Source organism: Bacillus arachidis (assembly GCF_030285945.1).
GTDB lineage: Bacteria > Bacillota > Bacilli > Bacillales > Bacillaceae_G > Bacillus_A > Bacillus_A arachidis.
Map to the genome: position 1 here is coordinate 578,358 of NZ_CP127376.1, position 57,671 is coordinate 636,028.

The 57,671-nt window shown below is 34.8% G+C and carries 51 protein-coding genes and 1 pseudogene (2 of these 52 cut by a window edge); 37 read left to right on the forward strand and 15 right to left on the reverse strand.

The window, feature by feature from the left end; all coding sequences use genetic code 11:
- The 7 genes from QRY57_RS04640 to QRY57_RS04670 form a co-directional block, all read left to right on the forward strand.
- Window positions 1–630, forward strand: the final stretch of a protein-coding gene (locus QRY57_RS04640; protein WP_286016763.1) for a sensor histidine kinase. 642 nt of this gene lie to the left of the window's left edge; 630 of the gene's 1,272 nt are visible here — the last part of the coding sequence; its start codon lies beyond the left edge, outside the window; the stop codon is at window positions 628–630.
- A gap of 296 nt (window positions 631–926) precedes the next feature.
- Window positions 927–1,709, forward strand: a complete 783-nt coding sequence (locus tag QRY57_RS04645; protein ID WP_286017802.1) for a transporter — start codon at window positions 927–929, stop codon at window positions 1,707–1,709.
- A 21-nt stretch (window positions 1,710–1,730) separates the two neighbouring features.
- On the forward strand, window positions 1,731–2,504 hold the full coding sequence (locus QRY57_RS04650) for a C39 family peptidase (protein WP_286016764.1): 774 nt from the start codon (window positions 1,731–1,733) through the stop codon (window positions 2,502–2,504).
- Between the two features lie 316 nt (window positions 2,505–2,820).
- Window positions 2,821–4,428, forward strand: coding sequence for a sensor histidine kinase (locus QRY57_RS04655; protein ID WP_286016765.1), 1,608 nt, complete (start codon window positions 2,821–2,823; stop codon window positions 4,426–4,428).
- Window positions 4,425–5,132 carry a response regulator gene (locus tag QRY57_RS04660; protein WP_286016766.1) on the forward strand — a complete coding sequence of 236 codons (708 nt, stop codon included), beginning with the start codon at window positions 4,425–4,427 and terminating at the stop codon, window positions 5,130–5,132. The genes QRY57_RS04655 and QRY57_RS04660 overlap by 4 nt, the downstream gene beginning before the upstream one ends.
- A gap of 122 nt (window positions 5,133–5,254) precedes the next feature.
- A complete protein-coding gene (locus tag QRY57_RS04665; RefSeq protein ID WP_286016767.1) occupies window positions 5,255–6,601 on the forward strand; it encodes a 2-hydroxycarboxylate transporter family protein in 1,347 nt (448 codons plus the stop codon).
- Between the two features lie 68 nt (window positions 6,602–6,669).
- Window positions 6,670–7,872 (forward strand): NAD(P)-dependent malic enzyme, encoded by a 1,203-nt coding sequence (locus QRY57_RS04670; RefSeq protein WP_026593954.1) that lies wholly within the window; start codon window positions 6,670–6,672, stop codon window positions 7,870–7,872.
- A gap of 318 nt (window positions 7,873–8,190) precedes the next feature.
- Here the strand turns inward: QRY57_RS04670 and QRY57_RS04675 are convergent, their stop codons facing one another.
- Both QRY57_RS04675 and QRY57_RS04680 read right to left on the reverse strand, forming a co-directional pair.
- Window positions 8,191–8,730 (reverse strand): DUF4871 domain-containing protein, encoded by a 540-nt coding sequence (locus tag QRY57_RS04675; protein WP_286016768.1) that lies wholly within the window; start codon window positions 8,728–8,730, stop codon window positions 8,191–8,193.
- 119 nt (window positions 8,731–8,849) lie between these two features.
- Entirely contained in the window at window positions 8,850–9,776 is a 927-nt protein-coding gene (locus QRY57_RS04680; RefSeq protein ID WP_286017803.1) for a DMT family transporter, read from the reverse strand.
- Window positions 9,777–9,891: 115 nt separating this feature from the next.
- Here QRY57_RS04680 and pdxR point away from each other — a divergent pair, with 115 nt between their 5' ends.
- A complete protein-coding gene (pdxR, locus tag QRY57_RS04685; protein ID WP_286016769.1) occupies window positions 9,892–11,289 on the forward strand; it encodes a MocR-like pyridoxine biosynthesis transcription factor PdxR in 1,398 nt (465 codons plus the stop codon).
- A gap of 42 nt (window positions 11,290–11,331) precedes the next feature.
- On the opposite strand, the gene QRY57_RS04690 is transcribed toward pdxR, so the two are convergent.
- The 3 genes from QRY57_RS04690 to QRY57_RS04700 form a co-directional block, all read right to left on the reverse strand.
- The gene (locus QRY57_RS04690) at window positions 11,332–11,844 is read right to left on the reverse strand and encodes a GNAT family N-acetyltransferase (protein ID WP_286016770.1); all 513 of its coding nucleotides are present in this window, start codon (window positions 11,842–11,844) and stop codon (window positions 11,332–11,334) included.
- Between the two features lie 191 nt (window positions 11,845–12,035).
- The gene (locus QRY57_RS04695) at window positions 12,036–13,412 is read right to left on the reverse strand and encodes a sensor histidine kinase (protein WP_026593949.1); all 1,377 of its coding nucleotides are present in this window, start codon (window positions 13,410–13,412) and stop codon (window positions 12,036–12,038) included.
- Between the two features lie 141 nt (window positions 13,413–13,553).
- Entirely contained in the window at window positions 13,554–14,225 is a 672-nt protein-coding gene (locus tag QRY57_RS04700; protein WP_208018460.1) for a response regulator transcription factor, read from the reverse strand.
- Window positions 14,226–14,563: 338 nt separating this feature from the next.
- Here QRY57_RS04700 and QRY57_RS04705 point away from each other — a divergent pair, with 338 nt between their 5' ends.
- Window positions 14,564–14,686 carry a hypothetical protein gene (locus tag QRY57_RS04705; RefSeq protein ID WP_090692978.1) on the forward strand — a complete coding sequence of 41 codons (123 nt, stop codon included), beginning with the start codon at window positions 14,564–14,566 and terminating at the stop codon, window positions 14,684–14,686.
- A 586-nt stretch (window positions 14,687–15,272) separates the two neighbouring features.
- On the opposite strand, the gene QRY57_RS04710 is transcribed toward QRY57_RS04705, so the two are convergent.
- Window positions 15,273–15,794, reverse strand: coding sequence for a GNAT family N-acetyltransferase (locus QRY57_RS04710; RefSeq protein ID WP_286016771.1), 522 nt, complete (start codon window positions 15,792–15,794; stop codon window positions 15,273–15,275).
- Window positions 15,795–16,134: 340 nt separating this feature from the next.
- Window positions 16,135–16,950: a formate dehydrogenase accessory sulfurtransferase FdhD gene (fdhD, locus tag QRY57_RS04715; RefSeq protein ID WP_026593946.1), complete on the reverse strand. Its 816-nt coding sequence runs from the start codon at window positions 16,948–16,950 to the stop codon at window positions 16,135–16,137.
- 340 nt (window positions 16,951–17,290) lie between these two features.
- Here fdhD and fdhF point away from each other — a divergent pair, with 340 nt between their 5' ends.
- From fdhF to QRY57_RS04790, 15 genes are all read left to right on the forward strand, one after another.
- A complete protein-coding gene (gene fdhF, locus QRY57_RS04720; protein WP_098302104.1) occupies window positions 17,291–20,233 on the forward strand; it encodes a formate dehydrogenase subunit alpha in 2,943 nt (980 codons plus the stop codon).
- 12 nt (window positions 20,234–20,245) lie between these two features.
- The gene (locus tag QRY57_RS04725) at window positions 20,246–20,728 is read left to right on the forward strand and encodes a helical membrane plugin domain-containing protein (RefSeq protein WP_026593944.1); all 483 of its coding nucleotides are present in this window, start codon (window positions 20,246–20,248) and stop codon (window positions 20,726–20,728) included.
- A 154-nt stretch (window positions 20,729–20,882) separates the two neighbouring features.
- Window positions 20,883–22,760 (forward strand): glycerophosphoryl diester phosphodiesterase membrane domain-containing protein, encoded by a 1,878-nt coding sequence (locus tag QRY57_RS04730; RefSeq protein WP_286016772.1) that lies wholly within the window; start codon window positions 20,883–20,885, stop codon window positions 22,758–22,760.
- A 418-nt stretch (window positions 22,761–23,178) separates the two neighbouring features.
- Entirely contained in the window at window positions 23,179–23,967 is a 789-nt protein-coding gene (locus QRY57_RS04735) for a DeoR/GlpR family DNA-binding transcription regulator (RefSeq protein ID WP_090692965.1), read from the forward strand.
- A 164-nt stretch (window positions 23,968–24,131) separates the two neighbouring features.
- Window positions 24,132–24,998 carry a carbohydrate ABC transporter permease gene (locus QRY57_RS04740; RefSeq protein WP_090692961.1) on the forward strand — a complete coding sequence of 289 codons (867 nt, stop codon included), beginning with the start codon at window positions 24,132–24,134 and terminating at the stop codon, window positions 24,996–24,998.
- Window positions 24,999–25,008: 10 nt separating this feature from the next.
- Window positions 25,009–25,827: a carbohydrate ABC transporter permease gene (locus tag QRY57_RS04745; RefSeq protein ID WP_286016773.1), complete on the forward strand. Its 819-nt coding sequence runs from the start codon at window positions 25,009–25,011 to the stop codon at window positions 25,825–25,827.
- A 24-nt stretch (window positions 25,828–25,851) separates the two neighbouring features.
- Complete coding sequence (locus QRY57_RS04750) at window positions 25,852–27,213, forward strand: extracellular solute-binding protein (RefSeq protein ID WP_286016774.1); 1,362 nt, start codon at window positions 25,852–25,854, stop codon at window positions 27,211–27,213.
- Between the two features lie 85 nt (window positions 27,214–27,298).
- Window positions 27,299–28,726 carry a CehA/McbA family metallohydrolase gene (locus QRY57_RS04755; RefSeq protein WP_286016775.1) on the forward strand — a complete coding sequence of 476 codons (1,428 nt, stop codon included), beginning with the start codon at window positions 27,299–27,301 and terminating at the stop codon, window positions 28,724–28,726.
- On the forward strand, window positions 28,719–29,426 hold the full coding sequence (locus QRY57_RS04760; RefSeq protein WP_286016776.1) for an HAD family hydrolase: 708 nt from the start codon (window positions 28,719–28,721) through the stop codon (window positions 29,424–29,426). The genes QRY57_RS04755 and QRY57_RS04760 overlap by 8 nt, the downstream gene beginning before the upstream one ends.
- 68 nt (window positions 29,427–29,494) lie before the next feature.
- Window positions 29,495–30,595 carry an ABC transporter ATP-binding protein gene (locus tag QRY57_RS04765; RefSeq protein WP_286016777.1) on the forward strand — a complete coding sequence of 367 codons (1,101 nt, stop codon included), beginning with the start codon at window positions 29,495–29,497 and terminating at the stop codon, window positions 30,593–30,595.
- A gap of 722 nt (window positions 30,596–31,317) precedes the next feature.
- Window positions 31,318–32,451 (forward strand): alanine dehydrogenase, encoded by a 1,134-nt coding sequence (gene ald / locus QRY57_RS04770; protein ID WP_026593942.1) that lies wholly within the window; start codon window positions 31,318–31,320, stop codon window positions 32,449–32,451.
- Window positions 32,452–32,554: 103 nt separating this feature from the next.
- A complete protein-coding gene (locus QRY57_RS04775) occupies window positions 32,555–33,970 on the forward strand; it encodes an amino acid permease (RefSeq protein ID WP_026593941.1) in 1,416 nt (471 codons plus the stop codon).
- Between the two features lie 124 nt (window positions 33,971–34,094).
- Window positions 34,095–34,655 carry a class I SAM-dependent methyltransferase gene (locus QRY57_RS04780; protein ID WP_286017804.1) on the forward strand — a complete coding sequence of 187 codons (561 nt, stop codon included), beginning with the start codon at window positions 34,095–34,097 and terminating at the stop codon, window positions 34,653–34,655.
- Window positions 34,656–34,887: 232 nt separating this feature from the next.
- Window positions 34,888–35,265 carry an ArsR/SmtB family transcription factor gene (locus tag QRY57_RS04785; protein WP_026593939.1) on the forward strand — a complete coding sequence of 126 codons (378 nt, stop codon included), beginning with the start codon at window positions 34,888–34,890 and terminating at the stop codon, window positions 35,263–35,265.
- 27 nt (window positions 35,266–35,292) lie between these two features.
- A complete protein-coding gene (locus tag QRY57_RS04790; protein ID WP_286016778.1) occupies window positions 35,293–37,653 on the forward strand; it encodes a heavy metal translocating P-type ATPase in 2,361 nt (786 codons plus the stop codon).
- Window positions 37,654–37,682: 29 nt separating this feature from the next.
- On the opposite strand, the gene QRY57_RS04795 is transcribed toward QRY57_RS04790, so the two are convergent.
- The 3 genes from QRY57_RS04795 to QRY57_RS04805 form a co-directional block, all read right to left on the reverse strand.
- Window positions 37,683–39,146: a nicotinate phosphoribosyltransferase gene (locus tag QRY57_RS04795; protein ID WP_286016779.1), complete on the reverse strand. Its 1,464-nt coding sequence runs from the start codon at window positions 39,144–39,146 to the stop codon at window positions 37,683–37,685.
- 202 nt (window positions 39,147–39,348) lie between these two features.
- Window positions 39,349–40,443 (reverse strand): DUF1648 domain-containing protein, encoded by a 1,095-nt coding sequence (locus tag QRY57_RS04800; RefSeq protein ID WP_286016780.1) that lies wholly within the window; start codon window positions 40,441–40,443, stop codon window positions 39,349–39,351.
- Window positions 40,427–40,831: a GntR family transcriptional regulator gene (locus QRY57_RS04805; RefSeq protein WP_286016781.1), complete on the reverse strand. Its 405-nt coding sequence runs from the start codon at window positions 40,829–40,831 to the stop codon at window positions 40,427–40,429. The genes QRY57_RS04800 and QRY57_RS04805 overlap by 17 nt, the downstream gene beginning before the upstream one ends.
- Window positions 40,832–40,991: 160 nt before the next feature.
- Here QRY57_RS04805 and QRY57_RS04810 point away from each other — a divergent pair, with 160 nt between their 5' ends.
- The 5 genes from QRY57_RS04810 to QRY57_RS04830 all read left to right on the forward strand — a co-directional run bounded on the left by QRY57_RS04810 (window position 40,992) and on the right by QRY57_RS04830 (window position 45,274).
- Window positions 40,992–42,263 (forward strand): helix-turn-helix transcriptional regulator, encoded by a 1,272-nt coding sequence (locus QRY57_RS04810; RefSeq protein WP_026593935.1) that lies wholly within the window; start codon window positions 40,992–40,994, stop codon window positions 42,261–42,263.
- 1 nt (window position 42,264) lies between these two features.
- Complete coding sequence (locus QRY57_RS04815) at window positions 42,265–42,393, forward strand: NprX family peptide pheromone (RefSeq protein WP_090692926.1); 129 nt, start codon at window positions 42,265–42,267, stop codon at window positions 42,391–42,393.
- A gap of 176 nt (window positions 42,394–42,569) precedes the next feature.
- Window positions 42,570–44,270 (forward strand): M4 family metallopeptidase, encoded by a 1,701-nt coding sequence (locus QRY57_RS04820; RefSeq protein WP_090692923.1) that lies wholly within the window; start codon window positions 42,570–42,572, stop codon window positions 44,268–44,270.
- 160 nt (window positions 44,271–44,430) lie between these two features.
- Window positions 44,431–44,745, forward strand: a complete 315-nt coding sequence (locus QRY57_RS04825; protein WP_016115627.1) for a PadR family transcriptional regulator — start codon at window positions 44,431–44,433, stop codon at window positions 44,743–44,745.
- Window position 44,746: 1 nt separating this feature from the next.
- Complete coding sequence (locus QRY57_RS04830; RefSeq protein ID WP_286016782.1) at window positions 44,747–45,274, forward strand: DUF2812 domain-containing protein; 528 nt, start codon at window positions 44,747–44,749, stop codon at window positions 45,272–45,274.
- 225 nt (window positions 45,275–45,499) lie between these two features.
- On the opposite strand, the gene QRY57_RS04835 is transcribed toward QRY57_RS04830, so the two are convergent.
- Window positions 45,500–46,048 carry a TVP38/TMEM64 family protein gene (locus QRY57_RS04835; protein ID WP_286017805.1) on the reverse strand — a complete coding sequence of 183 codons (549 nt, stop codon included), beginning with the start codon at window positions 46,046–46,048 and terminating at the stop codon, window positions 45,500–45,502.
- Window positions 46,049–46,481: 433 nt separating this feature from the next.
- Here QRY57_RS04835 and QRY57_RS04840 point away from each other — a divergent pair, with 433 nt between their 5' ends.
- Both QRY57_RS04840 and QRY57_RS04845 read left to right on the forward strand, forming a co-directional pair.
- Entirely contained in the window at window positions 46,482–47,000 is a 519-nt protein-coding gene (locus QRY57_RS04840; RefSeq protein ID WP_026593930.1) for an RNase A-like domain-containing lipoprotein, read from the forward strand.
- Between the two features lie 15 nt (window positions 47,001–47,015).
- The gene (locus QRY57_RS04845) at window positions 47,016–47,288 is read left to right on the forward strand and encodes a hypothetical protein (RefSeq protein WP_208018400.1); all 273 of its coding nucleotides are present in this window, start codon (window positions 47,016–47,018) and stop codon (window positions 47,286–47,288) included.
- A gap of 4 nt (window positions 47,289–47,292) precedes the next feature.
- On the opposite strand, the gene QRY57_RS04850 is transcribed toward QRY57_RS04845, so the two are convergent.
- The 3 genes from QRY57_RS04850 to QRY57_RS04860 all read right to left on the reverse strand — a co-directional run bounded on the left by QRY57_RS04850 (window position 47,293) and on the right by QRY57_RS04860 (window position 51,175).
- A complete protein-coding gene (locus QRY57_RS04850) occupies window positions 47,293–48,546 on the reverse strand; it encodes a VanW family protein (RefSeq protein WP_208018401.1) in 1,254 nt (417 codons plus the stop codon).
- 242 nt (window positions 48,547–48,788) lie between these two features.
- A complete protein-coding gene (locus QRY57_RS04855; protein ID WP_286016783.1) occupies window positions 48,789–49,802 on the reverse strand; it encodes an LCP family glycopolymer transferase in 1,014 nt (337 codons plus the stop codon).
- Between the two features lie 194 nt (window positions 49,803–49,996).
- The gene (locus tag QRY57_RS04860; protein WP_286016784.1) at window positions 49,997–51,175 is read right to left on the reverse strand and encodes a NupC/NupG family nucleoside CNT transporter; all 1,179 of its coding nucleotides are present in this window, start codon (window positions 51,173–51,175) and stop codon (window positions 49,997–49,999) included.
- A 91-nt stretch (window positions 51,176–51,266) separates the two neighbouring features.
- Here QRY57_RS04860 and gloA2 point away from each other — a divergent pair.
- From gloA2 to aspA, 3 genes and pseudogenes are all read left to right on the forward strand, one after another.
- Window positions 51,267–51,652, forward strand: a pseudogene (gene gloA2 / locus QRY57_RS04865) (SMU1112c/YaeR family gloxylase I-like metalloprotein).
- A gap of 161 nt (window positions 51,653–51,813) precedes the next feature.
- Window positions 51,814–53,130 carry a hemolysin family protein gene (locus QRY57_RS04870; protein ID WP_286016785.1) on the forward strand — a complete coding sequence of 439 codons (1,317 nt, stop codon included), beginning with the start codon at window positions 51,814–51,816 and terminating at the stop codon, window positions 53,128–53,130.
- Window positions 53,131–53,316: 186 nt separating this feature from the next.
- Window positions 53,317–54,750, forward strand: coding sequence for an aspartate ammonia-lyase (gene aspA / locus QRY57_RS04875; protein WP_286016786.1), 1,434 nt, complete (start codon window positions 53,317–53,319; stop codon window positions 54,748–54,750).
- 113 nt (window positions 54,751–54,863) lie between these two features.
- Here aspA and QRY57_RS04880 read toward each other — a convergent pair whose 3' ends face one another.
- Window positions 54,864–56,492: a lactate permease LctP family transporter gene (locus QRY57_RS04880; RefSeq protein ID WP_090692899.1), complete on the reverse strand. Its 1,629-nt coding sequence runs from the start codon at window positions 56,490–56,492 to the stop codon at window positions 54,864–54,866.
- Window positions 56,493–56,898: 406 nt separating this feature from the next.
- Here QRY57_RS04880 and QRY57_RS04885 point away from each other — a divergent pair, with 406 nt between their 5' ends.
- From QRY57_RS04885 to QRY57_RS04895, 3 genes are all read left to right on the forward strand, one after another.
- The gene (locus tag QRY57_RS04885; protein WP_208018407.1) at window positions 56,899–57,066 is read left to right on the forward strand and encodes a hypothetical protein; all 168 of its coding nucleotides are present in this window, start codon (window positions 56,899–56,901) and stop codon (window positions 57,064–57,066) included.
- 165 nt (window positions 57,067–57,231) lie between these two features.
- On the forward strand, window positions 57,232–57,519 hold the full coding sequence (locus tag QRY57_RS04890) for an ArsR/SmtB family transcription factor (protein WP_026593921.1): 288 nt from the start codon (window positions 57,232–57,234) through the stop codon (window positions 57,517–57,519).
- 116 nt (window positions 57,520–57,635) lie between these two features.
- Window positions 57,636–57,671, forward strand: partial view of an acid-soluble spore protein H gene (locus tag QRY57_RS04895; RefSeq protein WP_026593920.1) — the start only. Its footprint extends 144 nt past the window's final position; the window shows 36 of its 180 coding nt (coding positions 1–36); it begins with the start codon at window positions 57,636–57,638; its stop codon lies off the right edge, out of view.

Sequence of the window (57,671 nt, forward strand, 5' to 3'; positions counted from 1 at the left end):
GCGGTCATTCAATCAAAAACAGATGTACTATTTCAGTCTCCTTCTGCCACGATAGAGGAAAAGGCAATTGATATTTCTACAATTTCAAAGGAGTGTAGAAGGTTATCAAAGCTAGTTGCTAATTTATTATTGTTAGCTCGTTCAGATTCGAATCAAATTGAAATGGATAAAAAGGAATTTGCACTAGATGCATTATTAATGGAAGTAGTAGATCCTTATACAGAGATTGCTGCGTATCAAGAGAAAAAGATGACATTGGAAATCCAATCTAAAGTATATTTTGCTGGTGATAGAGAAAGAATTCATCAAATGGTTGTAATTTTATTAGACAATGCGATGAAATATACTGATGTTGGTGGGACGATTCAAGTAGCATGTATGCAAACAAGTAGTTCAATTATGATTCAGGTAAAAGACAATGGAATTGGAATAAAAGAAGAAGATATTCCAAAGTTATTTGATCGTTTTTATCAAGGAGATAAAGCGAGAACGAAATCAGAAGGAGCTGGCTTAGGGCTTTCAATTGCCAGCTGGATTGTAGAAAAACATTATGGAAAAATAAAAGTAGAGAGCAAAATTAATGAAGGTACTTGTTTTGAAGTGATTTTACCTAAAAATCAACGAATATAAAGAAATTAGAGGCGATCTTGTTTTTACAAGGTCGTCTTTTTTTTAAGGGAAAGTTAAGAAATGTTTTTCATAATAGAGTTTACAGAGAATAAGAAGGAAAAAAGAGAAAAAGTAATGACTTTGCATTCTTTTTGCGGATAGATAGTTATATTCATGGGTGATTTTAATACGAGCCGAACTGAACGTATCTTTTTCGATAATATGGAAAAAATGGAAGGCAGATTGTATGAGAAGCATAAAGGAGGAGAAGCAATTTGAAAAAGAAAAAGGTAGCATCATTATTTGTTATTGGAATAATGAGTTTAAGCGTAATGGGAGGGGCGTCTGCTTCTACAACGTCAAAAGGCGAAACTAACTTTTCGCAGTGTAGTAATGAACAACTGAATAACGGAGAAATACATGTGGCCTATACAGAGGAGAAGGCGCAAAAACTAGGAATTGAAACGGATGGAAAAGAGCAACTTATGTTAGAAAAGGAGATTCATGAAACAGAAGTTGATCGAGAAGCGGCACAATTAGGAATCTTTACTGAGGGAAAAGATGTAGGGGTTCTTTCAGAAGAAATCTATGAAACAAAAATAAAACAGGAAGCAAAAAAATTAGGAATACCGATCGAAAATACATCCATTGTCGATTTAATCAATCAAATTAATACAATCAAATTAAGTGATGAAGCAGATAAATTCGGTATTTCAAAAGAAGGAAAAAAAATAGATGAAGTTGCTGAAGAGGTTTATGGAACAAAGGTAAAAGAAGAAGCAGAAAATCTCGGGATTTCTCAAAAAGGGAAAGGTATAGAGGAGTTAGCGCAAGAAGTATATGAGGGGAAAATTCAAGCCGAAGCAAAAATACTTCATATTGATTTATATGGTAAAGATATTTACCAAGTGCTAAAAGAAATCAATGAGCAGAAAGTAATACAAATTGCAGACGAGCTTGGTATAGATCGTACAAATACAAATATGGAGCAGTTAAAAGAGAAAATAAAAGAAGAACAGCCTGAAAAGGGAAAGGAACTTGTCTTTTTACCTATGGTTCAAACAGATGCGGATGCTTTTTATTCGTATTTAACGAATTAAAAAGGGCGTGAAGATAGAAGGATGATACGAAAGTGGAAGATGTATATATGTGTAATTGTATTAGGAATATTTATCTGTAGTGTATATATGAAAAGAAGTGACATAATTCCTGTTACTAAACATGTAGAGAGTGTAAAGAGAATCGTCTCAAACCAATTTAATCAAAAGAAAAGGGAACTAGTGAATATGGATGAAGAAAAAGTAGTACTACAAAATGTACCCTTTATTCAGCAGTTACCAGAGCTAGACAGAGGTTGCGAAGTAACAAGCTTAGCTATGATGTTACAGTACGCAGGTATTTCTGTAGATAAGCTAACACTAGCAGATGAAATACAGAAAGTTTCCTTTTCAAATGATGGTGTACGCGGTAATCCACATGAGGGGTTTGTAGGGAATATTTATACTTTTTCTGAATCAGGATATGGCGTGTATCATGAACCATTGTTTCAGTTAGCAAACAAATATTTACCGAATCGCGCTGTTGATTTGACAGGTGAGAACATAGATGAAATTTATAAAACTGTAAAAGAAGGCGCACCAGTTGTGATGATTACAAATGCAACGTATGCACCTTTAGATGAAGATGAATTTGATATATGGAAAACGGATTCAGGTAATGTTTCTATTACATATAATGAACATTGCGTTCTTCTTGTTGGCTACGATGAAGAATCGGTGTATATACATGACCCGCTTAGTGACACGAAAAGTGTAAGTGTTCCGCGTGAAAACTTTGAACAGGCATGGGTACAAATGGGGAGTCAGGCAATTAGCTATATGGAACAACATGAATAGATTCAAGAAAAAATAAGAGGAGTTCAGCATACTTATTATACTGAACTCCTCTTTATTATTTATCTCTCATTTCTTTTTGTTTGGTATTTCATTTTATACGTTCAGTATAAGGGAAAGATGGAGATGCAACGATCGAAGGAGAAGACATGAGAATTCCGTTGTTGTAAGAATAAAAAGTGGATAGAAACTATTGTGAGAGAATGAATTAAGGGAGATGTCCGTATTTAATGAAAATGAAATGGTTGTATTTATAAAAAAGAATAAGTAAGATAGATTTCACGTGTAATAAAGAAGGAATAAGGGAGACAATAAAGGGATGAGGAAAAGAAAAAAGTTGTTAAGTTTATGGAAGACGATTACATTACTAGTGTGTACTGTTATTTTACTTTCTTTACTTGTGACAGATATATTAATTAGTCATAATGTCGAGCGTACGACGGAAGAAAGTCAGGCTGAAAAAGCAAAAACAATCGCGCGTATTGTAGCGAATTCGCCACTTGTCATTGATGCTTTAGTAGGAAGAAAAGATATATCTGAAGTTCAAACGTATACAAATCGTTTATTAAAAAATACAGATGTTCAATTTATTGTAGTCATGGATATGAATGGAATAAGAAAATCTCATCCAAATCCTCAGAAAATCGGTCATCATTTTGTTGGAGGAGATGAGGGGATAGCTTTGAAAGGGAAAGAACATGTATCGATGGCAGAAGGAACGTTAGGAATTTCTATGCGAGTTTTTGTACCGATCTTTTCTGAAGCAAAAGAACAACTTGGGGTTGTCGCTGTCGGAATTTCAGCTGATAATGTGCATGAGAGGGTAAAAGAGAGTAGGCACATTATTTATATTGGTATCAGTGTTGGAATCTTAGTTGGAATTATAGGTGCTATTTTATTAGCTAGACATATTAAGAAAATTTTATTTGATCTTGAACCTAGCGAAATCGCAAAAATTTTAGAAGAACGAAATACGATGTTACAATCTGTTAAAGAAGGAATTATTGCTGTCGATAAAGATGCGAGAGTTACTTTAATTAATAACGAAGCGAAACGGTTATTTAAGAAGAGTGGTCTCGAAGAAGATTTTATTGGTAAAGATATTGAGAAGTATATGCCTAACTCATGTATAAAAGAAGTGTTACAAACGGGGAAAGCACAATTGTATGAGGAACAAAATCTTTATGGAATTACCATTGTTACAAACAGAGTTCCTTTATATGTTAAAGGAGAAATTGTTGGTGCCATTGCAACATTTCGTGATAAAACAGAGATTAGGCAATTAGCAGAACAATTAACAGATATTCGACTTTATGCAGAAGCGCTCAGGGCACAATCTCATGAGTTTATGAATAAGATGCACGTTGTATTAGGGCTTACACATATGAAGCATTATGGACAATTAGAGACCTATATTAGTAACATGGTCTCGGAGCATCAATATGAAATTGGTGGTGTGATGCAAAAAATAAAAAATCCTGTATTTGCAGGGTTTATGCTTGGTAAACTTAGTTACGCAAGGGAAAAGAATGTCCAACTTATTGTAAGTGAAAATTCTTACTTACCAGAGCCATATGCCGAAAGCATTATTCATGAACTCATTACAATTGTAGGAAATTTAATCGACAATGCATTAGATGCGGTGATGAATTGTGAATATAAGCGAGTAGATATTTCTATTCAATATCAGGATAAATTGATTATTACAGTGAAAGATACAGGATTTGGAATCCCGAAAGAAGAAATTGAAAAAGTATTTGTCAAAGGGTATTCCACAAAAGGAACAAATCGAGGGTATGGCTTATATCTTGTAAATGATAGTTTAAAGCGGATAGATGGAAGCATACATGTCGATTCATTGTTAGGAAAAGGAACGACAATAACCATTGAAATACCATACAAAAGTAGGGATGAGATAGGAACATGATCAAAGTTTTGATTGTAGAAGATGATCCAATGGTAGCGATGTTAAATAAGCATTATTTAGAGCAAGTAGGAGGATTTGAACTTGTTCATATAGCTAATTCTGTGAAAGAAGCAGTAGAGATATTAAAAAAGTCGGCTATAGATTTCGTATTGCTCGATATTTTTATGCCTGGTGATACAGGGTTTGACTTGTTAATGCATATTAGGAGTCAAGAAAAAGAAATTGATGTAATTATGATTTCAGCTGTGCATGATATGGGAAGTATAAAAAAAGCGCTTCAATATGGAGTTGTTGATTATTTAATTAAACCATTTACATTTGAAAGGTTTAAGGAAGCATTAACCGCATATCGAGAAAAATTTATATTTATGAAAGAACAGCAAAAAATTAGCCAATCTGAATTAGATACGTTGATTTTACAAAAAGAAAAAGTAGAAATTCATGCAGATAAAGAACTGCCAAAAGGGCTAACAAAGCAAACATTACAGTTGATATGGAAGCAAATAGAAGCGCTTCATGGACAAGCATTTACAACAGATGAAATGGCTCAATTAGTTGGGATTTCAAGGGTGTCTATTCGAAAGTATGTAATGTTTTTAACTGAAATTGGAGTTTTAGAAAATGAAATGGTTTATCAACATGTAGGGAGACCGGTAAGTAAATTACGATGCATCGATGAAAACAAAATACGTTTGTATGTATAAGCGACTTATGTAAGTCGCTTATACTTTTTTTAATTACAAAACTAGTTACAAAACTTACAAATACTATTTTTACTGTTGAAAGCGTTTTAATATTATAAACAAGAATATAAGGAGGTGCCTATATGGGGATTCAAAAAAAAGTGGAAGCGATATCATCCGTGGAAACAACAGAAGTGGAACAAAAAACTTTTGTTTCGAAAATTATGAATATTAAAATTGGCGTTATACCTTTACCGTTATATATCGTATTAGCAGCTATTATTTATGGAGCATCTGTATATAACAAATTACCTGCTGATATGATTGGTGGATTTGCAGTCATTATGATTATGGGAATTTTCTTAGGTGATATTGGGATGAGGATCCCGATTTTAAAAAATATTGGTGGACCAGCAATTCTTTCATTATTTATTCCATCTTTACTAGTGTTTTTCAATTGGATGAATCCAGCTTCAATGGAAGCAGCGACGATGCTAATGAAAAAATCGAACTTTTTATATTTATATATTTCTTGTTTAGTAGTCGGAAGTGTTTTAGGAATGAATCGAAAAGTGTTAGTACAAGGGTTTATTCGTATGTTTATTCCGTTAGTTGTAGGAACACTCGCTTCTATTGCAGTGGGATTATTAGTTGGAACATTATTTGGATTTGAAATGAAGCGAACATTCTTCTTTATCATTGTACCAATTGTGAGCGGTGGTATCGGAGAAGGGATTTTACCACTTTCCTTAGCTTACAGCGAGATTTTAAATCAATCATCAGCAACATTTGTATCTCAGCTTATTCCAGCAGCGGTTATCGGAAATATGTTTGCGATTGTAGGCGCTGGATATATGAAGCGATTAGGTGAGAAAAAACCAGAACTTAGCGGTAATGGTGTGTTGGTAAAAACAGGTGATCAAGACGAATTATTAAAAGAACAAAATACAGAAAAACCAGTTGACTTCTCATTAATGGGAGCAGGTTTATTAATCGCATGTACGTTCTTTATTTTCGGTGGATTTGCTTCTAAATTTATTGGTATTCCAGGAGCAATCATTATGATCTTTTCAGCAGCACTTGTGAAATACTTCAAATTAATGCCAGCAAAAATGGAACAAGGTGCATATCACTTATATAAATTTATTTCGAAAACCTTAACTTGGCCATTAATGGTCGGTTTAGGATTGTTATACATTCCGTTAAAAGATGTGGCAGCTGTTCTTTCAGTTGGATATGTTGCGGTGTGTGCATCAGTGGTAATCACAATGATCACGACTGGTTTCCTTATTGGAAAAGTCATGAAAATGTTCCCGGTTGAATCTGCGATTGTAACAGGATGCCATAGCGGATTAGGCGGAACTGGAGACGTTGCGATTTTATCAGCTTCAAATCGTATGGAATTAATGCCATTTGCGCAAATTTCAACGCGTTTAGGTGGCGCTGCTATGGTTGTAACAGCGACAATTTTATTAAAAATGTTTTCATAATTTATCATCATACAAGCTAGCTATGTAAAAACGTAGCTAGCTTGTCAAATTAGGAGGAGTTTATTTATATGTTAGAAAGTCAAATTAATGAACGTTCATTATTACTTCATAAAGAATTGGTAGGAAAAATTGAAATTACAAGTAAAGTAGAAGTAAATTCAGCAGATGATTTAAGTTTGACATATACACCAGGAGTGGCTGAGTCTTGTAAAGCGATCGCTGCAGATGAAGAAACAGCTTATGACTACACAGCGCGCGGTAATATGGTGGCAGTTGTTTCGGATGGAACAGCAGTACTCGGATTAGGTGATATTGGACCGAAGGCAGCTATGCCTGTTATGGAAGGGAAAAGTATTTTATTTAAAAAATTTGCGAATGTAGATGCATTTCCGCTTTGTCTTGGAACGACTGATGTAGATGAAATCGTAACCATTGTTAAAAATTTAGAACCTACATTTGCAGGTATTAATTTAGAAGATATTGCAGCGCCGCGCTGTTTTGAAATTGAAAAGCGCTTAAAAGAAGAAACAAATATTCCAGTATTCCATGATGATCAACACGGAACAGCAATTGTTGTTTTAGCTGCAGTTATTAATGCTTTAAAAGTTGTAAACAAACAGATGGATGAAGTGAAGATTGTGATTAATGGTGCCGGTTCTGCAGGGATTGCAATTGGTAAATTGTTATTAAATGCAGGCGCGCAGCATATGACGTTAGTAAGTTTAGAAGGTATCGTTTGTGAAGGAGAATCATGGATGAACCCTGCACAAATCGAGATTGCGAAAGAAACAAATCGTGAATTTGTACGTGGAACATTAAAAGAAGCGATTGACGGCGCAGATATTTTTATCGGTGTATCTGCTCCTAACGTATTAACAAAAGAACTTGTGAAGACAATGAATGAGAAACCAATTGTGTTTGCAATGGCGAATCCAGTACCAGAAATATTCCCAGAAGATGCACTAGAGGCTGGAGCAGCGGTTGTTGGAACAGGACGTTCTGATTTTCCAAACCAAGTAAACAATGTCTTAGCATTCCCTGGTATATTCCGTGGTGCATTAGATGTACGTGCAACAGATGTCACAGAAGAAATGAAGTTAGCTGCAGCATATGGAATCGCTAACATCATTACTGATGAAGAACGAAATGAGAATTATGTAATTCCAAATCCCTTAGATAAAAGAGTTGTTCCAAGTGTTGCTGCTGCAGTAGCAAAAGCGGCAATCGAGTCAGGAGTCGCACAGATTACAAAAATGCCAAGTTATAAATAATAAAACGCAGTGCCCTTTTAAGGAGGCACTGCGTTTTTAGTGAGATAAGAGATCAGAGCAATAAAGAAATCGTACCTCCGCTTATGGTTTTATATTATTAGTAATAAATATTTCGCTTTGCATTATTTATTCAGCTCCATTGCAACTTGCTTTCCATTTACGAAAACCTCTACCAAAGCCACTACAACTTCCATTACTTTTTTCATCTCTCATCTCTCCTTGTTTGTTGTTTCATTTCTTACTTTTAGTATAAGGGAGAGAAGGGGATGCAACTATCGAAATAGATGACATAACAATTACATTGTTGTAAGAAAGACATTAAGCTTTGTCACTTTTTTCTACTTGAATAACAATTTGCTCATAATATTCCTCATCAATATAGACATTTAAGACCCATAATCCAGGAGAAGGTAGTGACATAAGGAAAGGGAGTTCTTTTATATTTGAATGAATGGGAGTAGGAGCGGTCCAAGTTTGTTCGAAAGTTTCATCCTGAAAGAGTATGGGAGTCGGTTTTGTAGATCCTTGTTTTAAGGCGATAATAGATAGTTTTCCAGATGGCATTTGTGGATCGAGGAAGAACCACATCCGTTTATTTTTGTCACCAGCAATGAATGTACTATCTGCAATTGCAACTTTTCCTTCAATGCCTTTTAATGGTGTCTTTCCAGCTACAAAGGAAGGACTTTCTTCCCAGTTAACATCTTTTAAGACGCTTAAGTGAAAAAATGAAGGTACATTATTTTGAGGTTGAGAGGTTTTTGTTATTTCTTTTATAGGTGCTTTGGAATCTTGCTCGATTGAGGTACATCCAGTGATGAGAAAGGAGAAAAGTAGCACAGTGCCAATTTTTTTCATTTTGCCACACTCCTATTTTTCATTGTTAGTGTAATTGTATTTGCTAGAAGAGCGGACAATTCCTTTTCATTCATAAAAAGAGGTCAGAAGTTTAGTATGACCTCTTTCGATATTTTGCACTATATTTGTTCAGGTATGAATGTAGGTTCTGCTTCTTTTTCTGGCATTGTTAAGAAAATAACGGCGATGACGATACATACACCGCCTAGTAATTGGTATGCGCCGAAAGATTCTTTTAGCCAAGTGATGGAAACGATAGCTGCTACAAGCGGTTCAATACTAGATAAAATACTGGTCTCTGTTGCGGATAAATATTTTAAACTGCCAATGTAGAGAAGAAAAGAAAGCGTTCCACTTATAATAATTAAAATCAGCATAGAGAATGTTGGAAGTGTAAAGGTTTGTGAAAGTTGTTTCCATTCAAAAGAGTGATTATAAATAAATAGTGAAATGCCCCCGATTAACATACCCCAGCCAATAATAAGAGTTGTGCCCCATTGTTTAATAAGAGAAGCAGGGTGAAGTGTATAAAAGGCAAAACCAATAGCTGTTAATAGACCAAATAAAATAGCTTCCTTCGATAAAACAATATTTTCAATTGATCCATTTGTAATAATAAAGTATGTGCCTGTTAGGGCAGCGACAATGGATAACACTTGCATAGTTGAAGGAAGTTTTTTATACCGTATTGCAACATAAACGGTAATGAGAACTGGCCCTAAAAACTGGAATAAAGTAGCGGTAACTGCGTTGCTAATATGCACTGTTTCAATAAAAGCATACTGGGCGCCAAGCATTCCAAGAATAGAGAAAATGATAAGTTGTAAAAGATGGCGTGGGTGTTGCCAAATACGAAATATATTTTGTTTTTTTATAAGTAGAAAACATAAAATAAAGACCCCAGCAAGTAATAGGCGAATTACTAAAAAATCAATAGATGATACTTTCGTATGTTGAAAGAGCCACTGAATCATTGGACCTGATAATCCCCATAGAGTAGCTCCTGTAATAATCATAATGAGGCCGAGCCGTCTGTTATTGTTCATCATGATGCTCCTTTCTAGGATTGATTTTTTAAAATTTACATGATAAAAGAATTATATATAACTTCTGGTACTGTAAGAAGTATCAATAATGCATTTTGTAAAGGGGTCAGATTTTATGTTAGAGTTAACACCAAATTTGAATATGGAGAAAAAAATCCCGCTGTATGTACAGTTATACGAGTATATAAAAACGGAAATAAGAAGTGGAAAAATCCCTCCCTTGACGAAGCTTCCAGCAAAAAGAAAGTTAGCAATGCATTTAGAAGTGAGTAAAAATACAGTGGAATCGGCATATGAACAACTTCTTGCAGAAGGATATATTGAATCGGTTTCACGTAAGGGGTATTTTGTATGTGAAATTGAACAAATGATACATACAATGAAAAAAAGAGAAGTCGTTAAGGAAGTATTGCATGAGGAACAGAAATATAAATATGATTTTACACAAACGGGTGTAGATGCAAATACATTTCCATTCTCTGTATATCGGAAAATTTCAAATGAGGTATGGCAACTGGAAAATAAGGACCTTCTATTTCTTGGGCATCCTCAAGGTGAATCCAGTTTACGTGAAGAGATTGCGAAATATTTATATGAATCAAGGGGTGTGAGATGTTCAGCGAGTCAAATTGTAATAGGAGCCGGAACACAATTTTTAATAAGAATGTTGTTTCAGTTACTAAAGGGAAGTCATTTTGCAGTTGAAAATCCAGGGTATCACCGAAAGTTGGTTGTCTTTGAGAAGGGGGAAGAAAATGTTCAAATGCTCCCGCTTGATGAGGATGGGATTTGTATTTCAGATTTAGAAGTTAGCAATGCGAATGTTGTGTTCGTTACTCCATCCCATCAATTTCCGTGTGGAATGATTATGCCAATTAAAAGAAGGATGCAACTATTACAATGGGCACAAGGGAGGAGTGGGCGTTATATTATTGAAGATGATTATGATAGTGAGTTCCGTTACTCTGGAAAGCCGATCCCAGCGTTGCAAGGGCTTGATACAGAAGGGAATGTAATTTACATGGGAACACTTTCAAAAGCTTTGCTTCCATCATTACGGATGAGCTATATGGTGCTACCAAAACAGCTAATTGAGTTGTATCAAACACAATATTTATTTTATGCACAAAGTGTTTCAAGAATTGATCAAGAAATTATTAGAAGGTTTTTAAATGAAGGACATTGGGAAAAGCATATTTATAAGATGCGAGTCGTTTATCGGAAAAAGAGAGATGCTCTTGTCTCAGCAATAGAAAAGTACTTTTCTAATAAGGCGGAAGTAATTGGGGAAGACTCTGGCTTACATATTTTATTAAAGGTTCACAACGAAATGTTAGAAGAAGAATTAATAAAGAGGGCAGCTGAAAACGGTATAAAAGTATATCCTGTTTCTACGTATTATAAAGAAGGAAGTACTCCTAAAAATACGGTTTTACTTGGGTTCGCTATTTTATCAGAGGCAGGGATTGAAGAGGCAATTCAATTATTATATAATGCGTGGTTTGCACTGTAAAACGCTAATAAAAAAATCCTCATATATTTGAGGATTTTTTTATTACTTTTCTGTATCTAAGAATAAAACCATATGCTCTTCATCCCAATATTGACCGTTATATTTTAAAGAACGCTCTTGTACACCAAAAGTTTTAAATCCTAATGATTCGTAAAGTTTTTTTGCACCGTCATTTCCGACCACAACATCAAGCATAATTTGTTCTACTTCTAATGTTTTTGCAAGTTCAATACACTCTTTAATGAGGGATTTTCCTGCTCCAAGTCCACGTGCTTTTGGCGATACATATACCGAACCAATCTTTGCTTTATGTTCTTGTTTTACGTATGGTTTCGTTTCCAAGGTTGCAACACCGATCAATGTACCGTCTTTAAATGCACCTAATGTATAGTTTTCATCTTGGGCTAATTTTTGTGCTTTATACTCAATCGGGCATTCTTTATTAATAATATCTTCATAAGAAGAGCTGAAAGCCTCAGGGTTTTGTTTTAATCCTTCTACACGAAGTTCTAAATAAATTTCTGCTTCATCCTTTGTTAATACATGGATATCCAATTATATCACCCTCCAAATCTTTGACAAATGTAGTTATATTTTATATTGAAATAAGAATAATTTCAAAAAGATAGCTTTTTCTAGTGATGTTTTACTGTTTTTTTTCTTAAAAGGTTAATAAATAATGGCTATTAACATAATATCACCAGCAGTTTGAAAGAAAAGATACTACTGGTGATTTACCGTACATACTATTCAATTGGTAATTCAATAATAAATTCTGTTCCAATTCCTAACTGACTTTTTACTTGTATGGAGCCGCTATGTAACTCAACAATTTCTTTTGCAACAGCTAAACCAATTCCTTTACCACCCGTAGCTCGAGTTCTTGATTTATCAACCCGATAAAAACGATCAAAAATATGCGGGATATCTTCTTGTGGAATCCCTTCACCTTCATCTTGCACACTTATAGAAAAAGTATTCTCATTTTGATAGGCGTGTACAGTAATAACTGATTGTTCATAAGAATGCTGATAGGCGTTGTGTAATAAATTTAGCATTACTTGTTCCATTCGACGTTCATCCATATAGACATTAGGATCATCTTTACAGTGAAATTTAATTGTTATTTGCTTTTTAGCAAGTGTTGGTTTGGTTTTTTCAATCATGCGTTCTAGAAAAGGCTGTAAAGGAATCTCTTGTTTTTTAATAATAAATTGATGCTGTTCAAGTTGCGCTAAATCAAATAAGTCTTGAACAAGTTCGGTTACACTATCTGTTTCGTCTTCAATAATTTGTAAATATTCTTCACGCTCTTCTTTAGAGAGAGAATCTCGTTTAGCCACTTTTGCATAACCCTTCATATAGGTAAGTGGTGTGAGTAGTTCGTGAGCTACACTTGCAAGAAACTCATTTCGTTCTTTTTTCATGTAGGTCAATTCACTAGATAATTCTTCAATGGTTTTGGCCAAACTACCAAGTTCATCATTGCGTTTAATTCCTAATTTAATTGGTTTATTTAACTTTGACATTTTTTCTGTTGCACGTTTCATTTTAATAAGAGGATCAGTAATGACACGAGAAAAGATAAAGACAGAAATTGTTGTTAAAACAAGAGTTAATATACCGATAATAATAAATTGATGTGCTAAACGAAGAATCATTTTTTCTAAAAATGCTGTATCTAAAAACATATGTACATACCCAGTAATTTGTTTATGAATGATAATCGGCGTTGCTGTTGAAATATATTTCGATGTTTTCCAATTTTTTTCAATCATAGTTCCATCTATTGAAGTACAACGTATTTTGTTAGCAAGTTGCTTTTTCATTTCTGGGGTTATCGGATCAGAAGAAGAAAGTATTTGCCCATTGGTGTCTGTTATGACTAACTTTGTGTCTGAATTAGAATGTGATTCCATTGCTGCAGCATGTTCAAAAGCTCGTGGACCATAACGTCTTGAAATAAAGTTGCTATAGCGCTTTCCTTTTTCTAAAAGAGCGGCTTTTTCTTCTTCAATACGCATGTTCGACAAACTTGTATAAAAAGATACAAAAGCGATGGCTTCAAGACATAGAGCTAATATTAAAAAGCATGTACCAATTTTAAGGGAAAGCTTGTTCATTTTTTCACCATACCTTTATGTCACATTAATGGTCAGTGGGAAGAATCTAACCACTGACCAGAGTTGTATCACGAGTTGCTTAAATAATTCTAAGTGTGGGGCGAGCCATTTCCTACCTAGAAAAGTTTCACTTTATTATTTTTATTCACTTTTCCACTTATATCCCACCTTATAGATGGTCTCTAAGTATTTTTCAACAGGAAAGTCTTTTTTTCGTAATTTATCACGGATATTGCGGATATGTGAGTCGACAGTACGATATTCAATATCCGTTTGATATCCCCATATTTTTTCAATTAAATCATCACGGCTATATGCTCGATTGGTATTTTGTAAAAACAGTCCTAGTAATGAAAACTCGATAGGTGTAAGTGAAATTTTTTCGTCGTAAACAGTAACAGTATGCTTTGTTTTATCCCATTCAATGCCATTGAAGCTGATAAAACCGTCCTTTTTTGTTCGGCGTAGCACAGCTTCAATTCGGGCAACTAGCACTTGTTCGTCAAAAGGTTTTGTAATATAGTCATCCGCTCCCAGTGTGAGTCCCTTTATCATATCGTAGTTTTGATTACGAGCTGTTAACATTATAATTGGAACATTGCAGATTTGACGGATTTGATAACAGGTATCCCATCCATCCATCTTGGGCATCATGACATCTAACAAAATGATATCGAAGTCTTTTTGTTGAACTAATTCAAGAGCTTCAATACCAGATGTGGCTTTCATACAAAAATAACCACGTGGACTTAAGAATAAATCTAATAATCGCAACATACGCTCTTCATCATCTACTAATAAAATTTTTATCATAGTTCTTGTGCACCTCAAAACATTCAGTCTACCTTGTATAGTTTACATGAAAACGATAAAAAACTCTGTTTATGTGATTGAATTGTAGTGCATTTTTTGTACTATGGCAATTGACATAAAAAATGCACTACTTTTGCACAACTCTTTTTTATAATAAAAGGCGTAGCGACACAAAATACCCTATGTTGCGACATAACGTCATGTCATTTTATTTATAAAATGACAATTCCATTCTATTGTGTATGTGAGATAGTGAGAAATTTCGTATTCACCTCGCATCGGATAAGGAAAATCTCCTATCTCACACTTTTTTTATTGCTATAAAGGGGATTATACACATGAGTAAAAAAGAAGAACGTTTTCAAAAAGATAAACAAGAGCGCAATGCAGTTGTGATGTGCATTGCTGTATCTATGCTAATCATTGTGACGTGTGCTAATAAATTTTTTGGAATTCTATAATAGATGTATAAGCTCGTTGCTGCATTTAGAGAAGTAACGAGCTTTTTTATTTGTAGGAAAAAATCCCCTGTATGCTATATACAGGGGATTTTTGTATAGGAAGGAATCAACAAATGATAGAAGTTTTATACAATAAACCAAGGAAGAATTGCTAATCCTGAAGTGACGATTATTGTGCCGCAAATTAAAAAAATAAGATGTTTGTGCTGTTTCATATCTATTCCTCCTCTAATTCTTGATTTAATTCTATCGCTACGAATTTTCTGTTTACCATTACTTCTATCATTTTTCCTCTTTTAGCTCTTTTGGTTGTGGTTCTGTACTTTTAGTATAGCGAAGAGAAGGGAATAGAACCATTGAATAAGATGACATGAATATTACATTGTTGTAAGAAAAAAGTACCTTTATCTGAAAAGGTACTTTTGGAGAAATCTATATAAATACATTTTGATTTTTAGACATATAAGTTTTTGTTATAAACAACAAAAGATAATTTGCTCTCGTTGTTTTAAACTGGAACTGACCACTTCTATGCATGGAAGAATACTCTTTCCGAGCTAGAAAGAAAGGTTTTTTTGTTGTTTTTTCACTTTGCATTTGATTCGTTAGTTAAAAATAAAACCATATGTTCTTCATCCCAATATTGTCCATTGTGTTTTAAGGAACGTTCTTGTACGCCATATGTTTGAAAGTCAAGTGACTTGTATAATTTTTTTGCAGCTGCATTTCCGGCAACAACATCGAGCATGAGTTGTTCTACATGTAATTTATGAGCGTTTTCAATAATGGCTTTTATTAACGCACGGCCAGCGCCAAGACCACGCGCTTTCGGAGAGACGTAAACAGAGCCGATTTTTGCCTTATGTTCTTGTTTTATAAATGGCTTAGTTTCTAAAGTGGCAATTCCGATTAATTCGTTATCTTTAAAGGCACCAATTGTATATTTATCCGGATTGGCTAAACGTTTCGCCATTGCAGCAACAGGATCCTCATGTTTTAGAACGTCTTCATAAGAAGAACTAAAAGCTTCTGGATTTTGCGTTAATCCTTCCATACAAACTTTTAAATAAATTTTTGCATCCTCTTTTGTTAATAGACGAATTTCCATGTATATAACCTCCTAAGTGTAACCAGCTCTACAGGATAAGCACGCTACAAGAGCACGGTTGTTGATGCTTTTTCAATTGATAACAGTTCCGCTTTATATTAAAAAATGTTATATGCTGCACTCATTCCATCTTAATTTGTTAAAGAATAAGGAGATATATGCGGAGAAGAGCAGGGACCTTCATCTGTTTTTCCAATCATTCAATTTATCCCGCTGTCTGTGGGCAATAACACCCCATGGATTTAAGTTGTACTTTATGTAATGAAATTATATATTAACTTTATTAACTATTCAACAATTAAATATATTACATTTTTATAACTAAAAAATGATTCCTTTGCTAGGAATCATTTTTTTCTGTTATATATCCTTCAATTCGTTCTGGGTGAGTATAGATATTACAAGAATCATTGCGAATAAAACCGACCACTGTTATGCCTAAATCATGAGCAAGTTGCAAAGCTAATTTTGTTGGAGCTGATTTAGAAAGAACGATTTCGCAACCGATTTTAGAAACCTTTAGTAAAATTTCAGATGAGATTCGACCACTAAATGCAATAATTTTTCCTTCGATTGGGATATCATTACGTAAACAATGACCATATATTTTATCTAATGCATTATGTCTACCGATATCCATTCTTGATATGAGAATGGTATTTCGATCGCAAAGGGCGGTATTATGAACTCCGCCTGTTTGATGAAACGTAGTGGAAGATTGCTGTAAGGTATTCATTAAATGAAAGCACTCTTCTGGAGTCATTGTTACATGGATATCATGTAAAGTTTTTGCTTTTGCTGCATCATTTACAAATACAAAACCTTGCCTACTTTTTCCGCAACAAGAAGTGACATATCGTTTGTTATATAGTGTTTGATAGAGCGGATTGATCTGTGATGTTTTTACATGGACAACCCCTTTGTCTTTCTGTATCCACAGCTCATCAATGCCTTCGTAAGAAGCAATAATTCCTTCAGAAATTAAAAAACCTATTACCATATCTTCAATATAATTTGGAGTACATACAACTGTTACGTATTCTTCCCCGTTCAATTTAATTGTTACAGGATATTCTGTGACAATCTCATCTTCTTGTTCGAGGAATGTTCCAGTTTGATAACGTACCATTTTACATGTTTCTTGAACAGGTCCCATAGTATTTTCCCCTTCATATGTATTTTTCTTACTATTTATCATAAAACATAAAAAAAATAAAAGCATCTGTTATCTATTTCTATGCATGGGTGGATGCTCTCTCTCAGCTAAAAAGAAAGATTTTATGTTTGTTTTCAGTTTCTCTATATTATTTGGTTATTATTGTATGTGTGAGATATAATAGAATAGTAGAATAGTGGCATTTTTATACCTTATAGCATCAAGAATCGACTTCTAAGATAGAGTTTCAACAGGGCGTTTCAAAAAAATGTATAGCGATATATTTTTGAAAACGGATTCAAAAATATATTGTACAGTTAGTTGTAAGGAGAGGGAAACTATGGCAGAACAAACAGTTCGTGTAACCGTAGATGGAAAAGAATTTCTTTCATCTGGTGAAAAAACGATACTGCAACTATTTAACGAGAGTAATTTAGAGCATCCACAAATTTGTCATGTACCAGAGGTGGATCCAATTCAAACTTGTGATACGTGTATTGTGGAGGTAGATGGGAAATTGCTGCGTGCTTGTTCAACGCAATTGGAAGATGGCATGCAGATTGAAAGAAAATCAGTGCGTGCAAAATCGGCGCAAACGGAAGCGATGGATAGAATATTAGAGAACCATTTATTGTATTGTACAGTATGTGATAATAATAACGGTAACTGTAAAGTTCATAATACGGTACATATGATGGAGATAGAAGAGCAGAAATATCCATATGAACCGAAAGTTAGTGCAAAAGAAGTGGACATGACTCATCCATTTTACCGTTATGATCCAAACCAATGTATTGCTTGTGGACAATGTGTAGAAGTATGTCAAAACTTACAAGTTAACGAAACGTTATCAATTGATTGGAGCTTAGATCGTCCTCGTGTAATTTGGGATAACGGCGTAAGTATTAACGATTCATCTTGCGTTAGTTGCGGACAATGTGTCACAGTTTGTCCTTGTAATGCATTAATGGAAAAATCTATGCTTGGAGAAGCTGGGTTTATGACTGGATTGAAACCGGATGTGTTAGATCCAATGATTGATTTTGTAAAGGATGTAGAACCTGGATACAGTAGTATTTTAGCAGTTTCAGAGGTTGAATCTGCAATGCGTAAAACGAAGGTTAACAAGACAAAAACAGTTTGTACATTCTGCGGTGTGGGTTGCTCGTTTGAAGTATGGACGAAAGACCGTCAAATTTTAAAAGTTCAACCTGTATCAGACGCACCAGTAAACGGGATTTCTACATGTGTAAAAGGAAAATTTGGTTGGGACTTTGTAAATAGTGAAGACCGTATTACGAAACCATTGATTCGTCAAGGAGATATGTTCGTTGAAGCATCGTGGGAAGAAGCTTTAGAGGTTGTTGCATCCAATATGCAACATATTAAATCTGAATATGGTAACGATGCATTTGGCTTTATTTCTTCTTCAAAAGTAACAAATGAAGAAAACTATTTGCTGCAAAAGTTAGCTCGTCAAATATATGGAACAAATAATGTAGATAACTGTTCCCGTTATTGCCAATCTCCAGCAAGCGATGGTTTAACAAAAACTGTTGGTATAGGTGGAGACGCAGGGACAGTGAAAGATATTGCGGAAGCTGGTCTTGTTATCATTGTGGGGGCGAATCCAACGGAAGGGCACCCTGTACTTGCTACTCGTGTGAAACGTGCCCACAAATTACATGAGCAAAAACTGATTGTATCTGACCTACGTAAGCATGAAATGGCAGAGCGTGCGGACCTATTTGTTCATCCGCGCCAAGGAACTGATTATGTATGGCTTGCGGGAATAACAAAATATATTATTGATCAAGGTTGGCACGATAAGAAATTCTTAGATGAAAATGTGAAGAACTTTGATGAATATAGAAAAATGTTAGAGAAATATACACTTGATTATACAGAAAACATTACAAGTATTTCGAAAGATACATTAAAAGAGATGGCTCGTATGGTATATGAAGCAGATGGTACTTGTGTACTTTGGGGGATGGGGGTAACGCAAAATACAGGAGGAAGTACAACATCAGCAGCGATTTCAAACTTACTTCTTGTAACAGGTAACTACCGTCGCCCAGGTGCTGGTGCATATCCACTCCGTGGTCATAATAACGTACAAGGTGCTTGTGATATGGCAACATTACCAAATTGGCTTCCGGGCTACCAAGCAGTGTCAGATGATACACTTCGTGCGAAATTTGAAAAAGCATATGGTACTAAAATTCCAAAAGAGCCAGGGCTGAATAACATTGCAATGCTTGCGGCTGCAGAGGAAGGAAAACTACGTGGTATGTATGTAATGGGAGAAGAAATGGCATTAGTCGATTCCAATGCAAATCATGTGCAACACATTTTAAGTAATCTCGACTTCCTTGTAGTTCAAGACATATTCTTATCAAAAACAGCTCGTTTTGCTGATGTTATTTTACCGGCGGCACCAAGTCTAGAAAAAGAAGGAACATTTACGAATACAGAGCGTCGTATTCAGCGTTTATATGAAGTTATGAAACCGCTCGGTGATTCGAAACCAGATTGGTGGATCCTTCAAAAAGTAGCCCGTGCCCTCGGTGGTGATTGGAATTATGAAAGCCCAAGTGAAATTATGGATGAAATCGCATCACTCGCGCCGTATTATTCACAAGCAACATATGATCGTTTAGAAGGATGGAATAGTTTATGTTGGGGCAGCCATGATGGTAGTGACACACCATTATTATATGTTGATGGCTTTAATTTCCCTGACAAAAAAGCGCGTCTATCACTAGATGAATGGATACCACCAGTTGTGGCACCGGAAGAATACGATTTATTATTAAATAATGGTCGTATGCTAGAACATTTCCATGAAGGAAACATGACAAATAAATCAGTAGGGATTTTATCTAAAATTTCTGAGGTGTTTGTTGAGGTTTCACCAGAGCTTGCTGCAGAGCGGAATGTGAAAGATGGTGGCCTTGTAGAACTAGCATCACCGTTTGGGAAAATCAAAGTACAGGCACTTATCACAGACCGTGTAACCGGAAACGAGTTATATTTACCGATGCATGCGACAGTAAATGAAGAAGCGATTAATATTTTAACAGGAACAGCGACGGACCTATATACTTGTACACCAGCTTATAAACAAACGATGGTGAAAATGCGCGTATTACGTGAAAAAGGTAATCGTCCACTTCCTGATTCAAACCCAAGAGGTAAAAAACGTCATCCGCAAAATGGTGTTGAAATTCAGCAGAAATGGCAACGAAAACAATACGTATCACTTGTGGATCACAACTAGGGGGCGAAGGACGTGGCAAAAGAGATTACATTGATTCAGAAAAAGGTCATTACAGAAGAAGAAAAGAAACAACAGTTATCAGATGAACTGTTAACACAATTAGCGGAGAACCGTGAGGCGGTAGAAGAAACAATGCAGTTGTTATCACAGCTGCAGCAAGCAGGTATATTAGATGCAGCAATCAGTCTGCTGGCCGCGAAAGAAGACGTTTCTAAAATTGCAGTTGAGCAATTAAATCGTGAACCAGTAAAAAATGCATTAAATAATATGATGGGAGCAGGAGAAGCATTATCTTCTGTCGATCCAGAAATAACAAAACAGATTACATCTAGTTTAGTTACAGGGTTACAGTTTGCAACAGAAGAGTTACAAAAAGGTAAGAAAACAAAAGTTATGGACTTCTTTAAAGTGCTAAAAGATCCCGATATTAATAGAGCCATTACTTTTGGGTTTAGTTTTTTAAAAGCGTTTGGACAAGGATTAGAGAAAAAATAAAAGAGAGAAAGAGTGATGGGAAAGTAGCCATCACTCTTTTTTGTGGATGTATAACAGTGTTCATGTTAAGCGGAATATATTATTATAAGAAGATGGATTTTAAATGGAAATATGGAATCCATCTCAAATATAATTTTAGAATGTGGAGGAATTTATGCTACATCGTAAAAGACTATCTATACCAGGGGTCATGAAACATTCCTTTCAAACGGTACAATTTGCTTTTTGGAATGTATTGACGTTTCAACTTGTTTATAAATTATTAGCAGCTATTGTATTTATACCTCTATTCGGTATGATTATTAATAAGTTGTTGTATTGGAGCGGCTATGCAAATGCGACAAATGATGAATTGCTTGCTTTTTTGAAAACTCCATATGGTATCGCAGCTATATTAATTGTATCGTTATTGGCACTTTTTCTCATTTTTACGGAGTTTGCAGTGCTTATTATTATTTCGTATTTTGCACATAAAAGGCAAAAGGTGAAACTGCGTCCAATTTTGTATAAAACGGTAACGTATTTACCATCTCTTTTCACATATTGTTTGCCAGGGTTTATCTTGTATGCCGTTGTATTGTTACCTCTGTTAAATTTGGGATTTAAATCTGCACTAATTCCAGAAATTCAAATTCCAAATTTTATTACAGGTGAATTGTTTAAAACGACAATGGGACAAGTAGGTTACTACACTTTCTTTGCTGTAGTTACATACTTGAATCTTCGGTGGATCTTCGTTTTACCTATCATTGTTTTAGAAGAAAAGCCATTTCGCACAGCCGCACGTAAAAGTGCAAATTTAGTAAAAGAAAGTTTCTTTAAAGTGTTGTTCTTTTTAGCTGTCTTTTTGATTTCAATCGGAATCGTATTTGTTTTATTTACGGGTATATACTTGCTATTTTTATGGAGTGTATATGAATTTACAAACCCAAAAGGAACATTTGCCTTATTAGCAGAATCAACGCTATCGGTATTTTTAACGAGTACATTGTATTTACTTGGCTTTATTGTCACACCGTTTTATATTATGGCATTGACAAGGTTATATTTACAAAAGGTTTCAATTGAAGATGTTTTATTAGAAGAGGGCTTAGATTATTCCAAAACAAAAGCAGATAAATGCTTTTTTAAAAAGCATCGTTTGAAGTTTATCGGTGTATATATTGTTGGGGTTTTCACAGTTGGTATGGTAGTTGCATTCATTGCAACGTTTATTTCGAATTCTTATAAAGATCCAGTGATTATGGCTCATCGTGGATATGGTTCAAAAGGAGTAGAGAATACGAAAGAGGCAGTGCAAGGTGCGATTGATGCAAAGGCAGATTATGCTGAAATTGATGTATTGCAGACAAAAGATGGTGAATTGGCAGTGATACATGATTTGAAATTAAAGCGTCTTGCCAATGCGAATGTACAAGTGTCAGACTTAACGATGGATGAACTACGGAAACTTACTCTTAGTCAAGATGGGTTCACGGGGAAAATTAGTACACTTGATGAGATGATTAAGCTTGCGAAAAACAAAATAAAACTTAATATAGAAGTGAAGCTGCATGGGAATGAGAATGAAAAAGATTTTGTAAAGAAGGTATTAAAAACAATTAAGGATAATGACTTTGAAAAACAATGTGTCATTCAAACATTGCACTATCCGCTCATTAAAGAATTTAAACGTGCAAATCCAGACATAAAAGTAGGATATGTATTATATGCAAGTAGAGCGAATTTAAAATACGTTCAAGCAGACTTTTACGTAGCAGAAGAATATATGCTAAACAAGAGTCTAGTAAAATCAGCCCGCAAATTAAATAAACCGATCTATGTATGGACTGTGAACGATATGGAAAATTTAAGCGAATATTATAAGCTCAATGTAGATGGAATTATTACAGATTACCCTGAAGATGCCCAAGAAACGATTAAGATGATGAAAGAGCAAGAAGAGAATGAAACGGATATGATTGATAAGATTATAGAAACAACAGAAGATTTATTTTCAAAGTTATTTATGAGTTATCCAGCTGCTGGTTAAATACCAGTAGCTTTTTTTGTAAAAGGATACATCTTTAAAATATTACAGGGATTATAAAGTGTAAATGTATGCGGGAGTGTTGATTTAACATTGTTATATTATTATAAATAAACGTGAGAACAGCATTTTTCTTTGAGGTATATAGTGAAAAACAGCAATACGAAAAGCGAAGATTAATAAAACAAAATAGTTAACACATTTTGTAGGAGAGGTTGTTTAATTGAAATTATATAATCTCCCCTTTAGGTGAATTTGTTTGCTAGTTACATTATACTTTAAGTAAATGAGTAAAAATGAACCGAGGAAAGATAATCTTTTAATTTTTCTATAAATGTTGTTATTTTAAAGGTATCACTCTAGTCTTTATAAGGGGCTTGAACTATGTATATTTTGTGGAATACGAAGAGGTGTTAATTAAATGAAATCCTATACACAATTTGAACGAAGAAAGCACATACTGGATGAGCTAGAAAAATACAATCGAGTGACAGTAAATGATTTGGCAAAGGTGTTAAATGTTACGACAGAAACAATACGAAGAGATTTAGATATGATGCATAAGGAAGGTAAGCTTACCAAAATACATGGTGGTGCAATTAAGAAAAAAGATCATACTATAGAATTTTATTTTGATAAACGTCGATCGGAGAATATTGAAGAAAAACGCAAAATTGCAATGGAGGCAAGTAATTTAGTAGAAGATAATGATATTATTGCAATTGAAATTGGCACAACTACGATGCAAATTTTGGATTTTATACATGATAAAAAGAACTTGACGATCCTAACGAACTCGATACCGGCTGTTAATAAAGTTATTGAACTTAAAGAACAGTATGCTTCATTTGATTGTAAGTTAATAGTCTTTGGTGGAATGCTGAATTCTAATTCATTAGCATTGTCTGGAGACATGATGCTAGATTACCTTGATCACTTCACTGTTAATAAATTATTTGCTTCGTGTGATGGAATTTCTTTAGAAAAAGAACTGACATGTTCGTATATTGAAGACGCACAAGTTTTTCAGCAGTTAAAGAAAAATGCAAAGCAAGTTGTGATGATGGTAGATGAGTCAAAGTTTAATTTAACAAAGTTTTATAAAAGCGGAAATTTTGACGATATAGATGCACTATATACAAATGCTAAACTCGATGAAGTATGGCAAAACGTTTTAATAAGTAAAGGGATTGAAGTAATAACAGTATAAAAAGAAAATCTTAAAGTAGACTATTTCTTAGTGACATGAGAAATAGTCTTTTTTGTTAATGTGTTGTTTTGTTTTGTTAATATGTTGTTTTTACAATTTGTTAACATAATAACAACATTGCGTTAATAATGTGCTCGTACAATATGAATTAGGAGGTGACAAGAATGCAAATAAAATTATCAAAAGCTGTGTTCTTTTTATTACCGGTTGGAATACCTCTAATATTGTTTTGGATTATTCCGAATGTAATTAGTCTAGGTATTAGTTTTACAGACTGGGATTTCATGACAAATGATTTTAATTTTGTTGGTTTAGATAACTATTTTAATTTGTTTACACAGGATTCTTTTATACAGGCATTGTTAAATACTCTTTATTTCGGAATTGGGACAGTCGTTCCAACGATTGCATTAGGTTTGGGTTTCGCATTGTTCTTCCGAAAAAAATTCAAAGGTTCTGCAATTTATCAATTATTGATTTTTTCACCTTGGGTAACGCCAACGGTAGCTGTATCCATTGTATGGTCACTTCTATATGAACCTCAATTTGGAGCTATTAATAAGGTGCTAGTCTTTTTCGGGATACCGGGTTTGGATTGGTTGAAGAGTAGTGATACAGCGATGCTGGCGGTCATTATTGTAACAGTATGGAAATTAGTTGGATGGACAATGCTTTTCTATATCGGTGCGCTAGAGAAAGTACCAGATAGCTTGTATGAGGCTGCTAGTATTGATGGAGCAAATTCATGGCAGAAATTTCGTTATGTAACACTACCGATGGTTTCACCGACAACATTCTTCTTAGTTGTTGTCAATATAATTACTTCGGTGCAGGCTTATGATCAAATTAAAATTTTAACACAAGGTGGACCGAGTGGTTCAACGCGAACGTTACTTTATTTATTCTTCCAACAGGCGTTTGAACAGTTCGATATGGGGTCTGCAACGGCAATTGCATTTATTATATTAATCATTACAATTCTACTATCTGTTATGAACAAGATAATAGGTGATAAGTGGGTGAACTATTAAGGTGAATAATATGAAAAAAGCTCCATTAATCATAAAGCATCTCTTTTTAGCTTTATCAAGTATCTTGTTTGTCTTTCCATTCATATGGATGGTACTTGGTTCGTTTAAAACATCCAGTGAAGTCCTGCAAGGAGGTTTTTGGCCTAAGGAGTTCCACTGGGAAAATTATCGTCAAGTATTAGAAATTCTTCCATTTAACACGTATATATTTAATAGTTTTTATACATCCTTCCTTATCACGATATATGTACTTGTTTCGTCTGCACTCTTTGCCTATATGTTGGCATTTTATAAGTTCAAAGGGAAGAACTTGACATTTAGTGTTGTCATGACAACATACATGATTCCCGGAGCTGTATCGTATGTTCCGGTATATGTGATGTTAGGAAAAACGAGCTTACTTAATTCACATTTTGGATACATGATTACTATGGCTGTTAGTGTATTCGGTATTTTCTATTTAAAACAATCATTCCACAAGATTGGTTATGAAACAGTAGAAGCAGCCAAAATTGATGGAGCAAGTGATTGGCGTATTCTTTGGAAGATTATTTTTCCAATGACGCGATCATCATTTGTAACACTAGGTTTAGTTACATTTATTGGAAATTATAATAATTATATTTGGCCATCTCTTATATTGAATGATGGCAACAAAAAATTAATCACTAACGGAATTGCTGATTATTTCATTAATACTTCTTTAGGTCGAGATTGGTCGCACATTATGGTTGCAAGTACAATCGCGACAGTGCCACTCTTAATCGTATTTTTAGTTTTACAAAAATGGTTCCTCTCAGGCGTTACTGATTCAGGAATAAAAGGTTAACTAATTATAAAGGAGACATTTGGGATGAGGAAATTATTCACGCTTCTAGCAATTGTATCATTGTTTGTTACTGCACTTGCGGGTTGTTCAGATGGAAAAGGGAGTACTGTTAAAGCAAGTAAAGAAGGAGAAAAGATTGTTGTCCCATTTATTAATGGAGTAGGCGGTTCCCTTGCAGACAAAGTAGACAAGATTGTGGAGGAATACAATAAAAGCCAAAATAAATATGTAGTGAAAACGACGAAAGCTGGTAACTACGATGAGTCTTATCAAAAGCTTCAAAGTGGATTTGCAGCAAATAATCAAGAAGCAATCGCGTTGTTAGGTTCAGACGTCATTCAAGAATATGTTAAGAAAAAGCTAATTGTACCTTTAGATGAATATACTAAAAACGATACTAGTTTCAAAAAAGAAGATTACGGAAAAGGGTTTATGGATCAGGCAACAATTGACGAGAAATTATATGGAATTCCTTTTTACGGTACAACGCAAGTTTTTTATTACAACAAAAAAGCGTTAGCGGAAAATGGATTTACACCTGAAGATTTAAAAACGTGGGAAGGTGTAGAAAAAGTAGCGGAAAAAGCAGCAAAACGTGACGCAAGTGGTAATGTCACATACGCAGGTTGGATGCCAATGTGGGGTACGTCAAACTTAATTGACGTGGTTCGCAGTGCTGGCGGAAATGTATTGAGTGAAGATGGAACAAAAGTATTAATTAATGATGAAACTTGGGTTACAGTTTGGGGAAAATTCCGTACGTGGATTCATGAAGATAAAATTATGAATATTCATTCAGGTGGAACTGGATGGGAATATTGGGATAAGACAATCATTGATTTAGTTGAGGGTCGAACGTTAGGATTTACAGGCTCATCTGGTGACCAAGGATTTGTTTTTAAATCGTTAGGTAAAGGAATGACTGAGGAAGAACGCCTTAACACATTTGGAGCATTACCACAACCAGCTTGGGGTAATAATAAACCAGCACCAAAATTAGAAACGTATTTACTCACATTAACGAGAAATATTGATCCTGAAGTAGCAAAAGGTGCATATGACTTTATGAAATTTGCGACAAGCACTGAGAAAACGGCTGAATGGTCAATGGCAACTGGCTATATCCCTGTTCGTAACAATGTAACAGATTATGGTCCTTATGCTGAATTTGTTAAAAAGCAACCACAAGCATTAGTTCCGTTAGAGCAAGCGAATAAATATGGAGTTGCACCATTTACGGATCCAACAGGTGGTAAAATCAATGACGCGTTAAATGTAGCAAAGGATAAAGTAGAAATTGAAGGGGTCTCTGCTAAAAAAGCGCTAGATGAAGCAGCTAAAATTGCACAAGAAGAATTAGATAAAGTGTTGAAAAAGAAGAAATAATGTTATTAGAAATATGAGGTGCTTTTGAACGCCAAAAGTACCTCTATGATTCTATCATTAAAATATGAAAAAAGGTGTGGGAATCATGATTGAAATGAAAGGTACCTTGACGCTTTCTCCATTTGTGAAAAATAAACATTCTTTTCTAATGGATTCAATTGATATTTTCAATTTTACATTAACGATCGATCAAGGAGTCAGTCGGAAAATCCCTCTCTTACTAATTTTGAGAGACTCTAAAGGGTGTGTGCGTATACAGTATCAAACGCCAATTGTTGACGAAAAACTAGTTGTTGCAACAAATTCAAAGTTTTGTTCAACTGGTTGCGTTGGCGGAGAAATACCGGCTGGTAATTGGGAAGTAGAAGTCGTATATATTCCGCATTGTGCAAATAAAGCAGTAAAGTTTGCCGGAAGAAACGTTGACTATACAGTAAATATAACAGTGAATGACGAGGTAGACCGAGAATATAACAGAGAATATTTTTGCGAAGATAATGTCTTTATTTCCGAAACCGATTTTGAAAAAGTAGTGAATGAAGAGCATCGCTGGTACAAAGGAGATTTTCATGTTCATACAGACTTAACAGATGGCGAGATAGATGACGAATTGGGAATGAGCGTATGTGAAAAACAAGAGTTGGACTTTTTATATGCGACGGAACACAATATTATCATGCCATCTTATCAAAAAGGAAGCACATTAATTATACCATCTATGGAACTTACAACTCCTTATGGTCATTACAACCTGTTCGGTATGAGGGAATATGTCAATTTTACAGAGTGTCTTGATGAATCGTTTCACGCTTCAAGCATGAATGAACTATTTTCAAGTATGAAAGAAAAAGGCTATTTAGTAAGCGTGAATCATCCATTTATGAAGCCTTGGGCGAACCAAATTGATATTAATCTAGAAAATGTTCATACAATGGAAATTATGTGTGATCCGACTTATAAAAAAAGCAAATCATCTACTTTAGAAGCTTTAAAGTTCTTCGATCAAATGTGGTTAAGTGGTCTTAAAATCTGGGGGATAGGAGGAAGTGATTCTCATTTACACCCATCTAAAACGTTCCCAGGATCTAAAGACCCATCGATTTACGGTGACCCAGGAACGTATGTATTATGTAATGGTTTATCAATTAAAAATTTAAAGGATGCTATCTCAAAAGGCAGAATTTATTTTTCACGATTTAGAAAATTAGAGATAGCTATTCAAAATGAAGGTAAAACCATTTATGTCGGCGGTGAAGCTCAAGGGAATATTCGTTACAACATTCATACAGATAAACCGTGCGAGTGGAGAATGATTGTGAATGGCCAAATCATCGAAAAAGAATTTGGTAATCAAGTGTCCTTTGATTTTTCTTTACATGAAGGAGCATATGCTAGAGTTGAAGGTTGGGAAGATGATGAATTAGTAGCGTTTATAAATCCTATTCATAATAACGTTAAGCTTCAGGGGATTAAAACATGGTATGAAGCCTTAGGAGGATCAGAAGATGAATAAAGGAATTATTTTTGATAAAGATGGAACACTAATACAGCTAGACTCTGTCTGGTACACAATTGTTCATCGTGTGCTAGATGATATATTTCAAATGTATCCAAATGAAAAAAGTAAACGAGATGACTATCTAAAGATTATTGGTATGAGTGATAACGATTTTGAGAGTACAAGTTTACTAGCTTGTCGCACAAATTACTTTATTGCGGCTGCATGGTTTTCGTTATTAGAAAATCAAAATGTGAGTAAAGAGAACTTTATTCATGATGTATGTGCATTATTTAAAAAGCACTCTACAGCAGATGATCTCGTATTTACAGAAGTGGAAGGTGCAAAGGAAACATTAAAATATTTAAAAGATCATGAATATGTAATTGGAGTTGTTACAGCGGATGACTCTGATGCAGCTATTCATTCACTTAAAATGACAGGATTATATGATTATGTGGATTTTTTAGGTGCAGATGATGGTGTCAATAAAACAAAACCTGAAAGTGATTTTTATCATATATTCAAAGAAAAATTTTCACTAGCTGAAGAAGATGTGTTCATGGTAGGTGATACACTAACAGATGTTAGATTTGCAAGGAATAGCAACATTAAAGTAGTGGGCGTCTTGTCAGGTGCGAGCAGGAAGGAAGATTTAGAAGGAGAAGCGGATTATATTTTAGATAGCATGAAGGATATTTCCAAAATTTTATAAAACAACGGTGTGATCAATATTGTCGATAACAGTATCTTTCAAAATAGCTAAAATTATAGGAGGCAATTATGGCTCAGCTATCATTCCAAAATATTTATAAAAAATATGATCATGATATGACAATCGTAAAAGATTTTAATTTAGAAGTGAATGATGGAGAATTTATCGTTTTGGTTGGACCTTCAGGATGTGGAAAGTCCACGACATTGCGTATGATTGCAGGACTTGAGGAGATTTCAGAGGGAGACTTTTATATTGATGGAAAGCGTGTGAATGATATTACACCGAAAGAGCGAGATATAGCAATGGTTTTTCAAAACTATGCCCTTTATCCACATATGAGCGTTTATGATAATATGGCGTTCGGTTTAAAACTGCGAAAATATAGTAAAACGGAGATTGATCAACGTGTGAAACATGCAGCGCAAATTCTTGGACTTGAGAAATATTTAGACCGAAAACCAAAAGCACTTTCAGGTGGACAGCGTCAGCGTGTTGCATTAGGCCGAGCGATTGTTCGGAATGCAAAAGTGTTCTTAATGGACGAGCCATTGTCCAACCTAGATGCAAAGCTACGCGTTCAAATGCGTGCCGAGATTACAAAATTACATCAACAGCTGCAAACAACAACTGTGTATGTTACGCATGACCAAATAGAAGCGATGACGATGGCAACACGCTTAGTTGTGCTAAAGGACGGTATTATCCAACAAGTTGGTACACCGAAAGAAGTCTATGACAAACCGGGGAATGTCTTTGTCGGAGGATTTATTGGTTCTCCTGGAATGAACTTTTTCAAAGGAAAGATAAAAGAAAACGCTGTTGTGATTGATAAATGGAAAATTGAAATTCCAAAAGAAAAGATGAGAATTTTGCAAAATAAAGGGTATACGAATAAAGAGATTATCATAGGGATACGTCCAGAAGACTTTTATTATGGAAAAGCTCTTTTAGACTTACCTCATCATACAAAGATAACAGTAACGATTGATGTGTCAGAATTAATGGGATCAGAAACATATCTGTATGCCAACATCAATGACCAATCTTTTGTTGCACGTATTGACTCCTCAGTTGATGTGCATAGTCAATCGAAGGTGGATCTAGCTTTGAATATGGAAAAAGTTCATTATTTTGATTCTGAAACTGAAAAACGGATTGTTTTATAGATTATTCAATTATTAAGTCTCAACACTTTGACGGAATAAATTTCATTGGGCTTATCCAAAACAAGGATAAGCCTTTGTTGTTGATCAACAACATGTTTGTTTTATATACATACAAGTTGAAAAACTGACATACAAAATTTTTCTTTTTAGATGGACGAGAGAATATCCAGCCATGCATAGTAGCTAGCGACTTATATGTTGAACAGTCAAAATGAATTTATCCCGCTATTCGCGAGCAGTAATACTTCCACCTCAAGAGTCAGCGAAAAGCGAAGAGGATAGGTGGGAAGAAATTGCCTGTAAAAACCCGATTGGTGAGGTTTTTCTATTAGTGGAGGATGAAGAAAACCTCCACTGATGGAAGTTTCACTTTCCATAAAAAGAATATACTTCTAAAATGTTACAGGGAACTCGAAGTGCATATGTATGCGATTTGTGTTGGATTTTTACATTGTTATATTATTGTCAAATAATAAAAGGTTAACGCTGAATTACAAAGGTTATAATAAAAAGAGAGTAATAGATAAACGGAATAGGAGAAAACCCCTTAAAAATAAAGTTCTTTATATTTACACTATTCGAAATATAAAAACTTTTAAAATCTGATATGTTAGCGTTTTCATAACTTTGAAGTTATGTTAGAATAAGGACATAAGTTATTAATTATTAAAAAAAGAAAAAAGAATTCCTTTTTTCTGTTAATTATAAGGGGGCATTTCATTATGCGTATTGGGGTACCAACAGAAATTAAAAACAACGAAAACCGTGTGGCAATGACACCAGCTGGTGTTGTGCATTTAGTTCGAAACAACCACGAAGTATTCATTCAAAAGGGTGCAGGTTTAGGATCTGGTTTCACAGATGCTGAGTACATTGAAGCAGGTGCAAAGATCGTTGACACAGCTGAAGAAGCTTGGAACATGGATATGGTAATGAAAGTTAAGGAACCAATTGAAAGCGAATACAAACACTTCAGCGAGGGTTTAATCTTATTCACATATTTACACCTAGCTCCAGAACCAGAATTAACAAAAGCTTTAATTGAAAAGAAAGTTGTAGCTATCGCTTACGAAACAGTACAATTAGACAACCGTTCTTTACCATTACTTGCACCTATGAGTGAAGTAGCTGGTCGTATGTCTGCACAAATTGGTGCACAATTCCTTGAGAAAAACAAAGGCGGTAAAGGTATCCTACTAGCAGGTGTTCCAGGGGTAAAACGTGGTAAAGTAACAATTATCGGTGGTGGACAAGCTGGTACAAATGCTGCTAAAATTGCAGTTGGACTAGGTGCGGATGTAACAATCATCGACTTAAGTGCAGAACGTCTTCGTCAATTAGATGACATTTTCGGTAACCAAGTGAAAACTTTAATGTCTAACCCATACAATATTGCAGAAGCTGTAAAAGAATCTGATCTTGTAATCGGTGCGGTATTAATTCCAGGTGCAAAAGCGCCAAAACTTGTAACAGAAGAAATGATTAAATCAATGGAACCAGGTTCTGTTGTAGTAGATATCGCAATTGACCAAGGTGGTATTTTCGAAACAACTGACCGCATTACAACTCATGATAACCCAACTTATGAAAAACATGGCGTTGTTCATTATGCAGTTGCAAACATGCCAGGTGCGGTTCCACGTACATCAACTCTTGCATTAACAAACGTAACAGTACCATACGCAGTACAAATTGCAAACAAAGGTTACAAAGAAGCTTGCTTAAGTAACTCTGCACTATTAAAAGGTATTAACACTTTAAATGGCTACGTAACATTCGAAGCAGTTGCAGAAGCTCACGGTGTAGAATACAAAGGTGCGAAAGAATTATTAGAAGTAGAAACTGTATCTTGCTAATTGAAGCATAATACAAAAAAACAATCGAACAATATTTAATACAACATGATAAGAGCTAAGAGAGAAACCTCTTAGCTCTTCTTAGTAAAAGGGGGCATACATCGTGGCCAACCTATTTAAAAAGAAATCCGTTACGCAATTGTTAGGGGAAAGTAAAAGTAAGACTTTGTCTAAAACTTTAGGGGCATTCGACCTAACAATGCTAGGGATTGGTGCGATAATCGGTACAGGAGTTCTTGTATTAACTGGATTAGTAGCAGCGAGAGATGCTGGTCCAGCAGTTATTTTTTCATTTATGATTGCAGCAATTGTTTGTGGGTTTGCAGCATTATGTTATGCAGAAGTTGCATCTACGCTTCCGGTATCAGGTAGTGTGTATACCTATTCATATGCAACAATCGGTGAGTTTGTAGCTCATTTAATGGGATGGACATTATTGTCAGTATATGTTTTAACAACAGCGGCCGTAGCTGGTGGATGGACAGGTTACTTCAATAACTTAGTAAGTGGATTGGGAATTGAAATTCCGAAAGCCTTGTTAACGATTCCATCGCAAGGTGGTATGGTGAACTTACCAGCAGTTATTGTTACATTGGTGATAACTTGGCTATTATCACGAGGTACGAAAGAAAGTAAGCGTGTGAATAATATAATGGTATTAATTAAAATTGGTATTGTTGTTTTATTCATCGCAGTCGGTGTATTTTACGTGAAACCAGAAAACTGGGTACCATTTGCACCGTACGGTTTAAGTGGAGTTTTCGCGGGGGGAGCAGCAGTATTCTTTGCTTTCTTAGGATTTGATGCATTAGCAACTTCAGCAGAAGAAGTAAAAAATCCACAGCGTGACCTTCCAATTGGTATCATTGCTTCGTTAGTTATTTGTACGATCATTTATGTTGCAGTTTGTCTTGTTATGACTGGTATGGTTTCTTATAAAGAATTAGATGTACCAGAAGCGATGGCTTATGTACTGGAAGTTGTAGGGCAAGATAAAGTGGCTGGTGTAATTGCTATTGGAGCTGTAATTGGTATTATGGCTGTAATTTTTGCATACATCTACGCAACAACACGTGTATTCTTCGCTATGAGCCGTGACGGTTTATTGCCAGAATCTTTCGCGAAAATTAACAAGAAGACAGAAGCGCCAACATTTTCAGTTTGGTTAACAGGAATCGGAAGTGCTTTAATTGCTGGATTTATCGATTTAAAAGAATTGTCGAATTTAGCGAATATTGGAGCGTTATTAACATTTGCGATGGTTGGTGTATCAGTAATCCTTCTTCGTAAAACACATCCGAAATTACAGCGTGGATTTATGGTGCCACTTGTGCCAACTTTACCGATCATTTCAATCGTGTGCTGTCTATTCTTAATGGTAAACTTACCATTAACGACATGGATATACTTCGGTGCTTGGTTAGCAATTGGAGTAGTCGTATACTTTGTTTATTCGAAAAAACACAGTCATTTAAAAGAAGATGAAAGTTCGCAAGATAGCTTAGAAAAAGCTAATTAAGGGGATATAAAACATGTAAGCCTTGTGCGTCTAGGGAGCGCGCAAGGCTTTTTCTTTTGGCCAAAGGAGGAGAAAATAGCATCTTATGGAATTTGTATGTTGAAATATTCAAAGGGGTGAAATGATGGTTGTAAAAGAAGAATTAAAAATCGTTGTGGGTGCAGGGGAATTTAACAATAACCCGGGTTGGTTACATACAAATGAAGAAGAATTAAATTTATTAAAAAGAGAAGATTGGATAAAAAAGTTTGATCCTAGCTCTTTAGCAGTAATTTTAGCAGAGCATGTATGGGAACATTTATCATATGAAGAAGGCATAGAAGCAGCGAAAGTATGCTATGAATTTTTGAAGCCGGGTGGCTATATTCGATGTGCGGTTCCGGATCGCTTTTTCCCAGATGAAGAATACCAAGAAGGGGTAAAAGTTGGAGGACCTGGACCGTTAGATCATCCAGCAGCGAGCCATAAAATTGTTCATAATTACAAAACGATGACATCTATGTTTGAGAGTGCGGGGTTTCAGGTGAAACTTTTGGAGTATTGTGATGAAGATGGAGAGTTTCATTATAATGATTGGGATGAGAAGGAAGGGTTTATTTATCGTTCTAAGCGTTTTGATTATAGAAATCAGGACGGAAAGTTAAGGTTTGTTTCTTTAATTGTTGATGCAGTGAAGAGTGAATAGATAAGAATAAAGAGGATGTGCTAAAGGGATACAGTTTTAGCAACATCCTCTTTTGTATGAAGCATATAAAGTGTGAGGAGAATATGTTATATATGCTTTCGTTTAAATGTGAACAAAATGTTCGAAAAAATGATTGTGGATTTTATTGACACATATGAATGGACGCTCATATAATAAAGGTATAAGATATATGAATGGTTGTTCATATGTTTAGATAAAGAGGTGAGCTATAATGGCTGAAAATAAAGTGGAAACATGCCAAGAGGCGTGTTCTCAAACGATTATCCATGAAGACGTTGTGGATCAAGTGAAACAAACAATTCCGAATGATGAAAGCTTAAGTAAAGTAGCGGAGTTATTTAAAGTGTTAGGCGACCGTACACGTACGAGAATTTTACACGCATTATTTGAAGCAGAAATGTGCGTGTGTGATTTAGCATATTTACTTGGAATGACACAGTCGTCTATTTCACATCAGCTTCGTGTATTAAAACAAGCAAAGCTTGTGAAAAACCGTAAAGAGGGAAAAGTGGTTTATTATTCATTGGCGGACCATCACGTAATCGGTATCTTTGAGCAAGCATTTGAACACGTAAATGAAGAAGAATAGAAAATAAAAGCACAAGGAGGGAGAAAGATGGCAGAACCACTAGTGAAACGAAAACTTGTGTTAGAAGGACTGGATTGTGCGAACTGTGCGATGAAAATCGAAAAAGACGTTGGGGGATTAGATGGTGTCTTATCTTGTTCCGTGAACTTCGCAACTAAGACAATGATGTTAGAAACAGAACAAAATAACGAAAAACATGTTATTACTGAGGCGATGCAACTTGTTACGAAATTAGAGCCTCATATTAAAGTACAGGAAGAACAACAATCAAAAGTTGCGAAAGAAGTATTTGTATTAGAAGGATTAGATTGTGCGAATTGTGCGATGAAAATTGAAACAAAGGTAAAGGAAATGCCTTCTGTTTCAAATGCTACAGTGGACTTTGTATCGAAGAAATTAAAAATAGAAGTTGCAAATAAAAAAGAACTTGAAATGACAGTACAAGATATCAAAATGATTGTTCATAAGTTAGAACCAGATGTAAAAGTTGTTCGCGAAGAGAAGGAAAGCCATAATCATAGCCACGACCATGGTGAAGGAAATGTGAAGAAAATGATTTGGCGTTTAGCAATTGGTGGCGTTTTAACAGGGGTAGCTGCACTAGCGGGATTACCACAAATGATGACAATTCCACTTTTTGTTATTGCGTACCTACTAATTGGTGGAGATATCGTTTGGCGAGCTGTAAGAAATATAACGCGCGGCCAAGTATTTGATGAAAACTTTTTAATGGCGATTGCCACACTTGGAGCTTTTGCGATTGGGCAGTATCCAGAAGCAGTTTCTGTTATGCTCTTTTACCAAGTAGGTGAATTATTCCAAAGTATCGCTGTAAATCGTTCTCGAAAATCAATTACTTCATTAATGGATATTCGTCCTGATTATGCAAACGTGAAAGTTGGAAACGAAACAAAACAAATTTCACCAGAAGATGTTAAAATCGGTGACTACATTATTGTAAAACCAGGTGAGAAAGTACCGTTAGATGGAAAAGTAGTTGAAGGAGCATCGATGGTAGATACTTCAGCGTTAACAGGCGAATCTGTACCGCGTGAAGTAGAGGTTGGTAATGATGTATTAAGTGGTTTCGTGAATCAAAATGGTGTATTGACAATTGAGGTAACGAAAGAGTTTGGTGAATCTACAGTATCTAAAATTTTAGACTTAGTGCAAAATGCAAGTAGTCGAAAAGCACCAACAGAAAACTTTATTACGAAATTTGCTCGTTACTATACGCCAGCTGTCGTAATTACAGCTGCAGTACTAGCGTTTGTTCCACCTCTCATTTTAGAAGGTGCTACATTCTCAGATTGGATTTATCGAGCTTTAGTATTCCTTGTTATTTCTTGTCCTTGTGCGTTAGTAGTGTCCATTCCACTTGGATTCTTTGGCGGTATTGGTGGAGCATCTAAAAACGGGATTTTAATCAAAGGTAGTAACTATTTAGAAGCGCTAAATGATGTGAAACATATCGTCTTTGATAAGACAGGAACATTAACAAAAGGTGTTTTCAAAGTAACGAAGATGGAGCCAAGTGGAACAACTACAAAAGAAGAGCTTCTTGAGTATGCGGCATTTGCAGAAGTGTACTCAAATCATCCAATTGCGCAATCTATTCGGAGTAGCTATGGAAAATCAATTAATGAAAATATGATTGAAGATTATAGTGAAATCTCTGGTCATGGTACAGTTGTAAAAGTGCAAGGTAAAGAAATTTTTGCAGGTAATGCAAAATTAATGAAAAAAGAAAGCATTACATTTGAGCAGCCACAAACTGTAGGTACTCTTGTTCACGTTGCTGTAGATGGTGCATATGCAGGGTATATTGTCATTTCGGATGAAGTGAAAGAGGACTCAAAACAAGCGATTCAAAAATTAAAAGAGCTTGGGATTAAGAAAACAGTCATGTTAACAGGTGATGCAAGGTTAGTTGGAGAAGCGGTTGGTAAAGAGCTTGGTTTAGATGAAGTTCATGCCGAATTATTGCCACAGCAAAAAGTAGAAGAAATTGAAAAAATTGATGGAGCAAAACAAGCAAAAGAAAAAGTTGCGTTCGTTGGCGATGGTATTAATGATACACCAGTATTAGCAAGGGCAGACGTCGGAATTGCGATGGGTGGATTAGGATCTGATGCAGCGATTGAAGCAGCGGATATTGTAATCATGACAGATGAACCTTCTAAAATCGCAACGGCTGTCAAAATTGCCAAACGTACACGCAATATTGTATGGCAAAATATTATCTTTGCACTTGGTGTAAAAGGGCTTGTCCTATTACTTGGTGCATTCGGAATTGCAACAATGTGGGAAGCGGTTTTCTCAGACGTGGGTGTTACATTACTTGCTGTATTGAATGCGATGCGTGTGCTTAGAGTGAAAGATTTGTAAAATAAAAAGAGAAGCGAAGGCTTCTCTTTTTATTTTTGTATATTTTTTGCAACTTGATCTCGTACTGTTTGAATATAATTCATTTTATGATCCCAGCACTCTTGACTTAAATCTACAGGATATTCTTCGGGATTTAGCGTTCTCATATATTCTTCCCAGAATAGTGCTAAGCTGCTTTTAGTGTATTTTTGAATGTCTAATATATTTGGTAATTCGTATGTTCTTCTACCATTTGTGAAAATGGCATGATGAAGCTCGCGTGCTTCAAAGTTTGTCACGAATTTACTAATATACGTATGAACAGGATGGAACATTTTTAAACGCTCTTCCTGTTGAGGTTCTTCGGATTCTAAAGCGATATAATCACCTTCTGCATGATTGTTCACGCGATTAATGATTCGATAAATTCGTTTTAATCCTGGTGTTGTGATCTTTTCAGGGTTAGAAGAGATTTTAATTGTGTCATTTAATATGCCATTTGCATCTTCAATCGCAACTAATTTATAGACAGCGCCTAATGCAGGTTGTTCAAATGATGTAATCAGTTTTGTTCCGACGCCCCATACATCAATTTTTGCTCCCTGTGATTTTAAATGCATAATTGTATATTCATCTAAGTCACTAGAAGCAATAATTTTTGTATTTGTAAACCCAGCTGCATCAAGTAGTTTTCGTGCTTCTTTTGATAAATAAGCCATATCGCCACTATCGAGACGAATGCCATAAAAATCAATGTGGTCACCGAATTCCTTAGCAACGCGAATCGCATTTGGTACACCAGATTTTAACGTATCATATGTATCAACGAGAAAAACACATTTTTGGTGCGTTTCAGCGTACTTTTTAAATGCAACATATTCATCACGATACGCTTGGACAAAGGAATGAGCATGCGTACCAGCAACTGGAATACCAAAGCGTTTTCCAGCACGGACATTGCTTGTAGAAGAAAATCCACCGATAAAGGCCGCTCGTGTACCCCAAAGGGCAGCGTCAAATTCGTGAGCGCGGCGGGTACCAAACTCTAAGAGTTCATCATTGTCCGCTGCATGTTTCATGCGAGCTGCTTTTGTAGCGATTAATGTTTGGTAATTCACAATATTTAACAAGGCGGTCTCAATAATTTGAGCTTCACCAAGAGGTGCGTCAACACGCAATAATGGTTCGTTATTAAAAACAACTTCTCCTTCTTGCATGCCACGAATTGTCCCAGTAAATTTCATGTTTTGTAAATAATGTAGGAACTCTTCTTCAAATTGTAGTTCTTTTAAATAAGCGATGTCACTTTCGGTAAAACGAAAAGTCTCTATGTATTCTATAATTTTTTCAAGACCAGCAAAAATGGCGTAACCATTTTTAAATGGGAGCTTTCGGAAATATAAATCAAAAACAGCACGGCGATTATGAATCTTGTCTTTCCAATATGTATAAGCCATGTTGATTTGATATAAATCTGTGTGTAAGGCGTAACTATCATCTTTATAATGATTCATTGTGAAAACACCTCCGTAATTTGGTTATATTATATCGTTTATTTGTAGTTTATCCCGCATTAACCGGCAGTAATACTTTCACCTCAAAATTCAACGAAAGCATTGTCCGGCTAATAATCAGAGGAGAATGAAGCCCCCACTGATTAAAGTTTCACTTTATGCCAAAGCAGCTACTTCAATAAAGAGTAGATTTTACCCGGGATTATGCAGTTAATAGAACAATTCCCAAAATGAGCACGAGAGGACCGAATAAAATCCCCCATGCTATGGGGCGAGCGAAATTGAAAGTCCATCCAAGTCCAAAGCGCTTTTCTAACATGAGTGTAGGATCATTTCGATTGTAATAAAATTGTCCCAGTTTCCAAAAATGATCATCATCTTGTTGAATAGAAAAATTTTCATTGCTTGATAAAGTACCTTGATTTATTGGTTTTCGTGCAATAATGATTGCCCAAGTAATTGTTATTGTAGTTATGATAATGGTGCTAATGATTAATTTAAGAGGTGAAAATGGAACGATATAAGAAATTTGGAACAAAGTGAATAGAAATACAGACAGCAAGGAAGATCCAATCATAAATAATGACCACTTTCTGCGGGATTGAATGCTAGAAATTTTAGATGCATCTGCATTTTGAACATTGAGTTGTTGCTTAGCGCGTTTTAATAGTATATTGATACCCATAAAAAGCAGAATTGTTACGAATTGAATAAGTGGAAAAACAGAGAAAAGCCCGATTGTTTTTTCACTATAGGTTGTTATAGTGCCATCCCAATTGAATTTCGTTGGAATTTGATTTGGCAATTCAGGATAGAACGAGATAGTAATAAGAATTGTTATAAAACATATGAATGCATGAATGGAAAATAATCCGTTAGAATAGGTTAATTTTTCATTTCGAAAAGATGTATCAATTACAATAGGTTGCTTTTTTTCAATAGCCCAATTCATATTATTTCGGAGGACTTTCATTTTTTTATGACAATGTAAATAAATAAAAAAATCGGCAATTAGAAATCCGATAATACAAATAATAAGGCCTGTTGCTTGTGCTGCTTCATTTGAAAAATATACTGAAATACTGATGAAAAAGATTGTAAATAACAAGCTGAAAAGCAAGTGGGTGTTCCGAAATTTTTTACGCAAGAGGACAATTTCATCTAAGCTATATGCGTTTTCGGGGATTCGGATACCAAAACTATATATATTTGGAGTCATTTGTGGCGTAAAAGTAATAATGAGGAAAAATGGTGCTAGTATCGCTACAAATAGAATGATATTAATCCATATGTCCATGTTTTGTTTCCTCCCATTCAAAATGATTCGCTAAAGATTGTACAAATTGCAAGAGTGCTTTTTTTGAAATACCACGACATTTTGCTTCTGCTATAAATGGTTGTAGAGTCAGTTCACTCCTCTCAAAAAATGCGGAGTTATCATGTAATTGTGTTGTATTTACAGTAGCTCCTTTTTGTCGATGAATTTGAATAAATCCTTTTTGTTTTAGCAGTTGATACGCTTTATTAACAGTGAGCATATTTACACCTAAATCAGAAGCAAGTAATCGAACAGAAGGCAAAGTTTCGCCTTCTTTTAGTTCTTCTTTGGCAATTCCTTCGATAATTTGATGAACGAGTTGTTCGTATATTGGAATATCAGACTGTATGTTAATCGTTATAAACATGTTGCACCTCCTTTGTCGCTATAACTGTTATACATATAATATAACAGTTATAGCGACAAAAGGTGAAAAATGTTTAGAAAATTTACATTTATCAATTTATATTTTTGGCATTTTTATGTATTATTAAAGTAGTGGGGGTAAATGAGAATGGAGGAGGACAATGCAACAAACATTAGAGAAAATCGGGAAACAAGTTTTTTATAAGCGACTGCAGCAAAAAATGACACAAGAAGAATTATGTCAGGGCATTTGTTCCGTCTCATATTTAAGTAAGATTGAAAATGGAAAGATAGAAGCATCGGAAGAAATCTTGCAGCTGCTCTGCGCGAGGTTAGAGATTGCTGTGTCGGATTTGAGAGATGTAGAAGAAGAAGTGAAAGAGAAGTTAGATGATTGGTTAAACGCGTTAGTTCATTTGGACAAAGGGCAAGTTGAACGCATATATAATGAGTTACAAGGTGAAATGAAGCATGTTTTAGATTTTGAAATCATAAACTATTATAAATTACTCTATACTCGTTATTTAATTATGAAAAGAGATCTTCCTGCGCTTGAAGAAGAACTAGAGAAGTTGAGAAAAATGTATAAGAAGTATTCTCCGTTTCAAAAAATGTTATATACGTATAGTAGAGGGATATTATATTGTTTGCAATATAAGTGGAAAGATGGCCTCGATTATTTACTAGAGACAGAAGTGATGGCTAAAGAACAAGGGTATTATGAAACTGGGATTTATTATAATATTGCTCTTACATATACTCATTTAGAAATTCATCATCTTGCACTGCATTTTGCTAATGTTGCATTAGAGGGATTTCGAGGTGAATACAAGTTTAGGAATGTGATTAACTGTCAAATTCTTATTGCACTAAGTTATGCGGAAAAAGGTCAATATAAAGAGGCTTTGGAAATGTACGAAAGTATATTGAGAGAAGCATCATCTTTTGCAGACGAAGATGTACTTATAGCTATTACTTTAAGTAATATTGGAAATATATACTATAAAAAAAGACAGTATCAGCGAGCGAAAGAATGCTATTTAAAAAGTTTGCAATTTCAGAATCAAATAGATTTAAATTATATAGATACATTATATGAAATGGCATTACAATGCATTAAACTAGAGCAGCTAGAAGAAGCGAAAGAATGGATTGATAAGGGAGTTATTGCTGCTAAGCAGGAAGAAAGGTTTAATACAAAATTATATCTACTTCTCATGCTTCGGTATAAATATTTTGAAGACGCAAAAGCCTATAAATCATTTTTGGAAGCAGAAGCTATTCCTTTTTATAAGTCGGCAGGAAATAAAATTGAATTAAAGAAAGTATATATAGAGCTTGCGGAATATTTCGCTCGGTTACTACATTTTGAAGAAAGTAATCGATATTATAAGTTAGTTATTGAAGTGTTAGAAGATCATAAGGAGGGTTAAAATGAAAAAAATATTAGCAGGAATTTTAGTGGTCGCAGTAGTATTTACCGTGGTAGGTGGTGTGCAATATACGAGTAAACCTGATACTTTTGGATTAGACTCTAATTTATCACAAACAGTAAATGTATAATAATAACCAAAAGGCCCTTTCCAAATTGGAAAGGGCCTTTTTCAATAATTGTTCCCCAAAATTCTACAAAACTTGAGAAAAGAATTTTTTGAATTTTTAGTATATAAATAGTGGAAACTAGATGATAATATAAAACTACTCTTTTTCAAAAAATTTTTTATTAGGGGGAAGGTTATATGAAAAAGAAGAGTTTAGCATTTGTATTAGCGGCAGGAATGGCAGTTACAACATTTGGAGGGACAAGCTCTGCGTTTGCAGATTCAAAGAACGTGCTCTCTACGAAAAAGTACAATGAAGCAGTGCAGTCACCTGAGTTTATCTCTGGAGATTTAACAGGAGCAACTGGAAAGAAAGCAGAATCTGTTGTGTTTGATTATTTAAATGCAGCAAAAAAGGAGTATAAGTTAGGAGAAAAGAGTGCAGAGGATTCTTTCAAAGTGAAACAAGTGAAAAAGGATTCTGTAACTGATGCAACAGTGGTACGTATGCAACAAGTATATGAAGGTACACCGGTATGGGGGTCTACCCAACTAGCGCATGTTAGTAAAGATGGTTCATTAAAAGTATTATCTGGAACAGTTGTACCGGATCTAGATAAAAAAGAAAAATTAAAAAATAAAAATAAGATTGAAGGTAAAAAAGCGATTGAAATCGCACAGCAAGATCTAGGGTTAACCCCTAAATATGAGGTAGAGCCATCAGCGGATTTATATGTATACCAAAACGGTGAGGATACAACTTATGCATATGTTGTGAAATTAAATTTCTTAGATCCGAAGCCAGGTAACTATTATTATTTCATTGAGGCAGATAGCGGTAAAGTGTTAAATAAATACAATACAATTGATCATGTAACAGATGAGAATAAATCGCCAGTTAAGCAAGAGGTTGCAAAACAAGATGCGAAAGCAGCTGCAAAACCTGTTACAGGAACAAATAAAGTTGGGACAGGTAAAGGTGTACTAGGAGATACAAAATCTATTAATACAACATTATCTGGATCTACTTATTATTTACAAGATAATACACGTGGAGCGCAGATTTTCACATATGATGCGAAGAATCGCACTACGTTACCAGGAACGTTGTGGGCAGATACAGATAACGTTTTCAATGCAAGCCGTGATGCGGCAGCGGTAGATGCTCATTATTATGCAGGAGTAACATATGATTATTATAAAAAGACGTTCAATCGTAATTCATTTAATGACGCTGGAGCACCGTTAAAATCAACGGTTCATTACAGTAGTGGATATAATAATGCATTCTGGAATGGCTCACAAATGGTATATGGAGACGGGGATGGCTATACATTTACTGCATTATCAGGTGGATTAGATGTAATTGGGCATGAGTTAACGCATGCGGTTACAGAATATAGCTCAAACCTGATTTATCAAAATGAGTCAGGAGCATTAAATGAAGCGATTTCTGATATTTTCGGTACTTTAGTAGAGTACAGTGATAATCGTAATCCAGATTGGGAAATTGGAGAGGATATTTATACGCCTGGTACATCGGGGGATGCACTTCGTTCTATGAGTGACCCAACAAAATATGGTGATCCAGACCATTATTCTAAGCGTTATACTGGTTCAAGTGATAATGGTGGCGTTCATACGAACAGCGGTATTATCAATAAAGCGGCTTACTTACTTGCAAATGGTGGTACGCATTATGGTGTAACAGTGAATGGTATTGGTAAAGATAAAGTAGGTGCAATTTATTATCGTGCAAATACACAATACCTCACTGAATCTACTACATTTAGTCAAGCTCGTGCTGGCTTAGTACAAGCTGCAGCTGATTTATATGGTGCAAGCTCTGCTGAAGTTACAGCAGTGAAGCAGTCATATGATGCAGTTGGTGTAAAATAGGTTCCACTCCTGTGGATTGTAAATAAAGTTTGATAAGGATTGCCCTTAAAGATGGAATGAAATTGAATATTCATTCCATCTTTTTATTGTTCATTATATCACTTTATGATATATTATCTTTAGATATATCATAAAGTGATATAATGAAGGTAGGGAGAAAATGAAATCATTAGAACAGTTAACCGATTCTGTGTTTTATATTATGGCAGGATTTACAAAACCAAGACATGGCTATGCAGTGATGAGCTTGATTGAAGAATTAACAAAGGGGAAAGTAGTAATTGGGCCTGCATCACTATATACAATTATTAAAAAGTTAATAACCGAATCCTACATTGAATTATTTGATGATTCAGACTCACGTAGAAAAGTATATGTTTTGACAGATAAAGGTAGGGAAGTGTTGGAACAGGATATTTTGAGACGTAAAACGATGCTTGATTTTGCTGAAAATGGATTAAAAGGGGAGAACTAAAATGGGGAAAACAAAATACATAATGTCAAATGGGATTGCTTTTTCAGAAGAACAAGATTTAAAAAAGCTAAGAAAGTATGCTGCAAAAGGATGGATTGTGAAACGCTTTAAACGAATGGGATATGAATTAGAAAAGGGCGTTGCTGAAGATACTATATTTAGTCTTGATATAAGACCATTAGCAGAAAACGAATTAGAAGAATATATTGAAGTGTTTGAATTGGCAGGTTGGGAATATGTTTGTTCGAGTTATTATGATGTGCACCTATTTAAGGCCAAACCTGGTACAAAACCAATTTATACAGATAAAGAAACAAAACAGGAGAAAATAAAAACACTTAGACAACCAGTTATGTCAGCAGTTGCAATTAGTATGGCTATGCTGATTGTAAGTTATTTCGTTCATTCGGTAAGTTCAGGGGTATTAAGTACAATATTTTCGATAGTTTTCTTATTTTCCCTTGTCATTACCATTCCAATGCTAATGACATTAATGGCAACCTACTACCATTCGTTTAGAACAAAATAGTATAGAAAGAGAATTTCTAAGCTTATAAAGAAGTGGTAGTTATTATAATTTATTTTCCTGTTAAAATAAGCAATCTTTTTATAAAATTTTTGAAAGATAAGTTATAAATCCCTTATGTTTTGATCAACCTTTGTTCAAAATATAAGGGATTTTTTTATGGTGAAATGAATGTTTTCAGCAACTCCCTTTGATAGAGAATAAAAAAGGAGCAATTGCTCCTTTTTTTTATTTTTTCTTCCACTTCTTCCATACATATAATACTCCGATACAACCAGCAATCGTTATAATCCACTTCGCTTCGCTTGTTCCGTTCATTACATGGTATGCAGAATACACTTCAATGAATAATGCTGGTACTTTTCCTATTGCACTTGCAATACTGAAAGAGAATAACGACATTTTTCCTAACGCAGCAAATAAGGTAATAATGCCAGATGGAATAAATGGGACAAGTCGGAATGATAGAACGAGAAAAAATGCTTCTTTACCTTGTACATAAAGAAGACGTTCTACTTTTGGATAGTTGTTTATTTTGTTATGGGCCAATTTTTGAAAACCTAGTCGATAGAAATAAAATGAAACAATTGCTCCCAATACTTCGCCTGCGATCGAAATTATTGTTCCGTCTGTTAAGCCAAAAAGCTGTATGTTGATTGCTGCTAAAAATATGCTTGGAATAAAGCCTGCCAAACTGATGATGATATTGAATAGAATACTAAGTGGAATTGCAATCGTGTAATGCTCTGTGAGTAAATTGTGAATCATTTCTTGCATATCGTTATAGTCCTTTGTCTTTTTTTGCATTACACCACATTTAATCAGTATAGGCAAGTGTAGATTTTAATAGAAAATATAAATTTTCATAATAAAAACCTAAAAATATACCCATTACAGGTATACGGTACGGAAGGTAGGGGGTATATTTTCGGTTATTTCTTAAATCAAGAGAAGGTAATTCCATACATGGATAGGAAGAAGCTGAGAAAGTTGTAAAATGTTTAAAAAAGATCGAGTATAGATTAGAAAAAAACATTTAAGAAAGTCGGTATTATGTGGACGGACTGATTCAACCCTTTTCTGTGCAAGTAATATGAAATAAATGAGTTTTTTCGTTGTTAAGCGACATGCAAATCATTGGTGTACGCTTTTTTTATATAAAATTGACTTTTTGTGAAGTTATAACGATAATCATGAAAGAGGTGATATGATGAAACGATTATGGAGTATTTTCTTAAGCGGCTTACTTGCGATGATACTTGTTTTAAGTGGTTGTGCAGGACAAGAACAGAAAAAAGAAAGTCCAAAAGGAAGCGATTCAGCATCAATAGGGAAAATTAATGATAATATTTTAGATGAAATGGAAGGACCGCCGAAAAATGGTCATACGATAGAACGTCATGTCGGAAAGACAGAAGATCAGCTAAAAGAACGATTACGTACAGATAAAGTATCGGCCGCCAGTACATACTACGATAAAGAGACGGCAACAAAAGCTGTTAAAGATAGTTTGAAGCAGCATGAGCAGGAAATTGAGAAGTGGTTAAAGAATTCCAAAGAAAATCGTCTTGTATTAAATACGAAGCATTCGTTCCCTGTTGGAAAAACGGTATTAAAGAAAGATATGAGTGTAAAAGATAAGCTTATGAATACAGTTACTGTTTTAGCAAGAGATAAATCAGGGTCATTAGGATTTAAAATCATTACTTCCTATCCATCAGACAAGTAAGAAAGGGAGAGTAGTATGTATCCAACACTTCAATATTTCTTAAAAACATATTGTACGTTAAGTGTGCATGAGGATGAGATAATCAATGTAATGACTGAGTTCTTAGAGGAAGAAGAGCAAGAAACGGTTGCTAAATTACAACATGAGCTATTACATATAAAGCAAGCGAAGGCATGGGAAGAAGGATGTTTATTAGCGGCTAAACAAGGAAACCGTATATGGTCGTTAGAAGAGGCAAGGGAACATATAGAGGCATTTATACGTTTACTGCAAAACAAAAAGGCGTGAATCATCACGCCTTTTTGTATACACTTTTTGAGATTTGGCCATTTGAGATCACTTGACCGTTTTGTGTTACTTTTTTATATGTAACAGCTGTAATTTTATTTCCAGTATCACTAATTACTTTTGATGAAACTTCTACGTCCTTACCAGTAGGTGTGCCGAAAATACGTGTAGTTATACTGCCACCATTAGAGAAGGCTTGAATGTAAATATATTTTCCCGTATTGTTTTGGAATTTTAGATCCGGTCCATAATCTGCTACAGCGGCATCTTGGCCAAGTGGTAAGTAATGAACAGGCATAGAGTGGTTACTACGAGCAACAACTCCTAAATCAGCACGTAATGCTGCACCATATAGCGTACTACTAACTTGACACACACCCCCACCAGCACTTTGGACAACTTTACCATTCAAATATACAGCAGCGGATTTATAGCCATGCGCAGCATCTGTAATACCGACGCGTTCATTGAAACTAAATGTTTCACCAGGTGCTACGAGTGCTCCACTTAAAGTATTAGCAGATTTGTTTACATTAAAGGATTGGCTCCCGTTTCGACCAGCCATAGGAGTAGAATATTCAGCGATCACTTGTGTAATACCCATGTTTTTTATATCTTCTGTAGATCGTTCGGGTTTTGTGGATGCAATTGGAAGTTGAATATCTTGTGTACCAGTAGTAATTGCTTTTGCTGTTAATTCTTTTAATTTTTCTTTATCAACTTTTTCGCCATTTTGACTTTGACTAATGTTTACTGTTGTTCCGGAAACACTTAATTCAGCGTTTACAGGTTCCTTTAATGTTTCGTTATATTTTTCTTTTATAAAAGCTTCATAAGCTGTTGAGTTCAGTTCTGGTGTTAGTTTATATTCACGTTTTAACTCGCCGTTTTCAGCTTGTTTTCGCATGTTATAGCGATTCATAACATTCCCTTTTTGCTCGTTAAAGATTTTTTCGAAAATGTCTTTTTCTTTATATTCAACACCTAAGTCTTTCCACGTATAAGTTTGTGTATTACTCGGTAATGCATAGTTAAGAGATTTTTTGTTTAATTCATCTACTTTTTGTTGAATAATTTCTTGCACGTCTTTTTTACTTTTACCATCAAGAGAAGTACCTTCAAATGTAGTGTGCGGTAATACGGTTGTATCGAGTTGTTTGTTTAACTTAGAAACGTATTGATAACCACCAATCCCACCTGCACATAGCAATATTCCACCTGCGACAGCAGAACCAATCAGTAAGTTACGTAGCTTCATTTACTTCCCCCCAAAAAGTTAATATATAAGGTTATATGTATTCGTTTTTTATGTATGAATGATAAAAATAGTATTATGTACTAGTATACTATTATTTTAATCGTCGGTGTAATGTTTTTATAAAAAACGTTACATTGTTGTAATAATTGTCTCTTTTTGTCATTATTTGCGTAAAAAAATGGAAGTATTTTGTTGGAAATTATAATAAAAAGGCTACTGGGAAAGTCCTAGCAGCCTTTTTATTATAATTTTTTATGTTCAGTTTTATTCGTAACACCGAGATGTTCTTTTAATGTTTTGGATATGTCCTGTACACTTTTTTCATCAGGAATGTAGTAGTAGATGCCGCCGATATATTTATCGCTACCTTTTACTTGGAGTTTATCCATCCTTAAGTTTGATCCCATAATGTTTGTCGTAATTGTCATCATGTCATCAAATGTTAAGTTTGTTTTTAAATCATGATCAACAGCATCTAATAAGCTGCCAATTTTATTAATAGAGTTTATAGATAGTGCTTTTTGAGCAATTGCTTCCAAAACAAGTTGTTGACGCTGACCACGCATATAATCACTATCAATGTGACGTGTTCTTGCTAAAGCAAGTGCTTCCTCGCCATTTAAATGTTGGCGTCCTTTTTTTAGGTGAATGGCACCAGGCTCATCCTTACTATTTTGTTCTGTAAACTCAACAGGAACGTCTACGTCGATGCCACCAAGAGAATCGACAATTTTTATAAATGATTTAAAATTAAATTTTACATAGTAGTCGACAGGAACATTTAAAAAGTGTTCGACTGTATTAATTGTACTATCTACGCCCCCAAATACGTGAGCATGTGTGATTTTATCTTGTTTATCACGTGAGTTAATATATACGCGAGAGTCACGGGGGATACTAACAAGTTTTACTGATTTATCATTTTTATTAATTGTAGCAAGCAATAATGCATCTGTACGTGTTGCTTTGCCGTAAGATTTTTCACGAAGGTCACTTTCATCTACTCCCATAATAAGGACAGAAACGTTGTCGGTCATCGGTTTAACAGCTTTATCTCGTTTATCAGATTTATCTCCTCTATCTAGTTCGGAATATGCATTATTTACAATTGATTTTGCTTTACTGTATATGTGGAAGAAATAGCTTCCACCCCCAATTGTTACAATGAGTAATGGAATGAGAACAAACCATAGTAGGCGTCTTTTCTTAAATCGCCTCTTTGAAGTTCTATTTTTGTTTTCTACATCTGAATTCATTCTTTAGTTCTCCTTCAAATCATTCAATTTGTATATTTTCTTATAATGTGTAAACGAGACACATAAAAGATATTGTACGCTAAATAGATATTGTTGTACATGTATAAAAAATAGATGTCTCGATTATTTATGAGACATCTAGCCGTATTGTATACAAAAAGGATGAATAAAAAAAAGGATAAAAATTTACCTTCTTATAGCATAATGCTTACCATAATTGCGGATAAAATGCTGACGAGTGTTGCGCCGTACAACAGTTTTAAACCGAAACGAGCAACGACATTCCCTTGTTTTTCATTTAATCCTTTAACGGCACCAGAAATAATTCCGATAGAAGAGAAGTTTGCAAAGGATACAAGGAAAACTGAAATAATACCTACTGTACGAGGAGAGAGACTGGTTGCAAGTTTGCTGAGATCCATCATGGCTACAAACTCATTCGTTACAAGCTTTGTAGCCATAATACTTCCTGCTGTGACAATTTCTTTACTTGGTACACCAATAAGAAAAGCGATAGGTGAGAAAACATAACCAAGTAACTGCTGAAATGTAATTCCAAAAATAAGATGGAATAAATCATTAATACAGCTAATTAAGGCAACAAATCCAATCAACATAGCGCCAACAACAACAGCAACGCGAAATCCATCTAGAATATATTCTCCGAGCATCTCAAAAAAGGTTTGCTTTTCGCCTTTAATTTCTAGAATGTCCTCTTCTTCTTTAACATCATACGGATTAATAATGAGTACGATAATAAAGCCACTAAATAAATTTAAGACAAGAGCGGTTACTACATATTTTGGCTCAATCATTGTCATGTAAGCACCGACAATTGACATCGATACGGTCGACATGGCAGAAGCGCAAAGTGTATACAAGCGATGTTTTGGAATTTGCGCAAGCTGTTTTTTTACGGTAATGAATACTTCTGATTGGCCTACAATAGCGGAGGCAACGGCGTTGTAAGATTCCAGTTTCCCGAGTCCGTTTATTTTGCTAAGGAAAAACCCAATCCAACGAATACAAAATGGCAATATTTTAAAGTGTTGCAAAATACCAATTAGGACAGAAATGAAGACAATTGGCAAGAGAACATTTAAGAAGAAAGGCATTTCGCCTTTATTCGCAATACCACCAAATACGAAATTCACCCCGGATGCAGCATAGTTCAATAACTTCGTAAATAAATTAGAAATCAAGGTTACAAGCACAAGTCCAATTTCTGTATTTAATAACAAATAAGTTAAAATCAACTGTATAATAAGCATGATGAAAATTGGTTTGAATTTAATATGCTTTTTATTATTACTTGCGATAAAGGCAAGAAAGAAAACAACGGCAAGGCCGAGAAAAAAAGTAACAAATTTCATAGTAAACCTCCTTATGAGATGTTCTGTTACATAGGTTTTTCATTTTGAGGGAGAATATGCATGTTTGATAACGAGAGGAATGGCGTAGAGCGTGGATATATCTAAAGTGCATCATATTGCAATTATCTGTTCTAACTATAAAATATCTAAAAATTTTATACCGAAATATTGGGATTTAAGGTGTTGAATGAAGTTTACAGGGAAGAAAGGGATTCCTATAAATTAGATTTATGTGTAGGAGGACAGTATCAAATTGAGTTATTTTCATTTTCAGATCCTCCTAAACGGAAAAGTTTTCCTGAAGCAGCTGGTCTTAGACACTTAGCATTTGCAGTTACAGATATACAAGAAGCTGTCCAGCATCTAAAGCGATGCGGAATAAAAACAGAGCCAATACGTGTGGATGAAATAACAGGGAAACAGTTTGTGTTTTTTCAAGATCCAGATGATTTACCATTGGAGTTATATGAGGATTGAAAATTGGGGAAATTTATATAGGTTTGCTTTTTAACAAATGAAGAGAATAAGAACAAAGTGAAACTTCCATTCGTTTTTTATTCAATCATTTGTTTTGATTGTGAAAAAACTTCTTTTAAAAAGGAGGTGTAACTTTAGCTAAGAAAAGCTAAAGGTGTTCTTTGGAAATTACTAAATTAATCATGGTTGTTATTCTTATTGCATTAACTGGTTTTTTTGTGGCAGTTGAATTTGCAATTATAAAAGTACGCAGTAGTCGCGTGGATCAGCTTGTAGGAGAAAAAAAACGAGGGGCATTAGCAGCTAAGAAAGTGATTTCAAATTTAGACGAATATTTATCTGCATGTCAGCTTGGAATTACAATTACAGCTTTAGGACTAGGGTGGTTAGGCGAACCGACGATAAAGCATTTATTGGAACCGTTATTTTTAAAGATGGAACTTTCACCTGCGATTGCAAGTACAGTTTCGTTTATTATTGCCTTTGCTGTTATTACATTTTCGCATGTCGTGATTGGAGAGTTGGCCCCGAAAACACTTGCCATTCAAAAAGCGGAACAAGTAAGTTTGTTACTATCTCAGCCGCTTATTTATTTTTATCGTATTATGTATCCGTTTATTTGGGCTCTCAATAGTTCAGCTCGCCTCGTGACTGGTATATTTGGATTGCATCCTGCTTCTGAGCATGAAGTTGCACATTCAGAAGAGGAGTTAAGACTTATTTTATCGGAGAGTTATGAAAGCGGAGAAATTAATCAAGCGGAATTTAAGTATGTAAATAATATTTTTGAATTTGATAATCGGTTAGCAAAAGAAATTATGGTTCCGCGTACTGAAATAGTCGGTTTATATGAAGATGAACCGTTTGAGACACATATTAAAGTGATTGGACAAGAAAAGTATACAAGGTATCCTGTATTTGGAGAAGATAAAGATGAAATTATTGGGATGGTCAATGTAAAAGACTTATTTATTCATTATATGGATGGTGAACAAGAGGAAGACCGCTCCATTACTTCGTATACAAGACCTGTTATTGAAGTGCTAGAAAACATTCCAATTCATGATTTGTTATTGCAAATGCAAAAAAAACGAATACCGCTTGCAATTTTATATGATGAATATGGAGGAACAGCAGGAATTGTGACACTTGAAGATATTTTGGAGGAAATAGTCGGTGAGATTCGAGATGAATATGATGAAGATGAACATCCGCCTGTCGAACATATAAGCGAAACATATAAAATTATTGATGGAAAAGTACTCATTAGTGAAGTGAATGATTTGCTTGGTTTACATCTAGTTGCTGATGATGTAGATACGATTGGGGGGTGGATCATGATGCAAAAACAAACAATCACTGAAGGTGATATCATGGAGACAAATGGATGGGTTTTCAAAGTTCTTGAAAAAGATATGCATCAAATTAAACGAGTGGAAATAAAGAAAATTGGGGGAGAAGATACAGCAATAGCGTAATCTTTATACACCAGAAAGAAGTATGAGTGCGGAATCGATTTTGCAGAAAAATGGTATTGTTTGCGCTTTCAAAAAAGGTGAGATATAGTGGAGAAAGATATGGAAATATATCTCTTACAAAAATCATATTTTCATAGAAAATATTTCTAAGTCATCGATTAGAATGAAAAGTATAGGTGATAAAAAATGATAGTAACGAAAGATATACGTATTGAAAAAGACTTTCTGGGGGAAAAGGAAGTACCAAGTGCAGCTTATTATGGTGTTCAAACATTAAGAGCTGTAGAAAATTTTCCGATCACAGGATATCGTATTCATACGTCATTAATTACAGCAATGGCAATGGTCAAAAAAGCGGCAGCGCTTGCAAATATGGAGACAGGTTATTTGCAAGAAAATATTGGGGAAGAAATTGCAAAATCAGCTCAAGAAATTATTGATGGGAAGTTTCATGAGCAATTTATTGTAGATCCGATTCAAGGCGGGGCAGGAACTTCTATTAATATGAATACAAATGAGGTTATTGCAAACCGTGCACTTGAGAGAATGGGTTATGAAAAAGGGAACTATGCAGCCATTAGTCCAAATACACATGTGAACATGGCACAATCAACAAATGATGCGTTCCCAACAGGAATTCATATTGCAGTGCTTATGATGCTAGAAGAACTCCTTATTACCATGGATGCATTGCACAGTGCATTTACTGATAAAGCAAAAGAATTTGATCATGTGATAAAAATGGGACGTACGCATTTGCAGGATGCAGTTCCAATTCGTCTTGGACAAGAGTTTGAAGCATATAGCCGAGTGCTTGGGCGCGATATAAAACGCATTAGGCAGTCTCGTCAACATTTGTATGAAGTGAATATGGGCGCAACGGCTGTTGGAACAGGATTAAATGCAAATCCAATTTATATCGAACAAGTTGTAAAGCATTTACGCAATATTAGTGGATTTCCACTTATTGGTGCGGAGCATTTAGTGGATGCAACGCAAAATACAGATGCGTATACGGAAGTATCAGCCGCACTAAAAGTATGTATGATGAATATGTCTAAAATTGCTAATGACTTGCGTATTATGGCATCTGGTCCACGTGTCGGGTTAGCTGAAATTCAATTACCAGCTCGTCAACCAGGATCATCTATTATGCCAGGAAAAGTGAATCCAGTTATGGCAGAAGTGATTAATCAAGTAGCCTTCCAAGTTATTGGAAACGATCATACAATATGTTTAGCATCAGAGGCAGGACAATTAGAATTAAATGTAATGGAGCCGGTGTTAGTATTTAATTTAATTCAATCTATTAGTATTATGAATAATGCATTCCGCGTATTCCGTGAATATTGTATTAAAGGTATTACTGCAAATGAAAAATTGTTAAAACAATATGTTGAGAAAAGCGTTGGAATTATTACAGCGGTGAATCCTCATATTGGGTATGAGACGGCGTCTCGTATTGCTCGGGGGGCAATTGAAACAGGGAAATCTGTTCGTGAGCTTTGCTTAGAACATGGTGTGTTAACAGAAGAAGAGCTCGATATTATTTTGGATCCATATGAAATGACGCATCCAGAGATAGCTGGGGCATCGTTATTAAAAAATAAAAAATCCTGATACGTGTGTATCGGGATTTTTTATACAAAAGTATAAGGTATTCTCACCCGTGTTCGTGATGTGAAAAAGAAGGAAATAAAAAACGATCCCTATATAGGGATCGTTTTCATCTTTTAAAAGATATTAAATATAGAGTTAAGTTGAAGTAAGCTAATTACAAGTAAGAAAATTAAACTATATTTCATCGCTGTTTTAAATAGAGCAGATTCTTTACCAACTAGTCCAACTGCTGCACAAGCAACTGCTACAGATTGTGGTGAAACCATTTTTGCCATTGTACCGCCGACTACATTTAGTGCAACGAGTGTAGATGGTACGATATCTAATTGTGCTGCAGTTACTGCTTGAAGCGGTGCGAATAAAGAACCACTTGATACTACTGAACCAGTTAAGAATACGCCGATCCAACCTAAGATTGGAGATAAGATTGGGAAGGCATCGCCTGTAGATGATAAAGCTAGTCCAAGAGTAGAAGACATACCAGAATAGTTTGTTACATATGCTAATGCAATTACACTACAAATTGTATAAATCGGAGCCTTCAGTTCTTTTAATGTTTCAATAGTTAATTCTTTAACCAATTGCCCTTTTGCACGATATACAAGTAAAGATACGATGATTGCCAATACAATTGCAGTAGTTGTAGATGAAAATACATCTAGTTTGAAGATTGCTGCAAATGGTGTATCTGCACTTACAATTGGTGTTGTTTTAATAACGTGATTGTGTAAGCCAGGAATTTGGATGTTCCATACTAAGCTTCCTAATGCACCATCTGGAGCGAATAAACCTTTAATTGCTTTTAAATTGAAAATTGTTACGAATGCAGTTAAGAAAGCAAATGGTGACCAAGCATATAAAATTTGTTTCATTGTGTAACTATGTTTTTCCGCCTGCCCAGCTTCAGCTTGAGATTGAGCTGAAGATTTTGGCTGCCATACACGTAAGAATAAAGCTAATGAAACCATGCTGACAACAGCAGCAAAGATATCAGTTAGTTCTGCACCAAGGAAGTATGTTACAAGGAATTGTGTAATGGCAAAGGAACCACCACTTACAAGGATACCTTGCCAAGTTTCTTTAATTCCCTTAAAACCGTCTACCATTGCAACAAGTAAAAATGGTAGTACAAAGCTAATGAAAGGTAATAATGTTACAGTTTGACGCCCAACAATTAATGGGTCTATTTGAGTTAATTGAGCAGGGACTGTAACTGGAATACCCATTGCTCCCATTGCTCCACCAGCAATATTTGCAACTAAACAAATACCTGCTGCTTTTAATGGATTAAAGCCCATACCTACAAGTAATGCTGCTGTAATTGCAACCGGTACACCAAAGCCAGCTGCACCTTCTAAGAAGGCACCGAAAGAATAAGCAATTAATAACACTTGAAGACGACGATCGTTTGTAATACTGGAAATGCTGTCACGAATAACATTAAATTGCTCAGTTTTTACAGTTAATTTGTAAAGGAAGATTGCTGCAATAACAATTGTACAAATTGGATAAAATCCAGCTGCTACACCAAATGCAGCTGATGATACTGCCATAGTTGCTGGCATTTTGAAAACAAAAATAGAAAGAATAATTGCTAAAATCACACTATAAAGTCCTGATAAATATCCTTTGATCTTAAATACTGTTAAACAAAGGACGAAGAATAAGATTGGAAGAGCAGCAACGATTGCTGATAACCAAATGTTGTTTAACGGGTCATAAATTTGTGTCCAAGTACTCATAATAATGACAACTCCTATCTATAATATGTGAAGGTATTCACATTAATTTGTGAAATGATTCACAATCAACTTACATGCTAAGTATATTCTTGTTCAACACTATTGTCAACGTGAAAAAGTATATTTATTCCATAATAGTATTAACTGTAAAAATTCCGCTACATTTTGTTCATAAACTAGACAAAAAGAGAAATCGTGTGTACGAAAGTACACGATTTCCGGTTTATCAAGAATGAAGGAGGAATGCTTAGAATTTGATATGTCACATCTTTATATTTAATAGAACAGTCTGGGGTTGTATAACCTAAGTACAATACGAATTAAATTTATTATGAACCACTTTTTCATTTTGCATTCTTTTCCTTATCAAAACTTTACTTTTTTATGGTAGCAAAGGGAGAGATAAATGACTAAAAAGATTGCAAGGATGTATCATTTGAGAAAAGTATTTTACAATACCATTACAATGATTATTTTAAGGAAGGAATATAACAAAAAGGTTGATAAAACAGCTTTTAGAAGCAAAGTATTCCTATCTGTATTTTTTGCTTTTTCACTAAAGCGTGTAGTATAATATTCAAAATCAGCAGGGGTTATTGCTCTTAATGGTATGTTGATAAAAGGAGGAAATAATTTTTTTATTTTGGGTTGATAAAGTTGTGTCGTAACAGGAAATATAAAAACAAATATATAAAAATAAATAAAGAGAAAATAAAAATGAAAAAATGAGGGGAACTTTATGAATCAAAATCAATTTGATTGTCGTATTTCAGAAGAGGATGTACAAATGCTACGAGCGTTAGCTCACCCGCTTCGACTCCGCCTTGTAATGGAGCTTATGGAACGCGGTACTTGTAACGTAACACAATTGCAGGAAGTTTTAGAAATTCCGCAATCTACTGTTTCACAACATTTAACGAAATTAAAACAGAATAAAGTTGTTCGTTTTGAAAGACGTGGCTTAGAAGTATATTATCAAGTGCATAATGAGAAAGTAAGTGAAGTTGTAAAGACATTATTTTTGTAAAATTTTAATATTATGGAAAAAGGCGTATAGAAATATACGTCTTTTTCTTATGGAATATAGTTCAAAGAAATATGAAAAGATAAAAAGAGTGTTATAAATGGAAGGAGAGATACTGAATGGATGTAAAGCGTGTAAAACAAATTTTGTCATCT

What these genes read in the sequence shown, in the direction of transcription:
- QRY57_RS04645 (WP_286017802.1), top strand. Translation starts at nt 927, where the DNA reads ATGAGTTTAAGCGTAATGGGAGGGGCGTCTGCTTCTACAACGTCAAAA.
- QRY57_RS04650 (WP_286016764.1), top strand. Translation starts at nt 1,731, where the DNA reads ATGATACGAAAGTGGAAGATGTATATATGTGTAATTGTATTAGGAATA.
- QRY57_RS04655 (WP_286016765.1), top strand. Translation starts at nt 2,821, where the DNA reads ATGAGGAAAAGAAAAAAGTTGTTAAGTTTATGGAAGACGATTACATTA.
- QRY57_RS04660 (WP_286016766.1), top strand. Translation starts at nt 4,425, where the DNA reads ATGATCAAAGTTTTGATTGTAGAAGATGATCCAATGGTAGCGATGTTA.
- QRY57_RS04665 (WP_286016767.1), top strand. Translation starts at nt 5,255, where the DNA reads ATGGGGATTCAAAAAAAAGTGGAAGCGATATCATCCGTGGAAACAACA.
- QRY57_RS04670 (WP_026593954.1), top strand. Translation starts at nt 6,670, where the DNA reads ATGTTAGAAAGTCAAATTAATGAACGTTCATTATTACTTCATAAAGAA.
- QRY57_RS04675 (WP_286016768.1), bottom strand. Translation starts at nt 8,730, where the DNA reads ATGAAAAAAATTGGCACTGTGCTACTTTTCTCCTTTCTCATCACTGGA.
- QRY57_RS04680 (WP_286017803.1), bottom strand. Translation starts at nt 9,776, where the DNA reads ATGAACAATAACAGACGGCTCGGCCTCATTATGATTATTACAGGAGCT.
- pdxR (WP_286016769.1), top strand. Translation starts at nt 9,892, where the DNA reads ATGTTAGAGTTAACACCAAATTTGAATATGGAGAAAAAAATCCCGCTG.
- QRY57_RS04695 (WP_026593949.1), bottom strand. Translation starts at nt 13,412, where the DNA reads ATGAACAAGCTTTCCCTTAAAATTGGTACATGCTTTTTAATATTAGCT.
- QRY57_RS04700 (WP_208018460.1), bottom strand. Translation starts at nt 14,225, where the DNA reads ATGATAAAAATTTTATTAGTAGATGATGAAGAGCGTATGTTGCGATTA.
- QRY57_RS04705 (WP_090692978.1), top strand. Translation starts at nt 14,564, where the DNA reads ATGAGTAAAAAAGAAGAACGTTTTCAAAAAGATAAACAAGAGCGCAAT.
- QRY57_RS04710 (WP_286016771.1), bottom strand. Translation starts at nt 15,794, where the DNA reads ATGGAAATTCGTCTATTAACAAAAGAGGATGCAAAAATTTATTTAAAA.
- fdhD (WP_026593946.1), bottom strand. Translation starts at nt 16,950, where the DNA reads ATGGGACCTGTTCAAGAAACATGTAAAATGGTACGTTATCAAACTGGA.
- fdhF (WP_098302104.1), top strand. Translation starts at nt 17,291, where the DNA reads ATGGCAGAACAAACAGTTCGTGTAACCGTAGATGGAAAAGAATTTCTT.
- QRY57_RS04730 (WP_286016772.1), top strand. Translation starts at nt 20,883, where the DNA reads ATGCTACATCGTAAAAGACTATCTATACCAGGGGTCATGAAACATTCC.
- QRY57_RS04735 (WP_090692965.1), top strand. Translation starts at nt 23,179, where the DNA reads ATGAAATCCTATACACAATTTGAACGAAGAAAGCACATACTGGATGAG.
- QRY57_RS04740 (WP_090692961.1), top strand. Translation starts at nt 24,132, where the DNA reads ATGCAAATAAAATTATCAAAAGCTGTGTTCTTTTTATTACCGGTTGGA.
- QRY57_RS04745 (WP_286016773.1), top strand. Translation starts at nt 25,009, where the DNA reads ATGAAAAAAGCTCCATTAATCATAAAGCATCTCTTTTTAGCTTTATCA.
- QRY57_RS04750 (WP_286016774.1), top strand. Translation starts at nt 25,852, where the DNA reads ATGAGGAAATTATTCACGCTTCTAGCAATTGTATCATTGTTTGTTACT.
- QRY57_RS04755 (WP_286016775.1), top strand. Translation starts at nt 27,299, where the DNA reads ATGATTGAAATGAAAGGTACCTTGACGCTTTCTCCATTTGTGAAAAAT.
- QRY57_RS04760 (WP_286016776.1), top strand. Translation starts at nt 28,719, where the DNA reads ATGAATAAAGGAATTATTTTTGATAAAGATGGAACACTAATACAGCTA.
- QRY57_RS04765 (WP_286016777.1), top strand. Translation starts at nt 29,495, where the DNA reads ATGGCTCAGCTATCATTCCAAAATATTTATAAAAAATATGATCATGAT.
- ald (WP_026593942.1), top strand. Translation starts at nt 31,318, where the DNA reads ATGCGTATTGGGGTACCAACAGAAATTAAAAACAACGAAAACCGTGTG.
- QRY57_RS04780 (WP_286017804.1), top strand. Translation starts at nt 34,095, where the DNA reads ATGGTTGTAAAAGAAGAATTAAAAATCGTTGTGGGTGCAGGGGAATTT.
- QRY57_RS04785 (WP_026593939.1), top strand. Translation starts at nt 34,888, where the DNA reads ATGGCTGAAAATAAAGTGGAAACATGCCAAGAGGCGTGTTCTCAAACG.
- QRY57_RS04790 (WP_286016778.1), top strand. Translation starts at nt 35,293, where the DNA reads ATGGCAGAACCACTAGTGAAACGAAAACTTGTGTTAGAAGGACTGGAT.
- QRY57_RS04795 (WP_286016779.1), bottom strand. Translation starts at nt 39,146, where the DNA reads ATGAATCATTATAAAGATGATAGTTACGCCTTACACACAGATTTATAT.
- QRY57_RS04800 (WP_286016780.1), bottom strand. Translation starts at nt 40,443, where the DNA reads ATGGACATATGGATTAATATCATTCTATTTGTAGCGATACTAGCACCA.
- QRY57_RS04805 (WP_286016781.1), bottom strand. Translation starts at nt 40,831, where the DNA reads ATGTTTATAACGATTAACATACAGTCTGATATTCCAATATACGAACAA.
- QRY57_RS04810 (WP_026593935.1), top strand. Translation starts at nt 40,992, where the DNA reads ATGCAACAAACATTAGAGAAAATCGGGAAACAAGTTTTTTATAAGCGA.
- QRY57_RS04815 (WP_090692926.1), top strand. Translation starts at nt 42,265, where the DNA reads ATGAAAAAAATATTAGCAGGAATTTTAGTGGTCGCAGTAGTATTTACC.
- QRY57_RS04820 (WP_090692923.1), top strand. Translation starts at nt 42,570, where the DNA reads ATGAAAAAGAAGAGTTTAGCATTTGTATTAGCGGCAGGAATGGCAGTT.
- QRY57_RS04825 (WP_016115627.1), top strand. Translation starts at nt 44,431, where the DNA reads ATGAAATCATTAGAACAGTTAACCGATTCTGTGTTTTATATTATGGCA.
- QRY57_RS04830 (WP_286016782.1), top strand. Translation starts at nt 44,747, where the DNA reads ATGGGGAAAACAAAATACATAATGTCAAATGGGATTGCTTTTTCAGAA.
- QRY57_RS04835 (WP_286017805.1), bottom strand. Translation starts at nt 46,048, where the DNA reads ATGCAAGAAATGATTCACAATTTACTCACAGAGCATTACACGATTGCA.
- QRY57_RS04840 (WP_026593930.1), top strand. Translation starts at nt 46,482, where the DNA reads ATGAAACGATTATGGAGTATTTTCTTAAGCGGCTTACTTGCGATGATA.
- QRY57_RS04845 (WP_208018400.1), top strand. Translation starts at nt 47,016, where the DNA reads ATGTATCCAACACTTCAATATTTCTTAAAAACATATTGTACGTTAAGT.
- QRY57_RS04850 (WP_208018401.1), bottom strand. Translation starts at nt 48,546, where the DNA reads ATGAAGCTACGTAACTTACTGATTGGTTCTGCTGTCGCAGGTGGAATA.
- QRY57_RS04855 (WP_286016783.1), bottom strand. Translation starts at nt 49,802, where the DNA reads ATGAATTCAGATGTAGAAAACAAAAATAGAACTTCAAAGAGGCGATTT.
- QRY57_RS04860 (WP_286016784.1), bottom strand. Translation starts at nt 51,175, where the DNA reads ATGAAATTTGTTACTTTTTTTCTCGGCCTTGCCGTTGTTTTCTTTCTT.
- aspA (WP_286016786.1), top strand. Translation starts at nt 53,317, where the DNA reads ATGATAGTAACGAAAGATATACGTATTGAAAAAGACTTTCTGGGGGAA.
- QRY57_RS04880 (WP_090692899.1), bottom strand. Translation starts at nt 56,492, where the DNA reads ATGAGTACTTGGACACAAATTTATGACCCGTTAAACAACATTTGGTTA.
- QRY57_RS04885 (WP_208018407.1), top strand. Translation starts at nt 56,899, where the DNA reads ATGACTAAAAAGATTGCAAGGATGTATCATTTGAGAAAAGTATTTTAC.
- QRY57_RS04890 (WP_026593921.1), top strand. Translation starts at nt 57,232, where the DNA reads ATGAATCAAAATCAATTTGATTGTCGTATTTCAGAAGAGGATGTACAA.